46 protein-coding genes, 1 pseudogene and 2 riboswitches are annotated in these 53,551 nt (G+C 68.1%); of the genes and pseudogenes, 29 read left to right on the top strand and 18 right to left on the bottom strand.

Annotated elements, in window-relative coordinates; translation table 11 throughout:
- Positions 1–209 precede the first annotated feature (209 nt).
- Positions 210–1,034 (bottom strand): annotated as a pseudogene (locus tag WG924_RS26455) (fructosamine kinase family protein).
- A gap of 35 nt (positions 1,035–1,069) precedes the next feature.
- The gene (locus tag WG924_RS26460) at positions 1,070–1,543 is read right to left on the bottom strand and encodes a low molecular weight protein-tyrosine-phosphatase (protein ID WP_345936036.1); all 474 of its coding nucleotides are present in this window, start codon (positions 1,541–1,543) and stop codon (positions 1,070–1,072) included.
- A gap of 179 nt (positions 1,544–1,722) precedes the next feature.
- Between WG924_RS26460 and ppc the strand changes: the two genes are divergently transcribed.
- Entirely contained in the window at positions 1,723–4,542 is a 2,820-nt protein-coding gene (ppc, locus tag WG924_RS26465; RefSeq protein ID WP_372044898.1) for a phosphoenolpyruvate carboxylase, read from the top strand.
- A gap of 49 nt (positions 4,543–4,591) precedes the next feature.
- Here ppc and WG924_RS26470 read toward each other — a convergent pair whose 3' ends face one another.
- A complete protein-coding gene (locus tag WG924_RS26470; RefSeq protein WP_345936037.1) occupies positions 4,592–5,590 on the bottom strand; it encodes a LacI family DNA-binding transcriptional regulator in 999 nt (332 codons plus the stop codon).
- A gap of 348 nt (positions 5,591–5,938) precedes the next feature.
- Between WG924_RS26470 and ptsP the strand changes: the two genes are divergently transcribed.
- The 3 genes from ptsP (at position 5,939) to WG924_RS26485 (ending at position 11,342) form a co-directional block, all read left to right on the top strand.
- Positions 5,939–8,503, top strand: a complete 2,565-nt coding sequence (gene ptsP, locus WG924_RS26475; protein ID WP_345936038.1) for a phosphoenolpyruvate--protein phosphotransferase — start codon at positions 5,939–5,941, stop codon at positions 8,501–8,503.
- Positions 8,500–9,510: a 1-phosphofructokinase gene (pfkB, locus tag WG924_RS26480; protein ID WP_345936039.1), complete on the top strand. Its 1,011-nt coding sequence runs from the start codon at positions 8,500–8,502 to the stop codon at positions 9,508–9,510. The genes ptsP and pfkB overlap by 4 nt, the downstream gene beginning before the upstream one ends.
- Positions 9,511–9,596: 86 nt before the next feature.
- The gene (locus WG924_RS26485; protein WP_345936040.1) at positions 9,597–11,342 is read left to right on the top strand and encodes a fructose-specific PTS transporter subunit EIIC; all 1,746 of its coding nucleotides are present in this window, start codon (positions 9,597–9,599) and stop codon (positions 11,340–11,342) included.
- A gap of 39 nt (positions 11,343–11,381) precedes the next feature.
- Here the strand turns inward: WG924_RS26485 and WG924_RS26490 are convergent, their stop codons facing one another.
- Positions 11,382–12,065: a cysteine hydrolase family protein gene (locus tag WG924_RS26490; protein WP_188578590.1), complete on the bottom strand. Its 684-nt coding sequence runs from the start codon at positions 12,063–12,065 to the stop codon at positions 11,382–11,384.
- Positions 12,066–12,236: 171 nt separating this feature from the next.
- On the opposite strand from WG924_RS26490, the gene WG924_RS26495 reads away from it, so the two are divergent.
- From WG924_RS26495 to WG924_RS26520, 6 genes are all read left to right on the top strand, one after another.
- Complete coding sequence (locus tag WG924_RS26495; protein ID WP_345936041.1) at positions 12,237–12,785, top strand: GNAT family N-acetyltransferase; 549 nt, start codon at positions 12,237–12,239, stop codon at positions 12,783–12,785.
- Positions 12,786–12,929: 144 nt separating this feature from the next.
- Positions 12,930–13,193, top strand: a complete 264-nt coding sequence (locus WG924_RS26500) for a hypothetical protein (protein WP_345936042.1) — start codon at positions 12,930–12,932, stop codon at positions 13,191–13,193.
- Entirely contained in the window at positions 13,174–13,878 is a 705-nt protein-coding gene (locus WG924_RS26505) for an SNIPE associated domain-containing protein (RefSeq protein ID WP_345936043.1), read from the top strand. The genes WG924_RS26500 and WG924_RS26505 overlap by 20 nt, the downstream gene beginning before the upstream one ends.
- A 21-nt stretch (positions 13,879–13,899) precedes the next feature.
- A complete protein-coding gene (locus tag WG924_RS26510; RefSeq protein ID WP_345936044.1) occupies positions 13,900–14,652 on the top strand; it encodes a GIY-YIG nuclease family protein in 753 nt (250 codons plus the stop codon).
- A 126-nt stretch (positions 14,653–14,778) separates the two neighbouring features.
- Positions 14,779–17,064, top strand: a complete 2,286-nt coding sequence (locus tag WG924_RS26515; protein WP_345936045.1) for an FdhF/YdeP family oxidoreductase — start codon at positions 14,779–14,781, stop codon at positions 17,062–17,064.
- On the top strand, positions 17,061–17,573 hold the full coding sequence (locus WG924_RS26520; protein ID WP_345936046.1) for a methyltransferase: 513 nt from the start codon (positions 17,061–17,063) through the stop codon (positions 17,571–17,573). The genes WG924_RS26515 and WG924_RS26520 overlap by 4 nt, the downstream gene beginning before the upstream one ends.
- Positions 17,574–17,614: 41 nt before the next feature.
- Here WG924_RS26520 and WG924_RS26525 read toward each other — a convergent pair whose 3' ends face one another.
- From WG924_RS26525 to bioB, 3 genes are all read right to left on the bottom strand, one after another.
- Positions 17,615–18,316 (bottom strand): SDR family NAD(P)-dependent oxidoreductase, encoded by a 702-nt coding sequence (locus WG924_RS26525; RefSeq protein WP_345936047.1) that lies wholly within the window; start codon positions 18,314–18,316, stop codon positions 17,615–17,617.
- A 133-nt stretch (positions 18,317–18,449) separates the two neighbouring features.
- Positions 18,450–19,238 carry a glucose 1-dehydrogenase gene (locus tag WG924_RS26530; RefSeq protein ID WP_345936048.1) on the bottom strand — a complete coding sequence of 263 codons (789 nt, stop codon included), beginning with the start codon at positions 19,236–19,238 and terminating at the stop codon, positions 18,450–18,452.
- A gap of 137 nt (positions 19,239–19,375) precedes the next feature.
- Positions 19,376–20,329 carry a biotin synthase BioB gene (bioB, locus tag WG924_RS26535; protein WP_345936049.1) on the bottom strand — a complete coding sequence of 318 codons (954 nt, stop codon included), beginning with the start codon at positions 20,327–20,329 and terminating at the stop codon, positions 19,376–19,378.
- Between the two features lie 113 nt (positions 20,330–20,442).
- Between bioB and WG924_RS26540 the strand changes: the two genes are divergently transcribed.
- The 10 genes from WG924_RS26540 (at position 20,443) to hisD (ending at position 29,666) form a co-directional block, all read left to right on the top strand.
- On the top strand, positions 20,443–21,090 hold the full coding sequence (locus tag WG924_RS26540) for a GntR family transcriptional regulator (protein WP_345936050.1): 648 nt from the start codon (positions 20,443–20,445) through the stop codon (positions 21,088–21,090).
- Positions 21,091–21,111: 21 nt separating this feature from the next.
- The gene (locus WG924_RS26545) at positions 21,112–21,462 is read left to right on the top strand and encodes an ArsR/SmtB family transcription factor (RefSeq protein ID WP_345936051.1); all 351 of its coding nucleotides are present in this window, start codon (positions 21,112–21,114) and stop codon (positions 21,460–21,462) included.
- Positions 21,459–21,827, top strand: a complete 369-nt coding sequence (locus WG924_RS26550; RefSeq protein WP_345936052.1) for an SRPBCC family protein — start codon at positions 21,459–21,461, stop codon at positions 21,825–21,827. Before WG924_RS26545 ends, WG924_RS26550 begins: the two co-directional genes overlap by 4 nt.
- A gap of 51 nt (positions 21,828–21,878) precedes the next feature.
- Positions 21,879–22,484: an ATP-dependent Clp protease proteolytic subunit gene (locus WG924_RS26555; RefSeq protein WP_345936053.1), complete on the top strand. Its 606-nt coding sequence runs from the start codon at positions 21,879–21,881 to the stop codon at positions 22,482–22,484.
- A gap of 82 nt (positions 22,485–22,566) precedes the next feature.
- The gene (locus WG924_RS26560) at positions 22,567–23,964 is read left to right on the top strand and encodes a hypothetical protein (protein ID WP_345936054.1); all 1,398 of its coding nucleotides are present in this window, start codon (positions 22,567–22,569) and stop codon (positions 23,962–23,964) included.
- Positions 23,965–24,138: 174 nt separating this feature from the next.
- Positions 24,139–25,233: an ABC transporter ATP-binding protein gene (locus WG924_RS26565; RefSeq protein WP_345936077.1), complete on the top strand. Its 1,095-nt coding sequence runs from the start codon at positions 24,139–24,141 to the stop codon at positions 25,231–25,233.
- Positions 25,234–25,350: 117 nt separating this feature from the next.
- On the top strand, positions 25,351–26,472 hold the full coding sequence (locus tag WG924_RS26570; RefSeq protein WP_372045130.1) for an ABC transporter substrate-binding protein: 1,122 nt from the start codon (positions 25,351–25,353) through the stop codon (positions 26,470–26,472).
- A gap of 75 nt (positions 26,473–26,547) precedes the next feature.
- A complete protein-coding gene (locus WG924_RS26575; RefSeq protein ID WP_188578621.1) occupies positions 26,548–27,498 on the top strand; it encodes an ABC transporter permease in 951 nt (316 codons plus the stop codon).
- Positions 27,495–28,307, top strand: a complete 813-nt coding sequence (locus tag WG924_RS26580; RefSeq protein WP_345936056.1) for an ABC transporter permease — start codon at positions 27,495–27,497, stop codon at positions 28,305–28,307. Before WG924_RS26575 ends, WG924_RS26580 begins: the two co-directional genes overlap by 4 nt.
- A gap of 27 nt (positions 28,308–28,334) precedes the next feature.
- Positions 28,335–29,666: a histidinol dehydrogenase gene (gene hisD / locus WG924_RS26585; RefSeq protein ID WP_345936057.1), complete on the top strand. Its 1,332-nt coding sequence runs from the start codon at positions 28,335–28,337 to the stop codon at positions 29,664–29,666.
- Positions 29,667–29,784: 118 nt separating this feature from the next.
- Here hisD and WG924_RS26590 read toward each other — a convergent pair whose 3' ends face one another.
- Positions 29,785–30,450 (bottom strand): OmpW/AlkL family protein, encoded by a 666-nt coding sequence (locus WG924_RS26590; RefSeq protein WP_345936058.1) that lies wholly within the window; start codon positions 30,448–30,450, stop codon positions 29,785–29,787.
- 395 nt (positions 30,451–30,845) lie between these two features.
- On the opposite strand from WG924_RS26590, the gene hemN reads away from it, so the two are divergent.
- Entirely contained in the window at positions 30,846–32,261 is a 1,416-nt protein-coding gene (gene hemN, locus WG924_RS26595) for an oxygen-independent coproporphyrinogen III oxidase (RefSeq protein WP_345936059.1), read from the top strand.
- A gap of 25 nt (positions 32,262–32,286) precedes the next feature.
- Here hemN and WG924_RS26600 read toward each other — a convergent pair whose 3' ends face one another.
- The 5 genes from WG924_RS26600 to WG924_RS26620 all read right to left on the bottom strand — a co-directional run bounded on the left by WG924_RS26600 (position 32,287) and on the right by WG924_RS26620 (position 37,569).
- Positions 32,287–33,153 carry an ABC transporter permease gene (locus WG924_RS26600; protein WP_345936060.1) on the bottom strand — a complete coding sequence of 289 codons (867 nt, stop codon included), beginning with the start codon at positions 33,151–33,153 and terminating at the stop codon, positions 32,287–32,289.
- Positions 33,154–33,162: 9 nt separating this feature from the next.
- Complete coding sequence (locus WG924_RS26605; protein WP_345936061.1) at positions 33,163–34,239, bottom strand: ABC transporter substrate-binding protein; 1,077 nt, start codon at positions 34,237–34,239, stop codon at positions 33,163–33,165.
- A gap of 214 nt (positions 34,240–34,453) precedes the next feature.
- The gene (locus WG924_RS26610) at positions 34,454–35,365 is read right to left on the bottom strand and encodes a haloalkane dehalogenase (RefSeq protein ID WP_345936062.1); all 912 of its coding nucleotides are present in this window, start codon (positions 35,363–35,365) and stop codon (positions 34,454–34,456) included.
- Positions 35,366–35,506: 141 nt separating this feature from the next.
- Positions 35,507–36,877, bottom strand: coding sequence for a DUF6880 family protein (locus WG924_RS26615; RefSeq protein WP_345936063.1), 1,371 nt, complete (start codon positions 36,875–36,877; stop codon positions 35,507–35,509).
- A gap of 44 nt (positions 36,878–36,921) precedes the next feature.
- The gene (locus WG924_RS26620; RefSeq protein ID WP_345936064.1) at positions 36,922–37,569 is read right to left on the bottom strand and encodes a LysE/ArgO family amino acid transporter; all 648 of its coding nucleotides are present in this window, start codon (positions 37,567–37,569) and stop codon (positions 36,922–36,924) included.
- 241 nt (positions 37,570–37,810) lie between these two features.
- Between WG924_RS26620 and glpD the strand changes: the two genes are divergently transcribed.
- From glpD to WG924_RS26645, 5 genes are all read left to right on the top strand, one after another.
- Positions 37,811–39,349: a glycerol-3-phosphate dehydrogenase gene (gene glpD, locus WG924_RS26625; RefSeq protein WP_345936065.1), complete on the top strand. Its 1,539-nt coding sequence runs from the start codon at positions 37,811–37,813 to the stop codon at positions 39,347–39,349.
- Positions 39,350–39,556: 207 nt separating this feature from the next.
- The gene (gene glpK, locus WG924_RS26630; RefSeq protein WP_345936066.1) at positions 39,557–41,116 is read left to right on the top strand and encodes a glycerol kinase GlpK; all 1,560 of its coding nucleotides are present in this window, start codon (positions 39,557–39,559) and stop codon (positions 41,114–41,116) included.
- Positions 41,117–41,268: 152 nt separating this feature from the next.
- The gene (locus WG924_RS26635) at positions 41,269–41,811 is read left to right on the top strand and encodes a tetratricopeptide repeat protein (RefSeq protein WP_345936067.1); all 543 of its coding nucleotides are present in this window, start codon (positions 41,269–41,271) and stop codon (positions 41,809–41,811) included.
- A 194-nt stretch (positions 41,812–42,005) separates the two neighbouring features.
- Positions 42,006–42,641: a DUF6655 family protein gene (locus WG924_RS26640; RefSeq protein ID WP_345936068.1), complete on the top strand. Its 636-nt coding sequence runs from the start codon at positions 42,006–42,008 to the stop codon at positions 42,639–42,641.
- Positions 42,642–42,953: 312 nt separating this feature from the next.
- Positions 42,954–43,655, top strand: coding sequence for a helix-turn-helix domain-containing protein (locus WG924_RS26645; RefSeq protein WP_345936069.1), 702 nt, complete (start codon positions 42,954–42,956; stop codon positions 43,653–43,655).
- Positions 43,656–43,769: 114 nt separating this feature from the next.
- Here the strand turns inward: WG924_RS26645 and WG924_RS26650 are convergent, their stop codons facing one another.
- Entirely contained in the window at positions 43,770–44,381 is a 612-nt protein-coding gene (locus WG924_RS26650) for a YqgE/AlgH family protein (protein WP_229708076.1), read from the bottom strand.
- A gap of 246 nt (positions 44,382–44,627) precedes the next feature.
- Between WG924_RS26650 and WG924_RS26655 the strand changes: the two genes are divergently transcribed.
- The 3 genes from WG924_RS26655 to upp all read left to right on the top strand — a co-directional run bounded on the left by WG924_RS26655 (position 44,628) and on the right by upp (position 48,358).
- A complete protein-coding gene (locus tag WG924_RS26655; protein ID WP_345936070.1) occupies positions 44,628–46,922 on the top strand; it encodes a protein-disulfide reductase DsbD family protein in 2,295 nt (764 codons plus the stop codon).
- A 146-nt stretch (positions 46,923–47,068) separates the two neighbouring features.
- Complete coding sequence (locus WG924_RS26660) at positions 47,069–47,551, top strand: peroxiredoxin (RefSeq protein ID WP_345936071.1); 483 nt, start codon at positions 47,069–47,071, stop codon at positions 47,549–47,551.
- Positions 47,552–47,665: 114 nt separating this feature from the next.
- Positions 47,666–48,358: a uracil phosphoribosyltransferase gene (gene upp / locus WG924_RS26665; protein ID WP_345936072.1), complete on the top strand. Its 693-nt coding sequence runs from the start codon at positions 47,666–47,668 to the stop codon at positions 48,356–48,358.
- Between the two features lie 81 nt (positions 48,359–48,439).
- Here the strand turns inward: upp and gcvPB are convergent, their stop codons facing one another.
- From gcvPB to gcvT, 4 genes are all read right to left on the bottom strand, one after another.
- Positions 48,440–50,008, bottom strand: coding sequence for an aminomethyl-transferring glycine dehydrogenase subunit GcvPB (gene gcvPB, locus WG924_RS26670; protein WP_372044899.1), 1,569 nt, complete (start codon positions 50,006–50,008; stop codon positions 48,440–48,442).
- The gene (gene gcvPA / locus WG924_RS26675) at positions 50,005–51,366 is read right to left on the bottom strand and encodes an aminomethyl-transferring glycine dehydrogenase subunit GcvPA (RefSeq protein WP_345936073.1); all 1,362 of its coding nucleotides are present in this window, start codon (positions 51,364–51,366) and stop codon (positions 50,005–50,007) included. The genes gcvPB and gcvPA overlap by 4 nt, the downstream gene beginning before the upstream one ends.
- Before the next feature lie 4 nt (positions 51,367–51,370).
- Positions 51,371–51,748, bottom strand: coding sequence for a glycine cleavage system protein GcvH (gene gcvH, locus WG924_RS26680; protein WP_345936074.1), 378 nt, complete (start codon positions 51,746–51,748; stop codon positions 51,371–51,373).
- A gap of 90 nt (positions 51,749–51,838) precedes the next feature.
- Positions 51,839–53,008: a glycine cleavage system aminomethyltransferase GcvT gene (gene gcvT, locus WG924_RS26685; RefSeq protein ID WP_345936075.1), complete on the bottom strand. Its 1,170-nt coding sequence runs from the start codon at positions 53,006–53,008 to the stop codon at positions 51,839–51,841.
- A gap of 84 nt (positions 53,009–53,092) precedes the next feature.
- A riboswitch (glycine riboswitch) is annotated at positions 53,093–53,234 on the bottom strand.
- Positions 53,235–53,358, bottom strand: a riboswitch (glycine riboswitch). It lies immediately after the preceding riboswitch.
- Positions 53,359–53,551 lie beyond the last annotated feature (193 nt).

Raw genomic sequence — 53,551 nt, forward strand, 5'->3', positions numbered from 1 at the left:
TGGACAAAGTTTGGCGACTTCATCCTAACCCACTTCCGAGGGCGGCATGGCCACACCCGATCCCGGCATGCCGGGATCGGGTGTGGCGACAACTGTCAGGTAAATACCGTCACATCACAGTCAAACAGACATGAGCCGGCGGCGCAGGTCACCCCGCAATTTTCTCAAAAGCAGGGTGAGCGCCGTTCAACCAAGGGGTGCGGTGTGTGTCAGACGCCGAGCCGGTCGAGCAGGCCGGTGACCATCGGCCGATAGCCGGCGCCGAACAGCCTGAGATGGACCAGGGCCGGCCACAGCCGTTAGATCGCGAGCCGCTGGTCATGGCCGGGTGCTGGCGGGCCATAGGCCTCGAAGAAGGCAGGTGTGGGGGTATTGAACAGCCCAAGCATGGCGATGTCGACCTCGGCCGCGCCGTGATAGCAGGCCGGATCGATCAAGCCGGTGATGCGACCATTGGCCACCAGGATGTTGCCGCCCCACAGATCGCCATGGAGCAGGGCGGCGGGCGGGTGCGCCGGCAGGCGGTCGTGCAGGCTGGCGATCAGGCGCTCGATCCGCCGGGCAAGTGGCGGGTCGAGCGCCGGCAGATGCACCGCCAGCCGGCAGGCGGCCCAGAAACCGGGCCAGTCCGGGTCAGAGGACGCCGGATGACCGGCCCGCGACATCTGGTTGACGATGGCAAGCGGGCCGAAGGCATAGTCGTCGGGCCAGCCATAACCGTCGCCCCGGCAGGCGTGGAGGGTGGCGAGCGCCCGGCCGAGTGCGCCCCAGGCGTCATCCGGCCGGCCGGTATCGGCGAGGCACTCCAGCACCAGAAGTTGGTCGTCTACCGCCAGCACCGCCGGGGCCGGCGCGCCAGCGGCCGCGATCGCGCGCAGCATCGCCGCCTCGACGCGCGGCGCCGGGCCGGTCTTGGCAATGACGGTGCCGCCGCAGGCCAGCCCGATCCAGATCACCCGCGACAGATCACCGCCATGGCAGAGGCTGGCGGAGACCACCTCGGTGCCAAGCAGCATGGCCGCATGGGCCGTCATCGCCGGGACCGGGGCTGTGGCCGGCGACCATGCCATCAGCCGCCCGCCAAGAGATGCCGGACGAACCCTTCGGCGCCGGCCGTGACGTCGCGCCAGGTGACGTCGAAGCCGTCATCGGCACCGTAATAGGGGTCGGCGACCGCCTGACCGGCACGGCCGGGCACATGATCGAGCAACAGGCTGATCCGGGCTGTGGTATCGGTCGGGCTGAGGGCTGCCAGAGCATCGAGATTGTCGTGATCCATCGCGACCAGATGGGTGAAGCGCCGGAAATCGGCCCGGGTCACCTGCCGCGCGCGATAGCCTGAGATGTCGATGCCATGGCGGCGGGCAACGGCGCGGGCGCGGCGGTCGGGCGGCTCGCCGGCATGCCAGCCGCCGATGCCGGCGCTGTCGACCGTGATCTCCAGCCCCTGACGGGCGGCTTCGGCGCGGAGTGCGGCTTCCGCCAGCGGCGACCGACAGATATTGCCAAGGCAGATGAGGAGGATCGCTGAATGTCCGGCCATGAGGCTTGGGTGTCTCCGCAATGCAATGGATGGCCATCGGATGCCTGCTTCATCTGTGCCGCAACTGCCGCGCGCTGGCAAGGCCGGCGCCTTGCCAGGCGCGGCCAGCGCCTTGCCAAGTGGCGCCGGAGCCGTGAAGATCGGGGAGGGCTGGGTGTGCACTGCGGGAGAGCGGCATCGTGAACGACTGGATCGGCACGACACGGAGCGGGGCAAGCGGGGAACTGCCATCGGATGCGGCACTCAAGGACGACATTCGATTCCTTGGCCGGATTCTGGGCGATATCGTGCGCGATCAGGAAGGGGCGGCGGTGTTCGATCTGGTGGAACGGATCCGCCAGACCTCGATCCGCTTCCACCGCGACGAGGATCGCGCCGCTCATGACGAGCTGGATGCGCTGCTGGGCGGCATGGGCACGGCCCAGGGGCTGAAGATCGTTCGTGCCTTCAGCTATTTCTCGCATCTGGCCAATATCGCCGAGGACCAGGACCGGCTGCGCCAGCACCGCGCCGGCATGGCCGATGGCGACGGCCCGGCGGTGGGCACGCTGGGTTATGCGCTCGCGCGGGCCGGCACCGCCGGCATCGATGGGGCGGCGCTGGCCCGGTTCTTCGACAGCGCGCGGGTGAGCCCGGTGCTGACCGCCCATCCGACCGAGGTGCGGCGCAAAAGCACGCTGACCCGCGAGATGGAGATCGCGGGCCTGCTGGACCGCCGCGATCGGGAACGCTCAACCGGCGAGGAGGCCGACGCGATCGAGGAACAGATCGTGCGGGCGGTGCTGGGCTTGTGGCAGACGGCGATGCTGCGGCGCACAAAACTGACCGTGATCGACGAGGTGGTCAACGGTCTGTCCTATTACGACTATACCTTCCTGACCGAACTGCCGGCGCTGTATGGCAACCTGGAAGACATGCTGGCGCGGGGTGCCGGCCGTCGCGTGCAGGGCAAGGGCGGCGGCCGTGGCGGCGCCACGCGCACGCTGCCGGTGGCGTCGTTCCTGCGCATGGGGAGCTGGATCGGCGGCGACCGTGACGGCAATCCCTTCGTGACCGCCGAGGTGCTGCGCACCACCATGCGCATGCACACCCGCCACGCGATGCGATGGTATCTGTCGGAACTGCACGAACTGGGGGCGGAACTGTCGCTGAGCGTGTCGCTGGTGCCGGTGTCGGATGCCCTGCTGGCCCTGGCCAATGCCTCGCCTGAACGGGCCGAGCATCAGGTGCTGGAGCCCTATCGCCGGGCGATCAGCTTCATCTATGCCCGGCTGGCGGCGACGGCGGTGGCGCTGGATGTGGCCGATGCCGTGGGCCGGCGGGCGGTGGCGGCCGAACGCTATGACGATGCGGCAAGCCTGGGCCGGGATCTGGACGTCATCCACGCATCCCTGGTCGCCAACGGATCGGGGCTGCTGGCGCGCGGGCGGCTGCGGCGGCTGCGGCGGGCGGTCGACTGCTTCGGCTTTCATCTGGCGGCGCTGGATCTGCGCCAGAATGCCGATGTTCATGAACGCAGCGTCGCCGAATTGCTGGAGGTGGCCGAGCCCGGCACCGATTACACGGCGCTGGACGAGGCGGCGCGGGTGGCGCTGCTGGCGCGCGAACTGGCCACCGCCCGGCCGCTGGTTTCGCCCTTCGCCGATTATGGTGCTGAAACGGCCAGCGAGCTCGATATCCTGCGCCATGCGGCGGCGATACACGCCCGGCTGGGCGCGGCCGCGATCGAGAACGTGATCATCTCGAAGACCGACGGCACGTCCGATCTGCTGGAACTGGCCCTGCTGCTGAAAGAGGTGGGGCTGGTGCGGCCCGACGGCATCAGTGCGGTCAATATCGTGCCGCTGTTCGAGACCATCGACGATCTGCGCAACGGAGCTGAGATCATGGCGCGCGCCTTCGCCTGCCCGGAATACCGCCGGCTGGTCGCCAGCCGCGGCGATGTGCAGGAGGTGATGCTGGGTTATTCCGACAGCAACAAGGATGGCGGCTTCGTCACCTCGCGCTGGGAGCTGTACAAGGCCGAAACCCGACTGGTCGAGACCTTCAAGGCTGCGGGCATCGCGCTGCGCCTGTTCCACGGCCGGGGCGGATCGGTCGGCCGGGGTGGCGGATCGGCCTATGACGCAATTCTGGCGCAGCCGGCCGGCGCCGTGGGCGGCCGCATCCGGGTGACCGAACAGGGCGAGATCATCTCCAGCAAATACGCCAATCCGGGGCTGGGGCGGCGCAATCTGGAAACCCTGGTCGCGGCGACGCTGGAGGCGAGCCTGCTGCCGGTATCGGCGCCGGCCGATATCGAGGCCGATATGGCGGCGATGGAGGCGCTGTCGGATGCGGCCTTCGCCGCCTATCGCGGGCTGGTCTATGAGACGCCGGGCTTCGAGGATTATTTCTGGGCCGCGACCGTGATTACTGAAATCGCGTCGCTGAACATCGGCAGCCGTCCGGCATCGCGTAGCCGCACGCGGCGGATCGAGGATCTGCGCGCCATCCCCTGGGTGTTCAGTTGGGCGCAGTGCCGGGCGATGCTGCCTGGCTGGTATGGCTTCGGCGCGGCGGTCAATGCCTGGTGTGCGGCGCATCCCGATGACGGAATGGCCCGGCTGACCGCGATGTATCGCGACTGGCCGTTCTTCACCACCCTGGTGTCGAACATGGAAATGGTCCTGGCCAAGACCAGCATGGCGATTGCGTCGCGCTATGCCGAACTGGTGCCGGATGTGGCCCTGCGTCAGCAGATCTTCGGCCGCATCCGGGCGGAATGGCAGGCCTCGACCGATGCTCTGCTGGCGATCACCGGCCAGACGGCGCTGCTGGACCACAACCCGGTGCTGGCCCGCTCGATCCGCGACCGCTTCCCCTATCTGGACCCGCTGAACCATGTTCAGGTCGAGATGCTGCGCCAGCACCGATCGGAAGCCGGCAGCGAGCGGCATCTGTCGGGCATCCACCTGACGATCAACGGTATCTCGGCCGGCCTGCGCAACAGCGGATGACCTGCGGGCGGTGTGCGGGGCGCGGGCAGAGGCTTGCGGCCCGTTCAGATCAGTTCGCGACGGCCCGCAGGCGGGGACCGGTTGATCCGCGCAGGATCGGCCGGCCCGACAGCACCATCTTGCGGGCGGGGCCGCCGGGGCGCGACAGGCGGTCGAACAGCAATTGCATGGCGGTGGTGCCGATTTCATGCACCGGCTGTTCGATCACCGTCAGGCCGGGGCCGACCAGACCGGTCCAGGTTTCGTTGTCGAACCCGGCCACGGCCAGATCGTGGGGCATGCTGAGCCCCAGGCGGCGCACCGCACGGGCGGCACCCAGCAGCAACTGGCCATTGCTGGCGATCACCGCATCCGGCCGGTCGGGTGCCGCCAGCCAGCGCAGCAACTCGGCCTCGCCGGCATCGGCGGTGGGCGCCACGAACTGTGCCGGTGCGGCGAGGCCGCGGGCGCTGAGTATGGCCGCGAAACCGGCATGGCGTTCGACACCGGTGGTGCTGGTGTTGCCGAACAGACCACCGATCCGCCGATAACCCTGTTCCAGAAGGTGCGAGACCAGGGTGCCGGCCGCGGCGGCGTTGTCGAGCACGACCGCGTCATGCAGGCCCGGCGGGCCGGCGCGGTCGATCAGCACGGTGGGAAAATCCAGCGGCGATTGCGACAGCGCTTCGGCTGATTTCCGGGTGGGCGCGAAGATCAGGCCGGTGACCCGTTCCTCCTGCATCAGCCGCAGATACAGGGCTTCCTTTTCCGGATTCTCGTCGGTGTTGCACAGGATGACGCGCATGCCGGCGTCATAGGCCGCATCCTCCACCGCACGGCTGACGGCGGTGAAGAACGGGTTGCGGATGTCCGACACGATCAGCCCGATGGTGCGGCTGTGCTGCGACCGCAGCCGTCGGGCCGAGAGGTTGGGACGATAGCCGGTGGCACGGATCGCGGTCTCCACCTTGGCGCGCAGGCCCGTGCTGACCGGGCCGCCGGTCAGCACGCGGGACACGGTGGCGACCGATACGCCGGCTTCGCGGGCAACATCCTTGATTCTGGTCATGACCCTGGTTCTGATCGTGGATCTGAAATCGTTTTCAGTGCAGTGAAGATCATTTTCGCTGATCGGATGGCTGAATGCAAGCATATGCTGCACTGCAGCATATGTGCGAACCGGTGCTGCCTTGACATCAAAACTGTAATCGATTTCAATTCCCCAACCGACGCGTTTCCCGGCGGCTCGCCATGGGGTTCCCTCTGGGGCCCGAGTGGCTGTAATCGCAGGGAATGCGCGCCGGAGATGCGGTGCCGTGCCCGACAGTGCCGCCGCAGATCCGGACCTTCAGTCATGCTATTGCTTGTGCGCCGCGGGCCACCCAAGAAGCCCGGCGCCCGGAGGATACCCGCGCCGATGACCCCTGCCGCCCCGCCCCCCGTATCGCCTCCCCCCGTATCGCCTTCCCCCATAGCACCGCCGGCAATCGTCCGCCGGGATCTGATCCGGCTGAACGCCAGCCCGGCCGACAAGGCGGCGGCGATCCGCGAAGCGGCGCAGATGCTGGTGGCGGCGGGGTTGATCGCGCCCGCCTATGCCGGCAGCATGGAACGGCGCGAGGCGGTGGCGAATACCTTCCTGGGCGCCGGTGTCGCCATTCCCCACGGCATGGTCGAGGATCGGGGCATGGTGCGCGGCAACGGCGTCGCCATCCTGCAGATCCGCGACGGCGTGACCTGGAATGACGGTCAGACCGCGCGACTTGTGGTGGCGATCGCCGCCACATCCGATGCCCATATCGGCATCCTGCGCCGGTTGACCCGGCTGTTGCAGGATGAAGACCGGCTGGCGCGGCTGATGGTGACCGACCAGCCCGGCGATATTCTGCGTGCGCTGACCGATGACGCCGATACCGCCGGCGGGTCCGGGATGCCCGCCGGCGATCTTCCGCGCAGCTTCACCTGGACCGTCGACTATCCGACCGGCCTGCATGCCCGGCCGGCGGCAAGCTGGGCCGATACCGCAAGGCGGTTCGCCGGGCCGATCCGCGTGCGCCACGGCACCGAGACCGCCGACGCCAAGAACATGATCCCATTGCTGCAACTGGGCCTGCGCGCCGGTGACGAGATCACGGTTTCGGCCGATGGTGCCGATGCCGACCGGGCGCTGGAGCGGATGCGCGCGGTGATGACCCGGATCAGTGCCGAGGAACAGACGGCGGCCCGGCGTGCGGCCGAACGCGCCGCCGCCCCCACCACCGGCTGGACACCACCGGCGGACGACCGCTCGCCGGTGGTCGCGGGCCTTGCCGCCAGCCCCGGTCTGGCGATCGGCCGGGTGCATCTTCTGGCCACCGGGCCGCTGACGGTGCCCGACCGGCCGGTGCCGCTGATCGAGGGCGGCGATATTCTGCATGATGCGCTGCAACTGACCCGTGAACAGTTGAAGGTGCTGGCCGACGATACCGCCCGCCGGCTGGGTGCCGCCGAGGCCGGTATTTTCCAGGCCCAGGCCGGTCTGCTGGATGATGCCGATCTGGTCACCCTGACCTGCCAGTTGATGGTTGAAGGCCATGGCGTCGCCTGGTCGTGGCACGAGGCGGTGGAGCGTCAGGCATCGGCGCTGGCCCGCCTCGACAATCCGGTGCTGGCGGCGCGTGCGGCCGATCTGCGCGATGTCGGCCGGCGGGTGCTGCTGCGGATCGATCCATCGCTGAAGGCCGGCGGGGCCGACGACCTGCCGGATGAACCATGCATCCTGATCGCGCCCGATCTGTCGCCCTCGGATACCGCCGGGCTGGATACCGGCCGGGTGATCGGGCTGGCGACCGCCCAGGGCGGCCCGACATCGCATACCGCCATCCTGGCCCGCACGCTGGGGCTGCCGGCCATGGTCGCGGGTGGCGGCAGCCTGCTGGATCTTGAGCCGGGCACCCGGGTGATCCTGGATGGTCAGGCCGGCCGGCTCTACCCCGACCCGTCGGATGCGGCGATCGCCTCGGCCACGGCCTGGGCCGCCGAACAGCAGGCGCAGCGCTTGCGCGATGCCGAGCAACGCGGCCTGCCGGCCCGCACCCGCGATGGCCATACGGTGGAAATCGGCGCCAATGTGAACCGCCCCGATCAGGTGGCGATGGCGCTGGACCAGGGCGCCGAGGCGGTGGGGCTGATGCGCACCGAATTCCTGTTCCTGGAACGCAGCCGCACCCCGGACGAGGACGAGCAATACGCCTATTACCGTGATATGGCGGCGGCGCTGGACGGCCGGCCGCTGATCGTGCGGGCGCTGGATATCGGCGGCGACAAACAGGTGGCGCATCTGGGCCTGCCGCATGAGGACAATCCGTTCCTGGGCGTGCGTGGCGCCCGGCTGCTGCTGCGCCGGCCCGATCTGCTGGAGCCGCAATTGCGCGCCTTGTACCGGGCCGCGGCCGATGGTGCGCGGCTGTCGATCATGTTTCCGATGATCACCTCGCTGGGCGAGGTGCTGGAGCTGCGCCGGATCGCCGAGGGGATTCGCACAGAACTGGGTGCCCCGGAGGTGCCGCTGGGGATCATGGTCGAGGTGCCGTCCACCGCGATCCAGGCCGATATCTTCGCGCCTCATGTCGATTTCTTCTCGATCGGCACCAATGATCTCACCCAATACGGGCTGGCGATCGACCGCCAGCACCCCGACCTTGCGGCCGAGGCCGACAGCCTGCATCCGGCGGTGCTGCGGCTGATCGCGATGACGGTGGACGGTGCACGCAAATCCGGCCGCTGGGTGGGCGTCTGTGGCGGCATCGCCGGCGATCCGTTCGGCGCCGCCCTGCTGGTCGGGCTGGGGGTCGAGGAATTGTCGATGACCCCGCGCGACATTCCGGCGGTGAAGGCGCGGCTGCGCCAACTGGATCACGTGGCCTTGCAACGCCTGGCCGCCGAGGCATTGGCTGCCGGCACCGCGGCGGATGTCCGCGCGCTGGAAGGGCGGCTGTCATGACGGCCGGCATGCAGAGGCGGGCATCTGAACAGGCACCCGCACCGGTCGTGACCGTGACCCTGAACCCGGCGATCGACCAGACCGTGATCATCGACCGCCTGACCCCCGGTGCCGTGCACCGCGCCCGGCGGGTGGAGCGCAATGCCGGCGGCAAGGGTGTGAATGTCGCAAGCTGTCTGGCCGATTGGGGCCTCGCCGCCACCGTCACCGGTGTGCTGGGGCAGGACAATACCGCCAGCTTCGATGCCCTGTTCGCGGCCGGCGGCATCGCCGACCGCTTCATCCGGGTGCCGGGTGCGACCCGGGTCAATATCAAGCTCGCCGATCTGGACAGCGCCGACACCACCGACATCAATCTGCCGGGACTGGATGTCGACACCGCCGCCATCGGCCGATTGATGGCGGTGCTGGACGACGTGGCCGGGGCCGGGGCGATCGTGGTGCTGGCCGGCAGCCTGCCGGCCGGGGTCGATACCGACCTCTACCGGGTGCTGACCGGTTATCTGCGCGGCCGCGGGGTGCGGGTGGTGCTGGATACCAGCGGCCCGCCGCTTGCGGCGGCACTCGATGCCCCCCCGGAGGCCATGCCCGATTGCGTGAAGCCCAATCGCGCGGAACTCGCCGACTGGGCCGGCCGGCCACTGGATGATGGCGCGGCGGTGGTGGAGGCCGCCCGCGCCCTGGTCCGGCGCGGCATCGGGCTGGTGGTGGTGTCGCTGGGCGCCGATGGCGCGCTGTTCGTCACCGTCGATGATGTCATCCATGCCGCCCTGCCGCCGGAGCGGGTGTTGAGCACGGTGGGCGCGGGCGACGCCATGGTTGCCGGCATCGTGGCGGCGATGGCCGAGGGGGTGGCGATCGAGGATCTGGCCCGGCGCGGGGTTGCCTTCGCCACGGCCAAGCTGGCGCTGGTGGGGCCGCATCTGCCGCCGGCGCCCCGCGTCGCGGCCCTGGCGGCGCAGGTGATGCTGGATCATCCGCTTTCCCCCGCAGGCCTGCGGGCCTGAGCGCCGACCATCGCCATCCGGCGGCCCCGCTGCTTCCGCTCCCGCACATGATACGGCGCCCAGAGATGCCGTGACGGAGGAACCCCATGTTGATACTGCTGGCCGTGATCACGGCCGATGACCGCAGCACCCGCGGGGTGCTGGCCGCCGAGGCGTTGCGCAAGCGGGCGGCTGAGCAGGGCCATCACCTGTCGATCGAACTGCGCCACGGCGATGATGTCCGCGATCCGATCGCGCCTGAGGCGATCGCCGGCGCCGATGCGGTGCTGCTGATCGGCGGCGCGGGTGATGCCACGCGCTTCGCCGGCCGCCATCAGGTGACCGCCACCATCGACGACGTGCTGCGCGATCCGGCGGCCGTGCTGGCGCGGGCCACGGCGCCCGCCGCCGCACCCGCCGCACCGGCTTCCGATGCACCGGCTTCCGACGCACCGAAACGGATCGTGGCCATCACCTCATGCCCGACCGGCATTGCCCATACCTTCATGGCGGCGGAAGGCATTCTTCAGTCGGCAAAGGCGCTGGGCCATGAGGCGCGGGTGGAGACGCAAGGCTCGGTCGGTGCCCGGGATGCGCTGACCGCCGACGAGATCCGCGCCGCCGATATCGTGATCATTGCCGCCGACACCCAGGTCGATCTGTCGCGTTTCGCGGGCAAGCGGGTCTATCTGTCGGGCACCAAGCCTGCGATCAATGACGGCCGCGCGTTGATCGGGCGCGCCTTCGCCGAAGCGACCATGCAGGGCGGTGGCACGGAGCCGGCCGCCGCTGTCGCCGCCGATACCAGGACGGGCGGCGGCAGCGGCCGCACCGGGCCCTACCGGCATCTGATGACCGGCGTGTCGTTCATGCTGCCCTTCGTCACCACCGGCGGCCTGCTGATCGCGATCGCCTTCGCGCTGGGCGGCATCTATGCCTATGAGGATGCCAATCAGGGCACGCTGGCCTATGCCCTGTTCCAGATCGGCGCCAAGGGCGCCTTCGCGCTGATGGTGCCGGCGCTGGCCGGCTATATCGCCTATTCGATCGCCGACCGGCCGGGCATCGCGCCGGGCATGATCGGCGGCATGCTGGCGGCGGAACTGGGCGCGGGGTTTCTGGGTGGCATCGTCGCCGGCTTCATCGCCGGCTATGGCACGGCCTGGCTGAACCGCAACATCCGGCTGCACAAGAATCTGGAAGGCCTGAAGCCGGTTCTGATCCTGCCGATCCTGGGCTCGCTGCTCACCGGTCTGCTGATGATCTATGTGGTGGGCGAACCGGTGGCGCAGTTGCTGGCGGTGCTCAGCGCCTGGCTGAAGGGCATGCAGGGTGGCAGCGCAATCGCGCTCGGCCTGATCCTGGGGCTGATGATGGCCTTCGATATGGGCGGGCCGGTCAACAAGGCCGCCTATGCCTTCTCCACCGGTCTGATCGCATCGGAAATCTATGGGCCGATGGCGGCGGCGATGGCCGCCGGCATGACCCCGCCGCTGGGCATCGCGCTCGCCACCAAGCTGTTTCCCGGCCGGTTCACCCGCGACGAGCGCGAGGCCGGCAATGCCGCCGCCGTGCTGGGGCTGGCCTTCATCAGTGAAGGCGCCATTCCCTTCGCCGCCCGCGACCCGCTGCGGGTGATCCCGTCGCTGATGATCGGATCGGCACTCGCCGGCGCGATTTCCATGGCGGTGGGGGCACAGTTGAAGGTGCCCCATGGCGGCGTGTTCGTGCTGCCCATCCCGAATGCCGTGGTGTCGCTTGGCGGCTATCTGGTGGCGCTGATCGCTGGCACCGTGGTCACGGCGCTGATGCTGCGGGTGCTGAAGAAGCCGGCGCCGGTTGTGCCGGCCTGACAACGGCCCAGGCTGTTCACGGCCCACGCTGTCGATGGCTCAGGCCGCACGCCGTCTTTCCCAGGTCTCGATCAGATCGGCGGCGTCGGCGACCAGCCCCAGATGCATGGCGATGATCCGCCGGCTCGATGCCTCAAGATCGGCATTGGTGCCGGCGATCAGATCGTTCAGCACCGTCACCCGATAGCCCAGATTGGAGGCGTCGAAAGCGGTGTTCAGCACGCAGCAATCGGCCAGACAGCCGTTCAGCACCACCGATTGCACGCCCATATTGCGCAGCAGGAAATCCAGATCGGTGGGATAGAAGGCCGACAGCCGCTTCTTCGACGACACGATCAGGTCGCGGTCGTCGACATCGGTCACGAATTCGGTCCAGTGCGAGCCCTCGATGGCATGGGCGTCGGCATTCGGGATCGGCCCCACATGCAGCGGAAACACCCGCCGCCAGGCCGAGCTGATGCCGTGGATGTCGTCGATGCCGCTACGCCGCAGGGTGCTGCGGACATGGATGACCGGCACGCCCAGCCGGCGGGCGGCGGCGTGGAAGCGGTCGACACCATCGACGATCGCCCGCGCCCGCGGCGCGGGGCAGGGGCAGTCGGGGCTGTCTTCCAGATGGCCGCGGTGCAGGTCGATGGAGATGACCGCCGTGCGCGCCGGGTTCAGGAAATCGTCGAACCCGCTGTCGAGCGGCCGCCGCTCGGCGTCGATATAGACATGCATGGCCTGTACAGCCCTCGATACGGAAGCGTGTGGCCGGGGGTGGCGGTGATGGTAGTGCAGATCCGGTCGGGGGGGAATGGACGACACCGCCGCAATCATCCGTCTTGCGACAGGCGGGCTGCCGAATGATGCTGTCCGTCAGGTGGCATTCAGGCGCGGACGAGGCGGATCATGACGATGGAAATGGCGCGTCAACTGGCGGTGCGGGCGATCCGCCCGGCGGAGACTGGTGATCTCGCCGCGATCGCCACGATTTACGGCCATCACGTGCTGACCGGCCGCGCCTCGTTCGAAGAGCAGCCGCCAACGGCGGGCGAGATGCGCGCCCGCCATGCGGCGATCACGGGCGCCGGCTATCCTTATCTGGTCTGCACCATCGACGGCGCCGTCGCCGGCTATGCCTATGCCAGCCTCTACCGCGCCCGTCCGGCCTATCGCTATGTGGTCGAGGATTCGGTCTATATCGCCCCCGGGCTGGAGGGGCAGGGCATCGGCCGCGCGCTTCTGGCCGCCCTGATCGACCACTGCGCCGCCGGCCCCTGGCGCCAGATGATCGCGGTGATCGGCGACAGCGGCAATGCCGGCTCGATCGGCCTGCATGCGGCGCTGGGCTTCGAGATGATCGGCACCTTCCGCTCGATCGGCTTCAAATTCGGCGGCTGGGTCGACTCGGTGCTGATGCAGCGCCCGATCGGACCGGGGGATATGACATTGCCGTGAGGTGATCTGTCGCCGCGTTCAGACGAAAAACACAGTGCATTTTGCAGTAACTGACACGCTTTTGATTGGGATCTTGATCTACCTGTCGGAGATTGGGCCCAGTGCGCCCCGTATCCTACATCCTGAGAGCAGAACGAGGACAGAGTGGAGCTGTACGCCCTATTTTTCGTAATCGGTCTGTTGGTCGTTCTATATCTCATCAACCTTTCGAGGGCACGGCGCGCGAAAGAAGCACTGGGCCACGTGATCGCAGATCTGAGCCGTGATCTGGACGCATTGCGCGTGCGCAACCACGAACTGACAGCTGAGAATGAGAGCCTCGTCCCCTTCCGGGATGTGCAGGATGCTGCGGCTGAGGCCGCTCGACTGAGGGCTGGCGCTGTGGGCGATGTCGCGGCCGCAATCTGAAGCGCAGACCATCAGGACAGCCGCACAGGCGGCCCTGGATGCGGCTTTGAACGAGTCGCGATCGATTCTGGCCGCGGCGGCCGCCGAAGCATCGGATGTCGTCAGGCAGGCTCGGGCCGATGCCGATATTTGGCGTCGGGATGCCCGGACGGGCAGTGTCGAGACGAAGCGGAAAGCCGATGAACAGGCGGCTGCCGTGATTGCCGATGCAAATCTACGCGCGGCCAAGCTGGTGAGCGATGCCGAGGCGCGAGCACAGGAGATCGCCGGTGATGCCTATCGCGCCCTCACGCGTGCCGAACACCTCGAAGAGACCGTGACGGCGATGCGCAATGTCATACAAGGATATGGTGATCGATATCTAAAACCGACCTATGGCCTGTTGGATCAGTTGGCCGATGACTACAGCTTTGACGAGGCTGGTCGGGCATTGAAGCGGGCGCGGACCAACAGTCAGAGCATGGTCAATTCCGACCGGGCGGCGACGTGCGACTACGTAGAGCCGCGCCGACGTGAAACGGCAATCCGTTTTGTGCTCGATGCTTTCAACGGCAAAGTCGACACTGTCCTGGCGCGTGTGAAATCCGACAACGTCGGTACTCTGGAGCAGCAGATCCAGGATGCGTATTCTCTGGTGAACCATAGTGGCAGCGCATTCAGGGATGCCCGGATCACGCCGGAATAACTTGCAAGCCGTCTGGAGGAGTTGAAGTGGGCGGCATCTGCGATCGCGCTCAAGGATCGGGATCGCGAAGAGCAGCGGCGCATCCGTGAACAGATCCGGGAAGAAGAGCGGGCGCGTCGCGAGATCGAGCGGGCGCTGCGCGATGCCGCGAAGGAAGAGGACGGCTTGCGAAAGGCCATGACCAAGGCTCTGGCTCAGGCCGCGCGGGCAAATGACGAGCAACGGACCGCCTTTGAGATGCAGGTCGCGGAACTGGAACGCCGGCTGGCGGAGGCCGAGGTCAAGAACCAGCGCGCGCTTTCAATGGCGCAGCAGACGAAGGCCGGCCATGTCTATGTCATCTCGAATGTGGGCTCGTTCGGCGAGCACGTTTTCAAGGTGGGCATGACACGCCGGCTCGACCCGTTGGACCGGGTCCGGGAGTTGGGAGACGCGAGCGTTCCCTTTCCATTCGACATCCATGCCATGACCTGGGCGGAGGATGCACCGGCGCTGGAGAACGTCCTCCACAAGCGCTTCGTCGCTGACCAGGTCAACAAGGTGAACCCGCGCAAGGAATTCTTCAAAATTTCGCTGGAAAGCCTGCGCGGTGTCGTCGAGGAACGTGGCCTTCAGACGACCTGGACCCTCGCGGCCGCAGCCAGCCAATACCGCGAGACACTGGCGATCGAGAATGAACTGGCCGGACAGACGCCGGCGGCGCGGGCATGGCTCGACAGTCAACTCGACCTTGCCGACGACGCCTTTGTCCCCATGGCAGAGACGGAAGACTGACGCTGCCGTGGCCAGCGGGCAGTCTGGCGTCGCCCCGGGCCACCCGGAACCAACCTCGCGGTCGGGGCGTTGGAAGGGGATCGTACCCTTCCCTGACAACGCTCCACCAGAGGACACCGATCTGCCATGGCACGCGATCTTCGCTTCGAGCCCCATGACCAGCCGGCGGGCGGCTGGGGTTCGGTACGGTCCCTGTTCCGGCACGCGACCAATGCCCATAGCTGGAGCCGCGCGGTGCCGGTGCTGCCGAAGCAGAACAAGCCCGGTGGCTTCATGTGCGTGAGCTGCGCCTGGGCGAAGCCGGCGGAACCGCACAGCTTCGAGTTCTGCGAGAACGGCGCCAAGGCAACCTTCTGGGAACTGACCACAGACCGGGTCGAAACCGGCTTCTTTGCCGATCACACGGTCAGCGACCTGCTGGGCTGGTCGGATCACGCGCTGGAGGCCGAGGGCCGGCTGACCCGGCCGATGCGCTATCACGCCCCGACCGACACCTATGTGGTGGTGTCGTGGAAGGAGGCGTTCGACGATATCGGCGCGCGACTGAAGGCGTTCGAACCCGACCGGGTGGTGTTCTATGCCTCGGGCCGTGCCTCGCTTGAGACTTCGTATATGTATCAGCTATTCGCGCGGCTCTATGGCACCAACAATCTGCCCGACAGTTCGAACATGTGCCACGAGACCACCTCGAAGGCACTGCCCGAGAGCATCGGCGTGCCGGTCGGCACGGTACGGCTCGACGAATTCGATGCGACCGACTGCATCCTGTCTTTCGGGCAGAATGTCGGCAGCAACGCGCCGCGCATGCTGCATCCGCTGCAGCGCGCGGCCGAACGCGGCGTGCCGATCGTGGTGTTCAATCCTTTGCGTGAACGCGGCTGGGAAACCTTCATCAATCCACAGGCGCCGGGTGAGATGATCACCCGCGAGCCCACCGACCTCGCCTCGCAATATCATCAGGTACGGGCCGGCGGCGACATCGCGGTGCTGATGGGGATGTGCAAGGTGCTGGTCGATCGCGATGACGAGGCCAGGGAAGCCGGGGCCCCGCGGGTGCTGGACGTGGACTTCATCCAGGAACACACCCACGGCTTCGAGGATTTCATCAGCCGGGTTCGCGCCAGCCGATGGGACGAGATCGAGCGGGCCTCGGGCCTCAGCCGTCAGGCGATCGAGGCGGCGGCGACCACCTATCTCAACGCCCGGCGGGTGATCGCGATCTATGGCATGGGGCTGACCCAGCACCGGCGCGGCGTCGACAGCATCCAGATGCTGATCAACCTGTTGCTGCTGCGCGGCAATATCGGCCGGCACGGCGCCGGTATCCTGCCGGTGCGCGGCCATTCGAATGTCCAGGGCCAACGCACGGTGGGCATCGCCGACGAGCCGCATCTGGTGCCGCTGGACCGGCTGGCGGCGCAGTATCATTTCGAGCCGCCCCGCAACAAGGGTCTGAACACGGTGGAGGCCTGCGAGGGGATCATCGCCGGCACGGTCGACGCCTTCATCGGTCTGGGCGGCAATTTCGTGCGCGCCATCCCCGATCGCGCGCGGATGGAACCGGCCTGGCGCCGGCTGAAGCTGGCGGTGCATGTGGCGACCAAGCTGAACCGCAGCCATCTGATCACCGCCGAGACCACCTATGTTCTGCCCTGCCTGGGGCGGCTGGAGGTCGACGAACAGGCGACCGGCCCACAGATCGTGACCATGGAGGACAGCACCGCCTGTATCCACGCCTCACGCGGGGTGGCGCCGCCGGCGGGCCCGCATCTGCTGTCGGAACCGAAGATCGTGGCGGAACTGGCCAAGGCGACGCTGCCATCCAATTCTCGTGTGCCGTGGGACGACTGGGTGGCCGATTACGGCCGCATCCGCGACGCCATCGAGGAAACCTTCCCTGAGGATTTCAAGGACATGAACCGGCGGATGGGCACGCCCGGCGGTTTTCCCCGGCCGCTGGCGGCGCGCGAGCGGCGCTGGAACACCGATACCGGCCGGGCCAATTTCAAATGCCCGTCCAGCCTGAACGCCAGCTTTGATGCCGATGACGATCCGGCGGTGATGCGGCTGCTGACCCTGCGCTCCAACGACCAGTTCAACACCACCGTCTATGGTTATGACGATCGGTTTCGCGGCATCCATGGCAGCCGGATGGTGCTGATGATGAATGCCGACGACATCATCCGACTGGGCTTGACCAGGGGTGGCATGGCCACGCTGACCACAGTTGCCGATGACGGCGTCAGCCGCCGGATGGATGGCTTCACCATCGTGGAATACAACATTCCCCATGGCTGCTGCGGCGCCTATTACCCTGAATGCAACGCCCTGATCCCGCTGTCGCACTATGCCGAGGGCAGCAAGACGCCGGCGGCCAAATCGGTGCCGGTGCGGGTGAGCGCACAACCATGACGCCGCCGGCCGCAGGGGCCCAGGCGGGCCCGGGGCCGCCGGGGCGGGATGGGGAGCGACGCGTCAGGCGGTCGGGCCGGCTGGCCCTGGCGGTTCTGGTCGTCGCGTTGCTGGCGGCGATGGGGGTGCTGTCGCGGTTATGGCCCGAGGGTCGGCTGTTGCCGCCGCCCTGGCAGTTCATCGGGCTGGTGCCGCTGATGGCAGGGTTGATGATACCACTGGCGGTGAACCGCCGCTTGCGGCGGATCGACGAGACCCGCGACCGCGAGCCGGACGTTCTGATCGCCGACGGTATCTTCGGCCACAGTCGCAACCCGGTGTGTCTGGGCTTCGCGTTACTGCTGCTGGGGGCGGCGCTGATCTTCAACGTCGCCGCCGCCCTGTTGCCGGTGGTGGTCTATGTGGTGGTGGCCGACATCTGGGCCATCAGGCCCGAAGAGCAGCGGATGGCGCGGCGGTTCGGGGCCGAATACGCGGCCTATCGCCGCCGGGTCCGCCGGTGGATCTGAGCCGGGCCCATGGCGCCGGTCGGCTGCCGCCCGGCGCTTGATCACCAGGTTTCGCGGAACGGCCGCACTTCGGTCAGAAACGACCAGGCGCTTTTCGGCTGATGCGCGAGATGCCAGAGCTCGGCGGCGATGTCGGCAGGCTGGATGAAAAAATCGTCGGGTGCATCGGGATCGCGGGCGCGGGCGCGGGCCGAGTCGATCACCGCGTCGATCACCAGATAGGCGACATGCACGCCTTGGGGGCCCAGGTCGCGGGCGATCGCCTCGGCCAGTATCCTCTGGGCTGCCTTGGTCGGGGCGAATCCCGCGAAATTCGCCCGCCCGCGCAGGGCCGAGGTATTGCCGGTGACCAGGATCGCGCCGCGCCCGGCGGTGACCATGGCCGGCGAGACCCGGCGGGCCAGATGCATCAGAGCCATGACGTTGACGTCGAAGTTTCGCGCCAGCACCGCCGGATCAATGGTCATGAAGCTGCCGAAGGCGCCGCCGACGGCATTGTGCACCACCACCTCCGGCGCGCCGGCCCAGGCTTCGGCCCGGTCGGTCGCCGCCATGAAGGCGGCGGTATCGGTGACGTCGGCCGGGCAGGCGAGGGTGCCGGGAACCTCGGTCGCGATGGCGTTCAGCCGCTCGGCATCACGGGCGATCATCGCCACCCTGAAGCCGCCTTCGACAAAGCGGCGGACGGTGGCGAGCCCGGTGCCGGGGCCGACGCCGGTGACGAGTGCGGCTTTGGCGGTCATGATGCTCCTGCCCTCCTGATCCGGTATCGGCCGTGACGGACGATGGCGTTTAAATTATAATCATCCTGTAAAATAGATTGATCGCGCCGTTGTCGTCAATGGTGACCGGGTGGGCCAGGCGCCGACCGGCCCCTCAGACAGAGGCCATATAACCGCCATCGACATAGAGCAGGGTGCCGGTGATATAGGCGGCGGCGGGCGACGCCAGAAAGATGGCGGCACCGAGCAGGTCGTCGACCGCGCCGAACCGGCCGGCGGGAATGCGGGCGAGCATCGCCTGTCGCCAGCCGGGGTCGTTGAAGAACACGTCTGTCATGTCGGTGCGGAAATAGCCGGGGCCGATGCCGTTGACCCGGATGCCATGCGGGGCCCATTCGGTGGCAAGCGTGCGGGTCAGCCCCAGCAGGCCGCTTTTCGAGGCACCATAGGCCGCCGCCGTCGGCACGCCGACCTCGGATGTCAGCGAGCAGATGTTGACGATGGCGCCGCCACCCGCGGGCGCCATGATCCGGCCGGCCGCCTGGGCGCAGAAGAAGGCGCCCTTCAGATTGGTGTCGTGGATGCGGTTCCACAAGGCCTCGTCGACATCCAGCGACGGGCAGACCTGCTCGATGCCGGCATTGTTGACCAGGATATCCAGCCCGCCCAGACGTTCGGCGGCATGGGCGATGCCGGCCTGCGCCACAGATGTGTCGGCGACGTCGAAGGGGGCTGCCACCGCGGCACCGCCGGCGCCGATGATCCGGGCCACTACCCGTTCGATGGCGGTGAGGTCGCGGCCCGACACGGCAACCGCCGCCCCGGCCTGAGCCAGCCCCAGGGCCAGGGCTCGGCCGATGCCGCGACTGGCGCCGGTGACCAGCGCCTTGCGGCCGGCAAGGGAGAACCGGGCGAGGACATCGGTGGGCAGGGTATGGGGCATCGGTCTGGGATCCTGACGGTGGCGATGGCAGACGATGATCGGCCTTGCGCGGTCTTGTATCAATGCTCCGGCGTGGCTCATGCCAATCAGTGGGGCCAATCAGTGGGGGCCAACCAGCGGGGGCCGACCGGGCGCTGTCAGGCCGAAGCCTCGGCTGTCAGGCCCAGGCGGCGCAGCAACTGCCCGTCGCGATCCTCGCCGGGATTGGCGGCGGTCAGCAGCCGGTCGCCGATGAAGATCGAATTGGCGCCGGCGAGAAAGCACAATGCCTGCATCTCGTCGGTCATCGCCGTGCGCCCCGCCGTCAACCGGACATGGGATGCGGGCATCAGGATACGGGCGGTCGCCACCACCCGCACGAAGGCGATCGGATCGACCGGCGGCGCATCGGCGAGCGGCGTGCCGGGCATCGGGATCAGCAGATTGATCGGCACGCTTTCCGGCGGCTCGGGCAGGTTGGCCAGGGTCACCAGCATGTCGATACGGTCGTCGATGCTCTCCCCCAGGCCCAGAATGCCGCCGGCGCAGACCTTGATGCCGGCGGCCCGGGCCCGGTCGAGCGTTTCCAGCCGGTCGCCATAGCCGCGGGTGCTCACGACCTGCGGGTAGAAGCGCTCGGAGGTGTCGAGATTGTGGTTGTAGAAATCGAGCCCGGCGGCGGCCAGCCGGCCGGCCTGATCGCCGCTCAGCATGCCCAGCGTCATGCAGGTCTCAAGCCCCAGCGCTTTGACGCCATCGACCATCGCCACCAGCATGTCCATGTCGCGATCCTTGGGCTCGCGCCAGGCGGCGCCCATGCAATAACGCGTGGCGCCGCCGGCCCTGGCCCGGCGCGCCTCGTCGATCACTCGTTCCACCGCCATCAGCCGGCCGGCCTTCAGCCCGGTGGCGTGATGGGCGGACTGGCTGCAATAGCCGCAATCCTCGGCACAGCCGCCGGTCTTGATGTTGAGCAGCGTCGACAACTGCACCCGGTTCGGATCGAACTGCGCCCGATGCACGGTCTGGGCGCGGAACAGCAGATCGTTGAACGGCGCGTCGTGAACATCGCGCGCGGCGTCACGGCTCCAGCGGGGGGTCGGATCCGGCATTGCGTCCTCCATATTATTATAGATAATCTATAAATGATCTGGCCCTGGTGTCAGTATTGCGAAGGATTTCCGGCGAGGCATCCGGATTCTTCATAGATTATCTATAAGTGATCATGGCTGAAACGATTGCAGAGCGGATCGCGCGGGTGTTGAGCGCCCGTATTGTCAGTGGCGAGCTGGCGCCGGGCACGGCCTTGCGGCAGGACCGGATCGCGGAAGATTTCGAGGCGAGCCATGTGCCGGTGCGCGAGGCATTCCAGCGCCTGAAGGCCCAGGGGCTGGCGGTGGCGGAGCCCCGCCGGGGCATGCGGGTGGCGCCGCTGGACCCGACATCGATGATGGAAATCGTCGAGATCCGCGCCCGGCTGGAACCGCTGGCCCTGAAGGTGGCCACGCCGTTGATGAACGCCCCCGCGTTCGAGCGGATCGAACGGGCGCTGGTCGCCGGCGAAGCGGCCCGCACCATGGCCGACTGGGAACGCGCCAATCAGTCGTTCCACCGCGAACTCGCCGCTCCCTGCCGGATGCCGCGTCTGCTGGCGATGATTGACGATCTGCAACTGGCCAGTGCCCGGATCATCTTCGCGGTCCATCGCTCGGCCGGCTGGCAGCCCGGATCGAACCATGCCCATCGCCAGATCTTCAACGCGGTGAAGCGCCGCGATGCGGTGCGCGCCGTGGCCCTGCTGGAAAGCCATATCCGCATGCTGGAACGGCCGGCCGGGGCCGAGGCTGCGATCACGGTCTTGCCTGACACATAAGCCTGTGCTTATGTATAAATCATGATCGAGACCAACCCCTCCGGGGCGGATGGCGTGGCCACACCGCCCGATATCTTCAAGGCCCTGGCCGACCCGACCCGCTGCGCGATCTTCGAGAAGCTGGCGGGCGGTGCCATGAATGCCAGCCGCCTGCGCGACGGCATGACGATCAGCCAGCCCGCGATGTCGCAGCATCTGGCGGTGCTGCGCAAGGCAGGCCTGGTGCGTGAGCATCGTCAGGGGCGCTTCGTGAATTACGAGGTCGACCCGGCGGGGTTGGCGCAGATGGCCGGCTGGCTGGCGAAATACCGGGCGTATTGGCCGGCGCGGGTCGAGGCGTTGACCGCGCTGCTGAAGGACATGGATCAATGAGCGACACCGAAGCCGATGGCGCCCCCGGAGATCTGGGGCCGCCGCATCTGACACTGGAATACGACCTCGACGCACCGCCCGACCGGGTCTGGCGGGCGATCAGCCAGCCCGCATTCCGCGAGGCATGGTTGCCGGCGCGGGATCTGGCCGATGAAAGGCCGGTATCGTCCGAGCCCGGCCGGCAGGTGGGCTATCGGCTGCGCGAGGCCGCGCCGCCGTTTCTTGAAAGCGTGGTGACGTTCCAACTGCGGCCCAATGCCGATGGCGGCACCCGGCTGAGGATCGTTCACGGGCTGACCGGTGCCGGCGAAGCACGGCCGTGCCCGGCGAACCACAACCGCCGCGAGCAGATGCGCGCGGCCTGATGATGCCCCCACACCAGCCGCATCCCGGCGCCGGATAGCAGGACATCGGCCATGCCCGACACGATGCAACTCGTCCCGATGGTGATCGAACGATCCGATCGGGGGGAACGCTCCTATGACATCTTCTCGCGGCTGCTGCGCGAGCGGATCATCTTCCTGAACGGCGAGGTCAACGACACGGTCTCGGCGCTGGTCTGCGCGCAATTGCTGTTCCTTGAGGCGGAGAACCCCGACAAGCCGATCTTTCTGTACATCAACTCGCCCGGCGGTGTGGTCACCAGCGGCTTCGCCATGTACGACACGATGCAATATATCCGCTCGCCGGTGCACACGGTGTGCATGGGCACCGCGCGGTCGATGGGCTCGTTCCTGCTGATGGCGGGGGAACCGGGCCAGCGCGCGGCCTTGCCCAATGCCAATCTGCATGTCCACCAGCCGCTGGGCGGCTATCAGGGCCAGGCATCCGACATCCTGATCCATGCCCGGGAAATGGAGCGGACCAAGCAGCATATCAGCCGGCTCTATGCCCGCCATTGCGGGCGCAGCCTCGACGAGGTCGAGCGCGCGCTCGACCGCGACCGCTTCATGACCGCGCAGGAGGCCCTGGACTGGGGGTTGATCGACCGCATTCTGGATGTGCGCGGCAGCAGCAGTTGATGGCTTTGGCGTGATCGGCACGCCAGGATGCGCTATCACTCGGGCCTTCGCATGTTGTCTGTCGACAGAAGGCGCCCCCCTGATGACCACCGCCACCACGACACCGATGGCCAGCACACCGACGGCGCTGGCCCGTGATCTGGCCCGCGCCGGGCGGATCGCCGAGGCCGAGGCGGTGATTGCCGGCCTGGTGGCCGAGGTGGCGGGATTCGTGCCGGCGCGCGTGGCGATCAACCGCGATGGCTATAGCCTGAATTCGGTCAATGGCTTCATCGATGCCGAGGATGGCCGGGCCTTCTTCTTTAAATTCCATCAGGAAGAGGATGAGGCCGAGACGGTCGGCGAATATTACCGCGCCGAACTGCTGGCCGAGGCCGGCTTCCCGGTCGACCGGCCGGTTGTCGCCTGTGGCGAGGTCGGCCGGCAGATCCTGATCTATGCCCGCCGCGACCAGCCCCGGCTGGCCGATCTGGCGCGCGCTGTCGAAGCGGCGGAGCGCGGGCTTGAGGGGCCGGCGCCGGTGACGGCCGGGCGGCTGATCGCCGCACAGGCGGCAACCGACCGGATCGTCGCCGCGCGCTATCTCGCCAGCCTGCATGACATCACCGCCGAAGAGGCCGCCGCCGAGCCGCTGCACCGGCTGTTTCACGACCGGCTGGTCGACCGCGATGCGCCCGACCGGGCGGGTGGTCGGATGGCGCGGTTCTACGAGGGCCGGATCTTCCATCTGGGCGGGCGTGCCGCCGCCCCCGACCTGACCCTGTCGTGGTATCAGATGCGGGATCTGCGCTGGACGGTCGGCGGCGTCACCTATGACCGGCCGCTCGGCGCGCTGTTCGACGAGGCCCGCGCCCGCCTGGTGCCCTCGCGCTTCGCGGGCGCCGGGGTCACGGCCCATGGCGATGCCCATAACGCCAATGTCTGGTTCGAGGCGGGAACGGGGGCCGGGGAGGATGGCGAGGGCGGCGTGGCGGACCGGCTGAGCTTCTTCGATCCGGCCTTTGCCGGGCGGCACATGCCGGCGCTGCTGGCCGAGGTGAAGGCGACGTTTCACAACATCTTCGCCCATCCGTTCTGGCTGTACGACGCGGCGCTGGCCGAGACCTTGTATGGTGTGCGGGCCGAACTCGATGCCGACGGACGCGGCATCACCGTCAGCCATGACCACCGCCTGTCGGATCTTCGGCAGGGCTTTCTTGAGGCCAAGCGCGATCATCTGTGGCGGCCGCTGCTGCGGGCGCTGGCGGATCGCGGCGCGCTGGTGGAAGACTGGCGGCGGGTGGTGAAGCTTGCCCTGTTCTGCTGTCCGACCCTGGTGATGAACCTGCGGGCCGGACCGGATGCGGGGGCTGCGGACGGCGGGCATCACGGTCCGGCGGCCTCGGCGATCGGGCTTGGCATCGCCATCGCGATGGGCGCCGAGCCGGTGGCGGGACAGAGCGACGCGCTCTCCACTATGCTGGATGCGGTGACACCCTGACGGAAACCATGCGGATGTCTGCTGTCACCATGGCCGCCCGGCTGTGGTTCCGGGTCATCTTGACAGTTTTCCTGCAATCCGTTGGACTGGCCGCAACCGCGCGAGGCGGCGCCTTTTCACAAGAATCCCCGGAGGTCTTGAACGATGCCCGCAGATGCAGCGGCCGCGCCGGCCATGGTGCGCGTCGACGGGGTCAGCCGCAGCTTCGACGGCACCTTGGCCGTGGATGCGGTGTCGTTCGATCTGGCACGCGGCCGGTTCCTGACCATCCTTGGCCCCAGCGGTTCGGGCAAGACCACGCTGTTGCGGATGATCGCCGGCTTCCTGACACCCACCGGTGGCGAAATCGTGCTGAACGGCCGGCCGGTGTCGTCGGAACCGCCGCATCGCCGATCGATTGGGATGGTGTTTCAGAAACTGGCGCTGTTCCCGCACATGACCGCGGCCGAGAATGTGGCCTATCCCCTGCGCATGCGCCGCGCCGATGCCCGCACCATCCCCGATCGGGTGGAGCGCTATCTGGATCTGGTGCGGCTGGGCGGCTTCGGCCGGCGGCGCATCCATGAATTGTCGGGCGGTCAGCAGCAGCGGGTGGCGATCGCCCGCGCGCTGGTGTTCGAGCCCGACCTGCTGCTTCTGGATGAACCGCTGGCGGCGCTGGACAAGAAACTGCGCGAGGAGATGCAACTGGAGTTCCGCCGCATTCAGCGCGAGCTTGGCGTCACCACCATCAACGTCACCCATGACCAGCGCGAGGCGCTGGTGATGTCGGACGAGATCATGGTGATGGATGGCGGCCGCGCCCAGCAGATCGCCGGGCCGGTGGAAACCTATCGCCGCCCGGCCAACCCCTTCGTCGCCGGCTTCATCGGTGTCGCCAATCTGCTCGACGGTCGCGCGGCGGTCGATGGTGGCACAGTCGCGGCCTTCGGCACCCTGGAATGTCCGGCGACGCCGGCGGGCGGCGATCCCATTGCCGCCGGCCAGCCGATCACCGCGGCGATCCGCGCCGAACAGCTTCGGATCACCGATGATGCCGATGTGCTGGAGGTCGACGGGCCGGGAGCGCTGGACATCATCGTTTCGGCGACGGTGGTTGAGGCGATCTTCGAAGGCGAGCGATCGGTCTATGCGGCCAAGGTGCCGGCACTGGGCAATGCCGTGCTCAGGGTGTTCGACCACGATCCGGCGGCACACCGGGCCTGGGGCGTGGGCCAGCCGGTCTATCTGGGCTGGACCGCGCGTGACCTGCTGGTCTGGCCGCGGTGAGCGCGCGGCGCGCGCGGCCGGATCAGATCGACCCCATCATCTGCGGCAACGCATCAGCAGAACCGGCGGCAGACCGCCGGCCATCCAGACGGGACAAGGAGACAGGGGGCCATGTCGATGCATGACGACGAGATCCGGGGCGCCAGCCGCCGGCAGGTTCTGAAGGGTGGCATGATCGCCGCGGCCGGTGCCGCGCTGGCGGGGACGCCGACGATGCTGATCGGCCGCCGCGCCTTTGCGGCCGAGCCGGCCAGGCCGGCCGAGATCATCGTCCGCGCCTGGGGCGGGGTCTGGGTCGATGCGCTGGATCAGGGCGTGTCGCAGAGCTTCACCGAAGCGACCGGCATCCGTGTCCGCCACGATCTGACGGAAGACAACGAGATCCAGCCCAAGATCTGGGCGGCGGTGGCGCAGAACCGGGTGCCGCCGATCCATGTCAACTGGGACACCTCGACCAACGCCACCAAATCGGCGCTGCGCGGCGTGACCCTGGATCTGTCGGATCTGTCGAACCTGTCGCAGCTTCTGCCGGTGGCACGCCCGAAGGGGCTGGAGGGCTGGCCGATCGTCAACACCTATTCCTATGTCTATGTCCTGGCCTATCGCACCGAAGCCTTCCCCGATGGCGCGCCCAAGAGCTGGAACGTGATGCTGGAGCCGCGGTTCAAGGGCCGGGTGGCGCTGTATAACGACGGCATCGGCTTCCATCCCTCGGCGCAGGTGGCGGGCGGCGGCAAGGTCTCGGACATTCCGGGCAACATGGCCCCGGCCTGGGACTTCATCCGCAAGCTGAAGGCGCAGCAGCCGCTGCTGGGCGAGGATCCGGACTTCACCAACTGGTTCCAGCAGGGCGAGATCGACGTGGCCTGCACGATCATCTCCAACGCCCGCGAGGCGAAGCAGAACGGGATTCCGGTCGCCTGGACGGTGCCGCAGGAAGGCGCCAAGGTCGATACCGACGCGCTGTGGATTCCGAAGGGCCTGCCCGAGAACGAGGCCTACTGGGCGAAGCAGTATGTGAACCATGCGATTTCCAAGGGCGCCCAGCAGGCCTGGACCGAAAAGCTGGGCCTGCCCGGCGTTCAGCCCGGCCTGACCCCGCCGGCCGATCTGGCGGGCGATCCGGCCTATCCGACCACGGACGAGGATTTCGCCCGGCTGATCAGCGTGCCGACCCCGGTGCTGGTCGAACATGAGCGGGAATGGTTCCAGACCTTCAAGGAAATCATGCAGGGCTGATCCTGCCGGCCGGCGGACCAGTTCCGCCGGCCCGTCCGCTATCGTGAACCGTGAGCAAGGACACCGCAGCGCGTCATGCCCCGACCATCCAGAACCGCCTATCCGCTGTCATGGCGGCTGCTCGACGCGGCCGAGGCGGTGGTGGGCGCCATGCGTCCCAAGCGGCCGGAGATCGTGGTGCCGGCGCTGTTCCTGGCGCCCGCCATCCTGCTGGTCGCGGTGCTGGTCTGGGGGCTGGCCGGCATGGTCGGCGACAGCCTGCATGTGCTGGATACCGCCACATTCCTGCCGGCGGCCGAGGCCAGCCTTGGCAATTATGCCCAGCTTGCCGACCGGCCGATCTATGCCACCGTCATCCGGCGCAGCCTTGTCGCCGGGGTGATCGTGACGGCGGCGACCCTGCTGCTGGCCTTTCCCTATGCCTATGTGATGGTGCGGACATCCTCGTCGGGGCTGCGCCGGCTGCTGCTGATCGGCCTGTTTCTGCCGTTCTTCATCGGTCAGGTGGTGCGGGCCTATGGCTGGCTGATCATCCTGGGCAACAAGGGGATCGTGAATGCGGCGATCACCGCCCTGGGGTTCGAACCGCTGAAGCTGATCTATACCTATGAGACGATCCTGTTCGGGCTGGTGCAGTACATGCTGCCCTTCGCCGTGCTGCTGATCGCGCCGGCGATCACCGCGATTTCCGAGGAGATGGAGATGGCGGCGGCATCGCTTGGCGCCAACTGGTGGCGCGGTTTCACCACCGTGGTTCTGCCGCTGGCGCGGCCGGGGCTGATCGCGGCCGGCGTGGTGGTCTTCACCCTGACCCTGACCGATTTCGCCATCCCGAACATTCTGGGCGGCGGCACCAATGATTTCGCGGCCAATGCGATCTATGACGCCTTCTTCCGGATATCCGATGCCGGGCTGGGGGCGGCGCTGGCCCTGGTGCTGACCTTCATCGGCAGCACCATCGTGGGCGTGATCCTGGCGATTGCCGGCGCCGGCACGCTGGGCCTGGGCGGGCGGGCCGGCAAATGAGCGCCGCCAGCACCAGCCCACGCGGCAAGCGCCTGATCCTGTGGGCGGTGGTCGGCTTCGATCTGCTGATCCTGGCCCTGCCGACCCTGATCGTGCTGGGCGCATCCTTCACCGCCGGCAACATCGTGACCTTCCCGCCCGACGGGCTGTCGCTGCACTGGTATGAAAAGGTGGTCGGCGCCTATGAGCTGCGGCAGGCGTTCTGGCGCTCGCTATGGGTGGCGGTGGTGTGCACGCTGATCAGCCTGCCGGCGGGGACGCTGGCGGCGATCGCGCTGGCGCGCTGGCGGATCGCCTTCGGCCGCAGCCTGCAGGTCTATCTGCTGCTGCCGTTCACGGTGCCGCTGATCGCATCGGGCATCGGCATGATGCTGCTGTTCGGCCGCGTCGGCATTCTGGGCCAGTTGTGGCCGGTGGGGCTGGCCTGCGCGGTGATCAACCTGCCGTTCATGATCTGGGCGGTGGGCGCATCGGTGAACGGGCTGGACCCGGATCTTGAGAACGCCGCCGCCAATTGCGGCGCGCCGCCGGTTCAGACCTTCCTGACCGTCACCCTGCCGGCGGTGATGCCGGGGGTGATCACCGGCGCGCTGCTGATGTTCGTGCTGGCCTTCAACGAATTCCTGGTCAGCCTGCTGCTGGTGGATGCCCGGATCGTGACCCTGCCGGTGCTGATCTACAACTCGATCCGCAGCGTCATCACGCCCGACCTGGCAGCGGTGTCGGTGGTTTATATCGTGGTGGCGGCACTCGCCATCCGCGCGCTCGACAGGCTGGTCGGGCTCGACCTGTTCCTGCGGTCCAAATAGCCCTCTCTCGTCCAAGGAGCCAGCCCGATGCCGGCCGCCGTCAGTTTCCACGATCTGTCCACCCTCGACGCCGCGGCGCGCGCCGGGCTTCTGAAGCGTGCCGAAAGTGATCTGGGGCCGTTTCTCGACAAGGTCCGGCCGATCATCGAGGCGGTGCGCGCCGAAGGCGATGCGGCACTTGCCCGCTTCGCCCGCGAGTTCGACAAGGCACCGGTCGATCCGGCCCGCATCCAGGTGGAGCCGGCCGCCTTCGACCGCGCCTTCGATGCGGTCGAGCCCGAGGTGATCGAGGCGATCCGCTATGCGGTCGACAACATCCGCCGCTTCCATCAGGACCAGAAGCCCGAAGAGATGTGGCTGCACGAAATCCGGCCCGGCGCCTTCGCCGGCGACCGCTTTCTGCCGATCCCGTCGGTGGCCTGCTATGTGCCGCGCGGCAAGGGGTCGTTCCCAAGCGTGGTGATGATGACCACGGTGCCGGCTGTGGTGGCGGGCGTGCCCGAGATTTCGATCATCACGCCCCCCGGTCCCGATGGCGAGGTCGATGCGGCGACGCTGGTTGCGGCGCGGCTGGCGGGGGTTGAGACGGTTTATAAATGTGGCGGCGCGCAAGGCGTGGCGGCGGTGGCCTATGGCACCGAAACCGTGCGCCGGGCGGTGAAGATCGTCGGTCCAGGCAGCCCCTGGGTGGTGGCGGCCAAGCGGCTGCTGTCGGATGTGATCGATCCCGGCATTCCGGCGGGGCCGAGCGAGGCGATCATCTTTGCCGACGACACCGCCGACGGCCGGCTGGCGGCGCTGGATCTGCTGGTCGAGGCCGAGCACGGCCCCGACAGTTCGGCCTGGCTGGTGACCACCAGCCGCCAGGTGGCCGAGGATGCGATCGCGGCGCTGGATGGCTATTGGGCGAAGATGGGCGCGCAGCGCACCGCGTTTTCGACCGCGGTGCTGACCGGTCCGCGCGGCGGCGTGGTGCTGGCGCCGGATCTGGAGGCCGCCTATGCCTTCATCAACGACTATGCGCCCGAGCATCTTGAGGTGCTGGGTGACGAGCCGTTCGCGCATCTGGGCCGGCTGGTCAATGCCGGTGAAATCCTGCTGGGCAACCGCACGCCGGTGACGCTGGGCAATTTCGTGCTGGGCCCCAACGCGGTGCTGCCGACCAATGCCGCCGCGCGCACCTTCTCGCCGCTGTCGGTGTTCGACTATATGAAGCGGTCATCGGTTGGATATGTGACCGCGAAGGCCTATCCGGAACTGGCCCGACATGCCGGCATCCTTGCCCGTTACGAGGGCTTCGAGGCCCATGCCGCGGCGGTGTCGCCGGTCCGCGACGCGATCCTGAACCGGCGGCGCTGACACGTCTGGACGCCTGCGAACGGAAAACGGCGCGTGTCCCGGCAGAGAACTGCCAGGGCACGCGCCGTTTCTGTCTGTATGCGGGGTCTGTCTGTATGCGGGCCGCGCGCGTTCCGGATCAGAAGCGGTAGCCGACACCCACGCCGATCAGCCAGGGGTCGATGTCGACATCGGCCTTGATCGAGTTGTTGATGGTGGCGTCGGTGTTCAGGAACAGCTTCTTCACGTCGAGGTTCAGCGCCCAGTTGTCGTCCAGCGCCACATCGACACCGGCCTGAAGGGCGAATCCGAAGGCATTGTCATACTTGATGTTGATGCCGGTGGGCTCGTCCTTGTTGTAGAAGATCGTATAGTTGATGCCGGCACCGACATAGGGCCGGATATTGCCTTCGGGCAGGAAGTGATACTGCGCGGTCAGGGTGGGCGGCAGCAGCCATACCTTGCCCAGATCCACATCGCCCGCGGCCGTGCCCTTGGCGCTGACCTTGTGCGGGGTGGTGCCCAGGATCAGCTCGAAGGCGATGTTCTGGGTGGCGAAATAGGTGATGTCGAGTTCCGGCACCAGCGAATTGTCGATGCTGACATCGCCGCCGATCGGATCGATCGAGGCGCTCTCATCCGGCACCACGGCCAGACCGCGCACGCGCAGCATCCACGGGCTCTTGTCCTCTGCGGCGGCGGGCGCCGCCATGCTGAGTGCGCCGAACACGGTGCCGGCGGCAAGAACGGTGGCGAGACCGGCGGCTTTCAGCGCCCGGGTGCCGAGGATGGCGGACTTGGTCATGGCAGTGGCCTTTTCTGGGGCACGTTCACGGTCGGTGTGACGCTTGCGCGAGGCAATGCCCGCCCGACGGAATGCGGGCGGAGGAGATGGGCGGGACCGGGCCGCAGTGGCCAGCGGATGTGTCTTCTGCGTCACCGGTCGATGCGCCTATTCATGCGCCAGCCGGCGTGCGGAGCGTTGATCTGGATCAACCCGCCCCGGCCTGCGACCGGATGCCGCAACCGGGTCCGCTGAGCGGATTGTGTTCCGCCCTGTCTGCTGTCGCGTTTCGCACCGCGACGCGCCGGTTTTTGATCTTGCGCAAGGGTTTTTGATCTTGCGCAAGGTATGGGCGGCGGCGATCGGGCAGCATGGCCGCAATGGTCACGCCCCGTCCGCTGGAGGTCCGCATTCCGATGGCTGTCATCACATCCGCCCTGCCCCCGGCGACGGCCGTTCCGGCAAGCCCTGCGGAAGATCGCGAGGCCGCGCGCCGGGTGCCGGTCCAGTCGGCACGGCTGCCGCGCTATACCAGCTATCCGACCGCGCTTCAGTTCAGCGGGGCGGTGGGGCCCGATCAGGCGGCGGCCTGGATGCGGTCGGTGGCGGGCCACGACCCGGTGTCGATCTATATCCATGTGCCGTTCTGCGACACGCTGTGCTGGTTCTGCGGCTGCCATACCCGGGTGATCAACACCCGCGGCCCGATCGTGGCCTTCGTTCACAGCCTGATCGCCGAGATCGAGATGGTGGGCGCGCTGCTGGGCAGGCGGCATCCCGTCCGCCATCTGCATTTCGGCGGCGGCAGCCCGACCATTCTTGAGCCCGAGGACATCGACCGGATCTTCCAGACGCTGGCGCGCAGCTTCGACATCGGCGCCGATGCCGAGATCGCGCTGGAAATCGACCCGCGCGATGTCGATCCGGCGCGGCTGGATGCCTGGGCCACCGCCGGTGTCAATCGCGCGAGCCTGGGCGTTCAGGATCTGGACCCGGTGGTGCAGAAGGCGATCAACCGTATCCAGCCGGCCGAGGCCACGGCCCGTGCTGTGGCGATGCTGCGCGAGCGGGGGATCAACGCCATCAACATCGATCTGGTCCACGGCCTGCCGCACCAGACCACGGACGGCGTGCTGGCGACGCTGGATCAGGTGCTGACCCTGACACCAGACAGGGTGGCGCTGTTCGGCTATGCCCATGTGCCGTCGATGAAGCAGCATCAGCGGCTGATCCCCGATGCCGCCCTGCCGGGGCCGGCGGCGCGGCTGGAACAGGCGGATGCGGCCGCGCGCCGGCTGAAGGCGGCGGGTTATGTCGGCATCGGGCTCGATCATTTCGCGCGGGCCCATGACCCGCTGGCGGTGGCGCAGCGCCAGGGGCTGCTGCGGCGCAATTTCCAGGGCTATACCACCGACACTGCCGCGGCGATCATCGGCTTCGGCCCGTCCGCGATCGGCGATCTGCCGGGCGGCTATGTCCAGAACACCATCGATGTCCGGGCATGGCGCGAGGCCGTGGCCGAAGGCCGGCTCGCCACCATCCGCGGCGTTGCGGTGGACGACGACGACCGGCTGCGCCGGGCGGTGATCGAGCGGCTGATGTGCGACCATGGCGTCGACGTGGCGGCGGTGGCCGCATCCATGGGCCGCGATCCTGAGGTTCTGGCTGGCGCCATGGCGCTGATCGATCCGCTGGAGGAACGCGGTATCGTGTTGCGCGATGGCTGGCGGTTGCTGGTGCCGGTCGAGATGACCCCCGACATCCAGCGCGTCGCCGCCTGTTTCGATGCCTATCTGAACCCGGCGGTGCGCCAGTTGATCGCCGCCGAGTGAGGCGGGTGGACCACCATCGGCCGGATCAGGTGCTGTCGGCCTTGCGGCCGCGCCGGGCCAGAACCCGGCGGCCATAGCCCTGGGTCATGCGGTCGAGCAGCATGGCCAGGGCCACGATGCCCAATCCGCCGATCAGCCCCATGCCGCTGTCATTGCGCTGCAGGCCGACCAGCACGGTTTCGCCCAGGCCGCGCGCACCGATCATCGATGCCACCACCACCATGCCCAGCGCCAGCATGGTGGTCTGATTAAGGCCCTGCAGGATGGTCGGCAGGGCCAGCGGCAGTTCCACCTTGAACAGCAACTGCCGGCGCGAGGCGCCGAAGGCATTGGCCGCCTCGCGCACCTCGTGATCCACGCCGCGCAGGCCCAGATCGGTCAGCCGCACCAGCGGCGGCATGGCATAGATCACGGTGGCGAACACCGCCGGCACCTTGCCCAGCCCGAACAGCATCGCCGCCGGCAGCAGATAGACGAAGATCGGAATGGTCTGCATGAAATCGAGCACGGGCAGCGCCACGGCACGCATGCGGTTGGATTTGGCCATCAGGATGCCGATCGGCAGGCCGAACAGCGCGGCGATCGACACCGCCACCAGCATCAAGGCCACAGTCTGCATCGCCTGATCCCACAGGCCCAGAGCGCCCACGCCCCACAGGCCCGCCGCCAGCAGCACCGACGTGACGGGGCGGCGGGTGACGGCGAATGCCGCCGCCACCACTGCGCCCAGGATCACGGCAGGGTGGGCACCGCGCAGCACGCCTTCGATGGCGCCAAGGATGCCGAGCAGAAACCCGGCGGCGGCTTCGAAGCTGTTGCCATGGGTGACGATCAGCCAGTCGAGTGCGTCATTCACCGCATGGCGCAGCGGCGTGCCCAGATCCGGAAACATGCCCGATGATCAGCCCTTCTGTGCGGCGGCGGTGACACGCTCGGCGACGTCGGGCGAGACCCAGGCCTTCCAGACATCCGGATATTCGGCGAGGAACCATTTGGCGCCATCCTCGGGCGAGCCCTCGGTGTCGCGGATATGGGCCAGCGCGCGGCTGACCTGCTCGGAGGTGGTTTCATAGCGCTCAAGGAAGCCGATCACCGTGGGCGCGGCCTTGGCGAAGTCGGCATTGGCGCCGATGATCACGGTGCTTTCCGGATAGGCGGTGGCCTGTTCTGGCGCGTCTGCCGCCATCATCGCAGCCCAGGTGTCGGCATCGAAGGCCGGCTCTTCCAGCGCCACGAAATCGTATTTGCCCAGCAGCCAGGTCGGCCCCCAGTAATAGAACAGGATCGGCTTCTTCCGCTTGACGGCGCTGTCCACCGCCGCCGACAGCGCCTCACCGGTGCCGGGGCGGAAATTGGTGTAGCTGTCTTCCAGCCCATAGGCGTGCAGTTTCTTGGAATTGACGATCTCGCACTGCCAGCCGGCCGGGCAGTTATAGAACCGGCCCTTGTCGGTCTCTTCCTGATCCTCGAACAGCTTGGTGTATTTCGGCAGATCGCCGACCGATTTCAGATCCTTGGCCGGGGCGTCGGCGCCTTCCACCACATAGCGGGGCACGAACCAGGCTTCACGGGCGTCGGGGAAATTGGTGCCGACCTCGACCACCTGCCCCTTTTCCCTGGCGTCCAGCCAGACCTGCACCGGATTGGCCGACCAGATCTCCATCACCACATCGACATCGCCGCGTGACATGCCGCCGACCAGCGGGATGACCGAGCCCGGCAGTTCGTCGGTGGCGCAGCCATAGCCTTCATCCAGGATCATGCGGGCCAGCGCATTGTGGAACCGGGCGCTGTCGTAATCGAGGCCCGCGAAGATGATCGGGCGCTCGATGTCGCAGGCCCCGGCATCGCCATCGGCGGCCGCGGCCGGGTTGGCCAGCATCATGCCGGCAAGGGTCAGGGCTGCGGCGGCGCTGCCGCCACGCAACAGGTGGCCGGCACGGTTATGTGGCCGGTCGATGCGGGTATGCCGGGTCATGGGTCTCTGTTCCCTGTTCGGGGTTGGGCCCGCCGAGGCGCGCCGTCGTCGGCCGTGCCGCCTGATCATGGGTCAGGGCTGATGGCGCGGCCGCTCCGGAAACATCAACTATGGCGTCCCCGGCCGCGCCTGCCAACCGCTCGAACGAGATGGTGGCGCCGGAACAGGATGATGGTTCCGCCCGGTCACAATCCGTGCCCGGGCGGTGATGGCGTCAGGCGAACAGCGGGTCCAGGGCGCGGGGCATGAACGCGTCGGCCCATTCCTGGACGAAGTGGCCGCCATCCGCCACCTTGATCGGCTCCGGGCAGCCCCGGATGACCTTGGCCAGCGCCATCATCGGTGCCTCGCCCAGCACCGGATCGGCCATGCCGATCACCATGGAACTGCGGCCGGTCCATGCGGTGCTCCACCAGTCGCGGGCATCGCGCGACAGGGCGGCACCCTCGGCATCGGGATGGGCCGGAACCAGTGCCGGGAACACGCGGGCGGCGGCGCGATAGCTGTCATCGGGGAAGGGCGCGTCATAGGCGGCTGCTTCCTCGGGCGTCAGATGCGGGCAGCCGCGCGCGAACAGCTTCGGGATCGAGAAGTCCGGGCTGTTGGCGACAAAATCGCGCCAGGCCTCGAACCCCTTGCCCAGCGGCCGGTCGCCGGTGCCGAGGGCGGTGTTCATCACCAGCAGGCCGCGGAAGCGATCCGGCATTTCCGGCGGCAGGGTCAGGCCCAGCAGCCCGCCCCAGTCCTGCACCACAAGAATGACGTGCTTCAGATCCAGACGCTTGACCAGTTCCACCAGCATGCCGCGATGGAACAGGAAGCCATAGGCCTTGTCGTCGGCCAGCTTGTCGGAGCGGCCGAAGCCGATCAGATCCGGCGCCACCACCCGGCCGCGCGCCGCAAGATAGGGGATCATCCGGCGATAGAGATAGCTCCAACTGGGCTGGCCGTGCAGGCACAGGAAGGTCGGCGCCTCGGCCCCGGCATCGGCGACGGCGGCCGGCTCGTCGACATAGGCGACGCGGATGCCCTCATAGCCGGGCAGGTCGTCGACATAATGCGGCGGATAGTGCCAGCCGGGCAGGTCGAGGAAACGGGTGTCGGGCGTGCGCAGAATGTCGGACATCGGGCGTTTTCTCCGGAAGGCTTCTTGGCGGGTGACCGGCTCGCTCCGGACCGGAACGAACGTTCGTCTAAATCGAAGCATATGCCTTTGCGCGGACCGGGTCAGCCCCCCGGGCCGCATCTGGCCGGGAAAGATGCCGAATCAGGAAAGATGGCGCCAGAAGGCGGCTTTGCGCGGGTGGTCGCGGCGCAATTGCTCCAGGTAATCGTCGTGGGACACAGCCGCGCCGGCGTCGCCGATCGTGCCGGCGACACCTCGGCATTCATCCAGCCAGCGTGCGGCCATGCGATAGCGGCCGGCGCGGCGCCGGGTCAGCGTGTCATCGATCATCGCCCGCCAGATCAGGGTGGCGGCCAGCGGATAGCGCCCGGCCAGGGCCTGGGCGGCGGGGCCCAGCAGATCGTGGCGGTCGGGATCGAGTGCTGCCCTGCGCTGCATCGCCAGCGCCGCCGCCCGCTCCAGATCCGGCCACGACACCAGCACATGCAGGGCAAGGGTGGCGGCCGGGTGCCGCATCGCCAGATCGAGTGCCAGATCCCGGGCCTCGATGTCGTCGAAATCGGGCAGCCGCCTGAGATAGGCCTTCAGATGCGTCGCCGACAGCGCCTGTTCGAAACAGGCCAGACGCAGCGCCTGCGCCGCGTCGTGTTTGCCCCGCGCATCCAGAACCGCGATCCAGGCATCCTCCCAGTCCAGGTCGGGCCGGCCATGGCTGAGCCGGGGGCGATGGGCGGGGCGCACGGCATCGAGGCTGGCGGCGGCCTCGGCAACGCGCCCGGCGGCGAGCAGGCGATGCGCGATACGGGTGGCGATGGTGGGCAGAACCCGCGCCGCCGGGTCGAACTGGTTGATGAAGCCGTCGACATCCCCCAGGCAGTCGGCGATCGCCTGAAGGGCCTGGCGCGGCGCCGGTCCGGACAGCCTGGACAGGCGCTGCTTCAGGCGGTCGAGGCCCGGCGAACCGTTTCCTGTCGAGGCAGCCAGCAGCGGCACCAGCGCCGCCGCCAGCCCGTCATACTGGCCCTGATCATTGACGGCAAGTGCGGTGGCGGCGCGGTCGGCCAGGGCGAGCGGATCGGCCCGTGCCGCCCGGGCGATGGCCGGCAGATCGGCAGAGGCGGCCTGAAACACGGCCGTCACCGTACCGGCGGTGTCGGTGCTGCGCGCCAGAACCGGCCCCGCCAGGGCCAGGAACCGCCAGATCAGGTCCAGTGCCTCGGCCGGATCGGTGGCGGCGAGCGGCCCGGCGATGGCCCGGCGCTGGGTTTCCAGATCGTCGACCAGCGCCTTGCGGCGGCGCCAACTGACCCGGCCCTTCGACGCGCCGATGGCGATCAGCCGTTTGCGCACCTCATGTGCCACCGCCAGCGGGCTGTCGGCGCCGGCCAGGGCCAGTCGGATCTGGCGCTTGGCGGCGGCATTGCCGGCGCTGACCTCGATCAGCAGCGCGGCCAGGCGTGCCGCACCCAGCGCTTCCAGATTGCGGGCATTCAAGGTGGTCTTCGATGCCAAGCCCTAACGCCTTCCGATCGGATGGATGATCATGGCGGCGACGCTCACCTCAGCAGGCGGATGCCGTCGGCGATCAGCTTGGCGCCGATCAGCCACATGACCAGGGCGATGATGCCGTCGAGCACCCGCCACGCGGCCGGGCGGCGGAACACCGGCACCAGCAGCCGCGCGCCATAGCCCAGCGCCGAGAACCAGGTGATCGAGGCAAGCGCCGCACCACCCACGAACCACAGCCGGTCGGGCATCGGGTGGCGCCCGGAGATGCTGCCCAGCAGAACCACCGTATCAAGATAGACATGCGGGTTCAGCAGGGTGACCGCGGCCACCGTCGCCAGGGTGCGCAGCAGCGGTGCAGCCGGCGCCTCGGAGGGCAGCAACTGGCCGGGCTTCCAGGCACGCCGCGCCGCCATCATCCCATAGGTGATCAGGAAGCCGGCGCCCGCCAGCGACACCACGCCCAGCACCCGTTCATGACCGCTGATCAGCGAGCCGAGCCCCAGCGCGCCGGCCACGATCAGCACGGCATCGGCAAGCGCGCAGAACGCCACGATCGGCAGCACATGGGCGCGGATCAGCCCCTGGCGCAGCACGAAGGCATTCTGCGCGCCAATCGCGATGATCAGGGCCGCCCCCAGGGCAAAGCCTTCGATCGCGGGTCCCAGGGCCAGGCCCGTGGCGGTGTCAGGCGTCATCGTCCGAACCCCTGTGGCGGCTGAAGTCATTGGCGCGGCACTATGCCCCGCCTGGCTGGGGGCTGCAACACGAGGCCCGGCGGGCCGTGCGCCCGCCGCAGACCTGCCGTTCGCTTGCGGTGCGTTACTTTCATTTGAAGTTTCGTATAGGCGCGTCAATATAGAGATACGAACCTGATGGAACCTGAATGGTGGTCTCGGCGTCATGACCCCGATGCGATGGCGCCAAGGGAGCTTCGATATGGCAGAGCATGTGCATGATCTGGCGGTGATCGGCGGCGGCGTGAACGGGTGCGGTGTCGCGCGCGACGCGGCCGGCCGCGGCTATGACGTCGTGCTGGTTGAAAAAGGCGATCTGGCCGGCGCCACCTCGCAGGCCAGCACCAAGCTGATCCATGGCGGGCTGCGCTATCTGGAACATTATGAATTCCGGCTGGTGCGCGAGGCCCTGCGTGAGCGGGCGGTGCTGCTGGATCTGGCGCCGCACATCATCTGGCCGCTGCGTTTCGTGCTGCCGCACAATCAGGGCCAGCGGCCGCGCTGGATGATCCGCGCCGGCCTGTTCATCTATGACCATCTGGCCGGCGGCAATGGCGGCCGCCGCCGTCTGCCCGGCACTCGCACGCTGGATCTGGGCCGCGACCCGGCGGGCGGGCCGCTGAAGGACGACTTCCGCCGGGCCTTCGAATATTCCGATGCCTGGGTCGACGATGCCCGGCTGGTGGTACTGAACGCCATCGACGCCCATGATCGCGGCGCAGAGATCCGCACCCGCACCGAGCTGATCGCGGCCGAGCGGGGCCGCGATCTGTGGACGCTGCGCCTGCGCGACACCGAAACCGGCGTCACCTCCACCCTGAAGGCGCGGGCGGTGGTGAACGCCGCCGGCCCCTGGGTGGCCGATACGCTGGTCGAGCGGCTGCATGTGAAGACCCCGGAGAGGGTGCGGCTGGTGCGCGGCAGCCATATCGTGGTCAAGCGGCTGTTCGATCACGATCGCGCCTATATCTTCCAGAATCCCGACGGTCGTATCGCCTTCGCCATCCCTTATGAGGATGATTTCACCCTGATCGGCACCACCGATGCCGATCATCAGGGCGATCCGGGGCAGGTTGCGATCACGCCCGCGGAAATCGACTATCTGTGCGCGGCGGTCTCGGCCTATTTCAAGCGGCCGGTCACCCCCGACATGGTGGTCTGGTCCTATTCCGGTGTGCGACCGCTCTATGATGACGGGGCCAGCAAGGCGCAGGAGGCGACCCGCGACTATGTGTTGAGCGTCGACACGGCGGCTGCGCCGGTGATCAGTGTCTTCGGCGGCAAGATCACGACCTTTCGCCGGCTGGCCGAAGGCGTGATGGAAAAGCTGCTGCGGCTGCTGCCGCCATCGGCTGGCACGGGCATGGCGGCCTGGACCGCCTATGCGCCGCTGCCGGGGGCCGTGCTGCCCGCCGGCGGCACGGCCGCGCTGGCGGCGGCCCTGGCCGAGACCCATCCGGTGCTGGATGCACGCACCCGCCTGCGGCTGGCGCGCAGCTATGGCGGCCGGGTGTGGCAGGCGGTGGGCGATGCCGCGACCGATCCGGCCGCACTGGGGGTAGGCTTCGGTGCCGGGCTCCATGCCCGTGAAGTCGCCTTTCTGATGGATCAGGAATGGGCGCGCACGGCGGAAGACGTGTTGTGGCGGCGCACCAAGCTGGGCCTGCGGATCGATGCCGCCGGTGCCGACCGGCTGGCGGCCTGGATGCGCGCCCGCGGCGCCGGGCGGCTGGCCGCGTGACGCCGCCGTCACCGCGCAGGTGGCCTGCCCGTCTATTGCCCGCCCGTCTATTGCCCGCCCGTCAGGGCAGGCTTGCCGGCGGCGCGCCCCCCGGCCCAAACTGACGCCTGAATGATCGGGGCATCCAAGCCCCGGCCGTGGCCGGCGTGCGGTTGTCTTTATCCTGCATGGCCCGGCCCCAGACCTTGAAGGAGGATCGCCGCCGCCATGTCCGCTCATATCGCCACCCCTGACGCCGCAGACGACCAGCCCGGCCGCCACGGCTTCACCGGCCAGGGATTGATCCTGGCGCTGGATCAGGGCACCACATCGACCCGGGCGATGCTGTTCGATGGCGCGATGCAGGTCATCGCCACCGATCAGCAGGAATTTCCCCAGCATTTCCCGGCATCGGGGCTGGTTGAACATGATGCCGAAGATCTGTGGCGGACCAGTGTCGCCACGATGAAGGGCGCGCTTGCCACAGCCGGCGTCGATGCCGGCGCGCTGGCCGCGATCGGCATCACCAACCAGCGCGAGACCACCGTGGTCTGGGACCGCGAGACCGGCCGCGCCATTCATCCGGCCATCGTCTGGCAGGACCGGCGCACCGCCCGGATCTGCGGCGAGTTGAAGCGCGACGGCCATGAGCAACTGGTCCGCGACCGCTCGGGCCTGCTGCTCGATCCCTATTTCTCGGCCACCAAGATCGGCTGGATTCTGGACAAGGTGGAGGGCGCGCGTGCCGCCGCCGCCGCGGGACGCCTCGCCTTCGGCACGGTCGACAGCTTCCTGATCTGGCGGATGACCGGCGGCCGCGTGCATGCGACCGATGCCACCAACGCCTCGCGCACCATGCTCTATGACATCCACAAGGGCACCTGGTGCCCGGAGCTGTGCGCGGTGTTCGGCGTGCCGATGTCGATGCTGCCCGATGTCCGCGACAGCGCCGGCGATTTCGGCGAAACCCTGCCCGATCTGCTGGGCCGGCCGGTGCCGATCCGTGGGGTTGCCGGCGATCAGCAGGCGGCCACCACCGGTCAGGCCTGTTTCCGCCCGGGCATGGTCAAGGCCACCTATGGCACCGGTTGTTTCGCGCTGCTGGTGACCGGCCGCCAGTCGGTGCGGTCGCGCAACCGGCTGCTGACCACCGTCGCCCTGCAACTGAACGGCCGGCGCAGCTACGCGCTGGAAGGCTCGATCTTCGTCGCCGGGGCGGCGGTGCAATGGTTGCGCGACGGGCTGGGCCTGATTTCGACATCGGCCGAAAGCGAGCAACTGGCGGCGGCGGCCGACCCGGCCCAGAGCGTGTATCTGGTGCCGGCCTTCACCGGGCTTGGCGCGCCGCATTGGGATGCCGATGCGCGCGGCGCCATGTTCGGTCTGACCAGGGCGACCGGCCCGCGAGAGATCGCGCGCGCCGTGCTGGACAGCGTCGCCTATCAGACCCGCGATCTGGTCGAGGCGATGCGCGGGGACTGGGAGGGCACCGATTTCGGCGAAACCGTGCTGCGCGTCGATGGCGGGATGGTCGCCAGCGACTGGCTGATGCAGCGTCTGGCTGACATGCTGGCAACGCCGGTCGACCGGCCGAAGCTGCGCGAGACCACCGCGATGGGGGCGGCCTATCTGGCGGGACTGGCCGCCGGGGTCTATCCGGACCCGGAGGTGTTCGCCGATGGCTGGGCGCTGGATCGCCGATTCGAGCCGGCGATGGCCGAGGCCGAGCGCGAGCGGCTGTATGGCGGCTGGCAGGACGCCGTGCGCCGGACCCTGACCCGCACCTGACCCGATGGCGCGGATGAACTGACCCCGGCGGATCGCGGCGCGCCATTCTGCACCGCGATCCTCAGCCGGGGTGGCGGCGGCGGCGCATCCGCCTTATTCTGAAGGCTGTGTTCAGCCCCTGTTCACGCCGCCGGCCGGGACGATGCCTGACGATGGTCAACGAGATTCTGAAGCTGATCCTCAAGGGATATGAGCGTCGCCCGGCGCCTGCGATGTCGTGGCGGCTCGATGCCCTGTTCCGCGCGCTGCTCGACCCCGCCGCCACGGAAGACCCCGACGACATTCAGGCGATGATCTGGGCCTTGTGGTGCGAACATCCCGACCCGGAGGCGGCGCGCAGCCTGTCGCGGGCTGCCGATGCCATGGTCGCGGGCCGGCTGGTGGTGGCCGAGAGCATGCTGGACCGCACCGTGCTGCGCTGGCCCGATTTTGCCGAGGCCTGGAACAAGCGGGCGACGCTGTATTACATGCAGGACCGCGACCAGGAGAGCATGTCCGATATCCGCACGGCGCTGGAGCTGGAACCGCGCCATTTCGGCGCGATCTGCGGCTTCGGCCAGATCTGCATGCGTCGCGGCGACCGCATGGCGGCACTCGCCGCCTTCGAAACCGCGCTGCGCCTGAACCCGCATCTGGCCAATGTCCGCCAGATGGTCGAGGCGCTGGCCGAAGACCTGCCCCGCACAGTGAACTGACCGCGCTTCTCGCGCGCCCCCGTGAGCTTTCTGTAAGCGTTGCCGGGGGGCTGAAACCTTTGCGGGCCACCGGTTGCATCGCGACGCCATTGCCCTGACCTTAGCGATGATCTGGAGCCGTGGTGCATGCCGGCGTAAGCCGGCAGACGCGCCCGGAGGCAGGTTTCCGGGACGTGTCTGCTGAAAGGAAGGGTATGCGTCGATCGCTCGTGGCCGCCATCGTGTCGGCGGCGCTGCTCGCCGCCTGCACCTCGGCGCGGGAAAGCGCGCCTGCCCGTACCGCCACCGAACAACTGCTGCTGTCATCGGCGGTCGACCGGGCAGCCCAGGCCCTGATGCTGGATCTGCCGCCCGATGCCGCGGTTTATGTCGACGCCAGCCTGTTCGAGGGCCTGGATGGCAAATACGCGGTGGGATCGGTGCGGGAACAGCTTCTGCGACGGGGCGCCCGGCTGATGCCCAATCGCGACCGCGCGGACATCGTGGTGGAAATCCGCTCCGGCGCTCTGTCGATCGATGACGAGAAGGCGCTGCTCGGCATTCCGGCATTCGATGTGCCGGTGCCCTTGTCGGATACCGTCAGCACACCGGAACTGGCATTGGTGAAGCGTGATGAACGTCGTGGCACGGTGAAGCTGGCCGCCATCGCCTATGATGCCCATGACGGCCGCATGGTCGACGCCACCGGCCCCCGCTATGGCTTTTCACACATCACCGACTGGACCGTTTTGGTGTTCTCGTGGAGCAACAGCGATGTGCTGCCGGAAGACAAGGCGATTCCGCCGATCACCAGCACGCTCCGCGATTTCGGCCTGGGCGGCCAGCCATAGCGGCGCCCGGTCGTGACGGGAGCGGCGGGCGTCGTGCTCCACGAAAAAAACGGCCGGAGGCAGAACCTCCGGCCGATAAAGTCGCGTGTGTGAGGACGAGTCGTGCGAAACGGGAATGAAACGTTTGGCACGGCGTTCATCATATGAGATTGAGAATTATTCGCAACATTAATCTGCCGAGCCTGATGATTCTCCCGGGCTGGGCCGGAATCGGCGGAGCCCCGCGCCATGGCGGGGGCCGTGGACAAATTGATGCCGATCCGGCAGGAAGAGGTGCCGCGGGGCGCGTGCGGCAGGATCGGAGGGCGCGACATGACAGACAGCGTGAAAGACAGCGCCGCCGCCATCGCGGTCGCGGTGCCGGCGGATGCAGGCATCATCTCCCGGTCCATCCGGGCCACACGGCAGCGCAAGGGGCTGACATTGGCGGCGCTGGCCGAGCGGATGGCGATGGACAAGGGCTATCTGTCGCGGGTGGAGCGGGGGCAGAAATCTCCCTCGGTGGGCACGTTGCTGAAGATTGCCGCGGCGCTGGATGTGCCGATCGGCCAGTTGTTCGGCGAGACCACCGATGACGAGGCGATCACCGTCATCCGGCGCGCCGACCATGTGGATGTCGCCGGCGGGGCGACCCCGGGGCCGGGCGCGCTGGTGCGGGCGCTGCTGCCGGCGGGCGACGGGCGGCGTTTAAGCGTCTTCACCATCGAGCCGGGCGGCGGCCGCCTGTCGCAGACCGCGGATCATCCGGGCGACGAGTTTCTCTATGTTCTGACGGGCGCCCTGGAAATCATCTTTCCCGACCGGGTGGTCCAGTTGGAGACAGGCGATGCGATCCATTTCGACGGCCATCTGCGCCACCAGTTGCGGCGGCTGGGCGAGGCGCCGACCCAGGCGCTGATCGTGGTCGCCCAGGATCTGACACCAGGCGGCGGCGAAGAGGGGCGGGGCGCCGAAGAGGCGCCGAAAAAAAACCGGCCGGAGGAGAACCACCGGCCGGCAAAGTCGCGTGTGTGAGGACGAGTCGTGCGAAACGGGAATGAAACGTTTGCACACCGATGATCATATGCAATTGAGAATTACTCGCAAGAATAAACTGCGTCACGGTCGCAGATTTTTCAAGCGACGCGATCAGGCATGGCCACCTTCGCCCGACAGGTGCAGAAGATTGACCCCCAGCCGGCCGATGGCGTCGCGCCACCGGCCATCGATATCGGGGCCGAACAGCAGGTCGCTGTCGGCATCGACCACCAGCCAGCTGTTGCTCTGGATCTCGATTTCAAGCTGACCGGGCCCCCAGCCGGCATAGCCCAGCGCGACCAGAACCTGATCGGGGCCGTGGCCTTCGATCATCGCCTTCAGCACGTCGAGCGTGGCGGTCAGGGCCACCGCATCATCGACCCGCAGACTGGTCGCCAGAATGTAGTCGGCGGAATGCAGCACGAAGCCGCGGCCGGTTTCCACCGGTCCGCCGAAATGGACCTTGACGCCCGCGGTATCCGGGCCGGATTCCAGCCCCAGTTGGGTCAGAAGCTCGGGGAAGTCGACCGTGTCGAGCACCCGGTTGACCACGATGCCCATGGCGCCATCATCGGAATGGGCACACAGATAGATCACCGTCTTGGAAAACCACGGGTCATCCAGCCGGGGCATGGCGATCAGCACCTTGCCGGAAAGGCCGTCGGGATCCGTCGTCTCGAACGACGCATTCGCCGCTGCCGCCATCGGGCGGTCTGCCCGCATCCCTGCCATCGCCCGTGTACCTTCTCGACCGTGTTTGCGGCGGGGCGCCGCATCTGACATGGTTCGCCGGCTGTGGCCCGGTCCCCGCGCCGGGGCACCCTGTCGCATGGGCATCCGGTGCCATGCTGCTTATGATATCGTTCCAGTTAGGTAGGCCGGGGCCGGAGCATGCGCAAGGGCGCATGATCGGCCCGTGCCGTTACGCGCATGTCTTTGGCCCGCCCCCGCCCGGAAAACCGCCAGCCGATGTCCAGCACCAGACCCGTTCCGCCAACCCGCCCCGCCCTGCGCCGCCACGGCCAGCGTATCCGGCCATGGCATGCGCTGATGGCGCTGGTGCTGCTGGTGGTGCTGATGCTGGTATCGGCGGTTCTGGCCAATGCCGCAGAGAGCGGCGACGCGCAGACCGATATTGCATCCGGCACCGGGCCCTCGGCAGGCGAGGTGTCGCGCGGCTGGCTCGGTCCCTGGGTGGAAGGGCCGCAGTCGGCGGTGCGTCTGGTGGTGGCCCCCCCTGTCCCGGGCGGCGGCGCGGCGGCGGGTGCGGTCATGGCCGGGCTCGATTTCAGGATGGCGCCGGGATGGAAGCTGTATTGGCGCTCGCCCGGCGATGCCGGTCTGCCGCCGGCCATCGATACCACGGCGTCGCCGCAGATCGGTGATGCCCGGATTCTGTGGCCGCTGCCGGAACGCTTCACCGCCTTCGACACCATCCACACCTATGCCTATGCCGACCGGGTGCTGCTGCCGGTGCGGCTGCGCCAGAGCGCGGAAGCGCCGCTGCGGCTGACCGTGGATTATCAGGTCTGCGAGGCCTTGTGTATTCCGGTGCGTGCCGACCTGGCGCTGGATGCGCCATCCGGCGCCGCCGACCCGCTGGATCGCACGGCGCAGGAGGCGCGGGCGCTGGTCGATGCCGGGCTGGCACGGGTGCCGCCGGTGGTGGTGGATGCGGTCGCCAGCCCGTTCGCGGCGGTGTCGGCGGGGCTGGTCGATGCGCGCGCGGACCGGCCGGCACGGCTGGTGGTCGAGGCGAAAAGCGTCGAGGGGTTCGGCCTCGACGCCGACGTGTTCATCGAAGGGCCGGATGGCTTCGCCTTCACACCGCCCGAACGGCGCCTTCTGGGCGACGGGCACACGGCGCGTTTCGTGTCGGAGGTGCTGCCGCCCACGGCCGATGCCCGGCTGCTGGGCGAGACGCTGCGCCTGACCCTGGTCGACCCGCGGTCGGATGTGGCTGCCCTGCGCGCCGTCGAGACCACGGCACAGGTGGTACCGGCGCCGGCAACCCTGCTCGGCCCCGAAGGCGGGTTGATCGCGGCGGTGCTGATCGGTCTGGCCGGGGGGCTGATCCTGAACATCATGCCCTGCGTGCTGCCGGTGCTGTCGATCAAGCTGATGGGGCTGGTGGCGGCGCGGGGGTTGAGCCGCGGTCATGTCCGCGTCAGCCTGCTGGCCACGGCCGCCGGCATCATCCTGTCATTCCTGGCGCTGGCGGCGCTGGCGCTGGGCCTGAAGACCGCCGGCATCGCCGTGGGCTGGGGCGTCCAGTTCCAGCAGCCGGTGTTCATCGGCCTGATGATCCTGGCCATGGCCCTGTTCGCGGCATCGCAGCTTGGTGCCTTCACCATCCGCGCGCCGACCCTGGCGGGCGGGCTGGCGCGCGAGGCGGTGGGCCAGGGCGGCCCCCGGCCCGGGCAGGCGCTGATCAGCGGCGTGGTCGCCACCCTGCTGGCGACCCCCTGTTCGGCACCGTTCGTGGGCACGGCGCTGGGCTTCGCGCTGGCCGGCGGCACCGGCGACATCCTGGCGGTGTTCCTGGCGCTGGGCATCGGCATGGCGCTGCCCTATCTGCTGATCGCGGCGGTGCCGGCGGCGATCCGCCTGTTGCCGCGCCCGGGGCGCTGGATGCTGTGGGTGAAGACCGCCATGGGGCTGGGGCTGGCCGGCACCGCCATCTGGCTGGGCTTCGTGCTGGCCGATCTGGTGGGACCAGGGCCGGCCGCCGCCGTCGTGGCGCTGGCGGCCCTGGCCGCCGCCCTGCCGGCGGTGATCGCCAAGGCGCGGCTGCTGCGCTGGGCGGGGGTGGCCGGGCTTGCGACCGCGGCGATTGCGATTGCGGCTCTGGCGCCACCGCCGGCGGCGCGCGGCTTTCAGGCGCTGGCGGCCGATGGCCCCTGGGTGCCGTTCCAGCCCGATACCATCGCCGGCGAGGTGGCCGCCGGTCGGGTGGTGTTCGTCGACGTCACCGCCAGTTGGTGCGTGACCTGTATCGTCAACGAGGAACGGGTGCTGACGGTCGACCCGGTCGCCAGCCGCATCGCCGACCCGGCGGTGGTGGCGATGAAGGCCGACTGGACCCGGCCCGATCCGGCGATTTCAGCCTATCTGGCAGGCTTCGGCCGCTATGGCATTCCGTTCAACGTGGTCTATGGCCCCGCCGCGCCGCAGGGGTTGGTGCTGCCCGAACTGCTGACCGCAGACGCCGTGACCGGCGCCATCGCGCGCGCGGCGGCGAGCCCCGGCGCCTCTGGCGGCTGACAAGACAAGCGCGCGCTTGCACCTGTCACCCGATCGCGCCTTAAATGTGGTCGGACCCGGCCGGCCGCCGGCATATCAGCGCCAGACAGTCTGCACGTGTCAGGACGTGGCCGGCGGGTGACAGACAGCAACCAGGAGAGCGACAGATGTCGATCACGACCGGCGACAAGATTCCCGCAGCGACGCTGGTGGAAATGACCGCGGACGGCCCGGCCAAGATCACCACCGACGCGTTGTTCGGCGGCCGCACGGTTGCCGTGTTCGCGGTGCCGGGTGCCTTCACCCCCACCTGCTCGGCCCGTCACCTGCCGGGCTTCGTTGAAAAGGCCGATGCCTTCAAGGCCAAGGGTGTCGACGAGATCGTCTGCATCTCGGTCAATGACGCCTTCGTCATGGGTGCCTGGGGCAAGGCGCAGTCGGTGGATGGCAGCGTGCGGCTGCTGGCCGATGGCAATGGCGACTTCACCAAGGCGGTCGGCCTCACCCTCGATGGCTCGGGCTTCGGCATGGGCCTGCGGTCGCAGCGTTATTCCATGCTGGTCAAGGACGGCGTGGTCCAGCAACTGAATGTCGAGAAGGGCGGGGCATTCGAGGTCAGCGATGCCGACACCCTGCTCGGTCAGCTCTGATCCGAGCTCTGACTGGTCGACCATTTCTGCTAGTCTGACCGATGGCCGGCGGCGCTCTGCGTTGCCGGCCATCGTCTATCGCCACCTTCATCGCCACCACGTCGCGGAGCCCAGATGACCGAGACCGCCGCCACCGACGCCCATGCCGGCTCTGACCGGGATTTCGCCACGCGGTTTCCAAACCTGCACGTGCTGGATCATCCGCTGATCCTGCACAAGCTCAGCCATATGCGCGATCGTTCCACCTCAACCAAGACCTTCCGCCAGTTGCTGCGCGAGATCGCCCTGCTGATGGGATACGAGATCACCCGCGCCCTGCCGATCACTCATGAAGAGATCGACACACCGCTTGAACGGGTGGCGGCGCCGGTGATCGAGGGCAAGAAGGTCGCGGTGGTGCCGATCCTGCGCGCCGGGCTCGGCATGGCCGACGGTCTGACCGAGCTGATGCCGGCGTCGCGCATCGGCCATGTCGGGCTGTATCGCGACGAGGAGACCAAGGAACCGGTGGAATATCTGGTGAAGCTGCCCAAGGCCGAGGGCCGCACCTTCATTCTGGTCGATCCGATGCTGGCCACCGGCAATTCGGCGGTGCATGCGGTCGACGTGCTGAACCGCCACGGCGTGGCTGACGAGCAGATCCGCTTCATGGCGCTGATCGCGGCACCCGAGGGGCTGGCGGTGTTCACCCGTGCCCATCCGCAGGTGCCGGTCTATGTGGCGGCGGTCGACCGCTGCCTGGACGAGAACGCCTATATCCGCCCCGGCCTTGGCGATGCCGGCGACCGGTTGTTCGGCACTCGCTGACATGTCGAAGGCCCCGTCACACTGTGCTGTGACGGGGCCCGACCTGGTCGTTGAGCCCTGAACAGGTGCCCGGCCGTGGGACTATTCCGCGGCGGCGCGGGTATCCACCGGCGGGGTCCAGCGCAGGATCGGCTTGCGGGCGGCCAGCGTTTCATCCAGGCGGCGGCGCGGCGCATAGCGCGGGGCGGCGTGGAACATGGCGGCCTCGCCGGCCTTGGCGCGCCGGGCCAGCGACAGCAGCGCATCGACCAACTGGTCCAGCGCCTGCTTCGATTCGGTCTCGGTCGGTTCGATCAGCATCGCGCCATGCACCACCAGCGGGAAGTACATGGTCATCGGGTGGAAACCCTCGTCGATCATCGCCTTGGCGAAATCGAGCGTGCTGACGCCGGTGCCATCCAGGAAGCTGTCGTCGAACAGGCATTCATGCATGGCCGGGCCGGCGAAGGCCGGGGTCATTTCTTCCGACAGCCGCACCATCAGATAGTTGGCGGCCAGCACCGCATCGCCCGATGCGGTGTGCAGCCCGTCGCGGCCCAGGCTTTTCATATAGGCGAGGGCGCGCGTGAACATGCCCATCTGGCCGAAGAACGCCTTCAGCCGGCCGACGGCACCGCCACCCGGCACGGCATCGACCGTATAGCTGCCATCATCCGCCGTCTGGATGCGCGGCCCCGGCGCCACATGGGCCAGGCTTTCCGCGAACACCACCGGGCCGGAGCCCGGGCCACCACCGCCATGCGGGGTGGAGAAGGTCTTGTGCAGGTTGATGTGCATACAGTCGAAGCCAAGCTCGGCCGGCTTCACCCGCCCGACGATTGCGTTGAAATTGGCGCCATCGCCATAGAAATAGGCGCCGACCTCGTGGACCGCGTCGGCGATGGCGCGGACATCACGTTCAAACAACCCGCAGGTGTTGGGATTGGTCAGCATCACGGCCGCGACATCGGGACCGAGCGCCGCCTTCAGCGTCGCCACATCCACCCGGCCGTCCGCCGTGCCGGGAATGCTCTCGACGGTATAGCCGCACAGCACCGCCGAGGCCGGGTTGGTGCCATGGGCGCTGTCGGGCACGATCACCCGCCGGCGGGCGTCACCGCGCGCGACATGGGCCGCCCGGATCGCCATCAGCCCGGCCAGTTCGCCATGGGCGCCGGCGGCGGGGGCCAATGTGATCTCGGCCATGCCGGTCAGCCGCTTCAGCCAGTCGGACAACTCGGCCATCACGCCCAGCGCGCCCTGAATGGTCGATACCGGTTGCAGGGGGTGCAGATCGGCGAAGCCCGGCATCCGCGCCACCTTTTCATTCAGGCGCGGATTGTACTTCATGGTGCACGAGCCCAGCGGGAACAGGCCGCTGTCGATGGAATAATTCTTCTGCGACAGGCGCACGAAATGGCGCACCACCTGCGGCTCGGCCAGATCGGGCAGGCCGATGGCGCCCTTGCGGGCGGTGCCGCCCAGCCGGTTGGTGGCGGCCGGCACCGGCGGCAGATCCACGCCGATCCGCCCGGGGGTGCCCTGTTCGAAGATCAGCGGCTCTTCGAGTTGAAGCGCCCGGTTGCCGGTCGCGGTCTCAGGGACCATCGAGGCATCGGCGTCGGCGGTGTCACGCGCGACGCGGCCCTGCGAGCGATCGATCGCGGTCATGCCGCCAACTCCTCTGCAAGTGCTGCGGCCAGGGCCTCGACGTCGTCCTCGGTGACCAGTTCGGTGACGGCAACCACCAGCAGCGGGGCCAGGCGGTCGGTATCGCCCTCCACGCCGTCCAGTGTTGCCGGCGCGATGCCGGCCAGGATGCCGCGATCGGCCAGACGCTGCACCACCGGGGCCGAGGGGCGGCCCAGATCGAGGGTGAATTCGTTGAAGAAGCTGTCATTCACCAGGGTGACGCCTGGCACGGCCGCCAGCCGGTCGGCGGCCAGCGACGCCTGGGCATGGTTCAGCGCCGCCAGATGGCTGACGCCCTGTTCGCCCAGCATCGCCACATGAATGGTGAAGGCGGTGGCGCAGAGCCCCGCCGAGGTGCAGATATTGCTGGTCGCCTTGTCGCGGCGGATGTGCTGCTCGCGGGTCGACAGCGTCAGCACGAAGCCGCGGCGGCCATCGGCATCGACGGTTTCGCCGCACAGCCGGCCCGGCATCTGGCGCAGGAATTTCGACCGGGTGGCGAATAATCCGACGGTGGGGCCGCCGAAGGTGAGCATGTTGCCGAAGCTCTGGCCCTCGCCGACCACGATGTCGGCGCCCATGGCGCCGGGGCTTTCGATCGCGCCCAGCGACACCGCCTCGGTCACCGCCACCACCAGCAGCGCGCCCTTGGCGTGGACCGCGTCGGCCAGCGCCGTCAGGTCGCTGACATGGCCGAAGAAGCCGGGGTTCTGAACGATGACGGCGGCGGTGCCGGCATCGACCCGGGCCATGATGTCGTCTTCGGCCCGCGGATCGGCCGGGGCCAGATCGACCTCGATACCGGCGAAGCCCAGTTGGTTGCGGACCACGGCGCGGTAATGCGGGTGCACCGATCCCGCCACCACCACCTTGTTGCGACGGGTGATGCGCACCGCCATCATCCCGGCCTCGGCCGCGGCGGTCGAGCCGTCATAGAGCGAGGCATTGGCCACGTCCATGCCGGTCAGCAGCGCCACCTGGGTCTGGAACTCGAACAGGGTCTGCAACGTGCCCTGGGCGATTTCAGGCTGATAGGGGGTATAGGCGGTCAGGAATTCCGACCGCTGGATCAGATGGTCGACAGCGGCCGGCACGTGGTGGCGATACAGGCCGCCGCCCACGAAGAACGGGCCGTCGCCGGCCGAGCGGCTGGCGCGGGCATAGGCCTGCATCTCGCGCTCGACCTGAAACTCGCCCTTGCCATCGGCAAGGGCGAAGGCACTGGCATCGTGCAGCATGCCGGCCGGCACGTCACGATACAGCGCGTCGATCGTCGGGGCTCCGACCACGCGGAGCATCTCCGCGCGGTCGGCGCCGGTCAGTGGCAGATAACGCATGATGTCACTCCAGCCCCGCGACATAGGCCGCGTAGGCGTCTTCGTCCATCAACTCGTCCAACTGGCCCGCATCGGTCACGCGCATGCGGAAGAACCAGCCCTCGCCGGCGGGATCGCTGTTCACCAGGCTGGGGTCATCGACCACCGCCTCGTTGCCGGCGACCACCTCGCCATCGATCGGCGCATAGACGTCGGAGGCGGCCTTGACCGACTCGACCACCGCGGCGTCATCGCCGGTGGCAAGCGTGCGGCCGATCTCGGGCAGTTCAACGAACACCACATCGCCAAGCTGGCCCTGGGCGTAGTCGGTGATGCCGATGGTCGCGACCTCGCCATCGAGGTCGATCCATTCATGGTCTTTGGTGAAGTGCCGAGTGCTCATGAGAAAGCTCGCTGTTCCCTGGTGGGGCGGGGTGGTTTTCTGTGGGCGCGGGGGGCGCGCGCATAACGGCGGCCGGACGCGGCCGATTGGTCAGCGCTTGTAGCGGTGCGGCACGAAGGGCATGGCGGCAACGGTCGCCGGCCGGGCCTTGCCGCGGATATCCAGCGACACAGCCGTGCCGGCCGCCGCCAGATCCGCGCGGATATAGGCCATGGCGATCGGGCCATCGGCACTGGGGCCGAAACCGCCGCTGGTGACATGACCGACCGTGGCGCCGTCGCCATCCAGCACGGCCGTGCCTTCCCGCGCGATCACCCGGCCGTCTGGCAGCAGGCCGACCCGGCGGCGGGTGGGGCCGTCGGTAAAGGCGCTGGCGATCACCGCGGCGCCGGGATAGCCAGCATCGGCCACCCGCCGGCGTTTGGCGATCGACCAGCCCAGCCCGGCTTCGACCGGGTTGGTGGCAAGATCGATGTCATGACCATAGAGGCAGAGCCCGGCTTCCAGACGCAGGCTGTCGCGGGCGCCAAGCCCGATCGGCTTTACCCGGTCATCGGCCAGCAGCAGCCGGGCCAGCGCATCGGCCTGATCGGCGGGAACCGAAATCTCATAGCCATCCTCGCCGGTATAGCCCGACCGGCTGACCAGGCAGGCGATGCCGGCGATGTCGAGCGCCATCATCGACATGAAGGTCATGGCTGCCGCATCCGGCGCGTGGGTGGACAGCACCGCTTCGGCCGCCGGCCCCTGCACCGCGATCAAGGCCCGGTCGTCCAGCACCTCAAGCGCATGGCCGGCGGGCAGATGGGCGGCAATATGGGCGAAATCATCGGCCTTGCAGGCAGCGTTCACGACCAGAAACACATGGTCGTCGAACCGCGTCGCCATCAGGTCGTCGCGGATGCCGCCCTCAGGGGTGGTAAGCTGGGTATAGCGCATCCGCCCGGTGCCGAGCCCGGTGATGTCGCCCGGCACCAGGGTTTCCAGGGCGGCGGCGGCATCGGGGCCGGTGATCCGCGCCTGACCCATATGGCTGACATCGAACAGCCCGGCCGCGGCGCGGCAATGCAGGTGTTCGGCCTTGATGCCATCGGGATACTGGACCGGCATCAGATAGCCCGCGAAGGGCACCATTCTGCCGCCGAGGGCGACATGCAGGTCGTAGAGCGGCGTGCGCGCGACATCGGCATCGGCGGCCGACGTCTCGGGATCGGGTGCATGGGTGGCAGGCGATACGGCGGTCTTGTCCGTGCCGGACATCAGGTCGCTCCGTCAAACAGGAAAGCGGCCGCGCATCTCCCAGGTCCGGTGCCGGCATCCCTGCCGTTCCGTCCCCGGAGATGACCCCGCTCTGTCTTCGGACCTGAAAGATTGTGCGATCGGCAGATCCCCGCCCGCGCGGATGATCCGCGCGGTGAGGTCGCCGGTGCACTTACCCCTTCGGTGAGGTGCCGCGATCGATTGCGGCACCTGCTTTCCAGAGTGACATTCCCCTGCGGTCCCTGGTGCCTGAGAGTTTACCGGGGCCGGTTGCTCCTTCGGCGGCGATGCCACATCACCCCCGGCCGTTCAGGGCCGGGTGCGGTATCGCGCTCTCCCACAGGGTTCGACTGTCACGTAGCCTCCGAGCGACCCCAAGATACACGAGGCGTCGGCACCGCACAATCTGTCCCGCATGTCCCGCAGGGCCCCGAACTCGGGTTAACGCGGTTTACGGCTTGCTCGTGCCGTGATTCTCTGAATCACCCTGATTTGGAGGACTGCTATGCCGCTGACTGGCCCGGCCCGTGGAGAGACGTCGCG

Origin of the sequence: Tistrella arctica, from assembly GCF_039630945.1 — a bacterium.
Classification (GTDB): domain Bacteria; phylum Pseudomonadota; class Alphaproteobacteria; order Tistrellales; family Tistrellaceae; genus Tistrella; species Tistrella bauzanensis.

Bases quoted from the DNA above. Each gene is read 5' to 3' on its own strand.
- WG924_RS26460 (WP_345936036.1), bottom strand. From the start codon at position 1,543: ATGGCCGGACATTCAGCGATCCTCCTCATCTGCCTTGGCAATATCTGT.
- WG924_RS26470 (WP_345936037.1), bottom strand. From the start codon at position 5,590: ATGACCAGAATCAAGGATGTTGCCCGCGAAGCCGGCGTATCGGTCGCC.
- ptsP (WP_345936038.1), top strand. From the start codon at position 5,939: ATGACCCCTGCCGCCCCGCCCCCCGTATCGCCTCCCCCCGTATCGCCT.
- pfkB (WP_345936039.1), top strand. From the start codon at position 8,500: ATGACGGCCGGCATGCAGAGGCGGGCATCTGAACAGGCACCCGCACCG.
- WG924_RS26485 (WP_345936040.1), top strand. From the start codon at position 9,597: ATGTTGATACTGCTGGCCGTGATCACGGCCGATGACCGCAGCACCCGC.
- WG924_RS26490 (WP_188578590.1), bottom strand. From the start codon at position 12,065: ATGCATGTCTATATCGACGCCGAGCGGCGGCCGCTCGACAGCGGGTTC.
- WG924_RS26495 (WP_345936041.1), top strand. From the start codon at position 12,237: ATGACGATGGAAATGGCGCGTCAACTGGCGGTGCGGGCGATCCGCCCG.
- WG924_RS26505 (WP_345936043.1), top strand. From the start codon at position 13,174: ATGTCGCGGCCGCAATCTGAAGCGCAGACCATCAGGACAGCCGCACAG.
- WG924_RS26515 (WP_345936045.1), top strand. From the start codon at position 14,779: ATGGCACGCGATCTTCGCTTCGAGCCCCATGACCAGCCGGCGGGCGGC.
- WG924_RS26520 (WP_345936046.1), top strand. From the start codon at position 17,061: ATGACGCCGCCGGCCGCAGGGGCCCAGGCGGGCCCGGGGCCGCCGGGG.
- WG924_RS26525 (WP_345936047.1), bottom strand. From the start codon at position 18,316: ATGACCGCCAAAGCCGCACTCGTCACCGGCGTCGGCCCCGGCACCGGG.
- WG924_RS26530 (WP_345936048.1), bottom strand. From the start codon at position 19,238: ATGCCCCATACCCTGCCCACCGATGTCCTCGCCCGGTTCTCCCTTGCC.
- bioB (WP_345936049.1), bottom strand. From the start codon at position 20,329: ATGCCGGATCCGACCCCCCGCTGGAGCCGTGACGCCGCGCGCGATGTT.
- WG924_RS26540 (WP_345936050.1), top strand. From the start codon at position 20,443: ATGGCTGAAACGATTGCAGAGCGGATCGCGCGGGTGTTGAGCGCCCGT.
- WG924_RS26545 (WP_345936051.1), top strand. From the start codon at position 21,112: ATGATCGAGACCAACCCCTCCGGGGCGGATGGCGTGGCCACACCGCCC.
- WG924_RS26550 (WP_345936052.1), top strand. From the start codon at position 21,459: ATGAGCGACACCGAAGCCGATGGCGCCCCCGGAGATCTGGGGCCGCCG.
- WG924_RS26555 (WP_345936053.1), top strand. From the start codon at position 21,879: ATGCCCGACACGATGCAACTCGTCCCGATGGTGATCGAACGATCCGAT.
- WG924_RS26560 (WP_345936054.1), top strand. From the start codon at position 22,567: ATGACCACCGCCACCACGACACCGATGGCCAGCACACCGACGGCGCTG.
- WG924_RS26565 (WP_345936077.1), top strand. From the start codon at position 24,139: ATGGTGCGCGTCGACGGGGTCAGCCGCAGCTTCGACGGCACCTTGGCC.
- WG924_RS26570 (WP_372045130.1), top strand. From the start codon at position 25,351: ATGCATGACGACGAGATCCGGGGCGCCAGCCGCCGGCAGGTTCTGAAG.
- WG924_RS26575 (WP_188578621.1), top strand. From the start codon at position 26,548: ATGCCCCGACCATCCAGAACCGCCTATCCGCTGTCATGGCGGCTGCTC.
- WG924_RS26580 (WP_345936056.1), top strand. From the start codon at position 27,495: ATGAGCGCCGCCAGCACCAGCCCACGCGGCAAGCGCCTGATCCTGTGG.
- hisD (WP_345936057.1), top strand. From the start codon at position 28,335: ATGCCGGCCGCCGTCAGTTTCCACGATCTGTCCACCCTCGACGCCGCG.
- WG924_RS26590 (WP_345936058.1), bottom strand. From the start codon at position 30,450: ATGACCAAGTCCGCCATCCTCGGCACCCGGGCGCTGAAAGCCGCCGGT.
- hemN (WP_345936059.1), top strand. From the start codon at position 30,846: ATGGCTGTCATCACATCCGCCCTGCCCCCGGCGACGGCCGTTCCGGCA.
- WG924_RS26600 (WP_345936060.1), bottom strand. From the start codon at position 33,153: ATGTTTCCGGATCTGGGCACGCCGCTGCGCCATGCGGTGAATGACGCA.
- WG924_RS26605 (WP_345936061.1), bottom strand. From the start codon at position 34,239: ATGACCCGGCATACCCGCATCGACCGGCCACATAACCGTGCCGGCCAC.
- WG924_RS26610 (WP_345936062.1), bottom strand. From the start codon at position 35,365: ATGTCCGACATTCTGCGCACGCCCGACACCCGTTTCCTCGACCTGCCC.
- WG924_RS26620 (WP_345936064.1), bottom strand. From the start codon at position 37,569: ATGACGCCTGACACCGCCACGGGCCTGGCCCTGGGACCCGCGATCGAA.
- glpD (WP_345936065.1), top strand. From the start codon at position 37,811: ATGGCAGAGCATGTGCATGATCTGGCGGTGATCGGCGGCGGCGTGAAC.
- glpK (WP_345936066.1), top strand. From the start codon at position 39,557: ATGTCCGCTCATATCGCCACCCCTGACGCCGCAGACGACCAGCCCGGC.
- WG924_RS26635 (WP_345936067.1), top strand. From the start codon at position 41,269: ATGGTCAACGAGATTCTGAAGCTGATCCTCAAGGGATATGAGCGTCGC.
- WG924_RS26640 (WP_345936068.1), top strand. From the start codon at position 42,006: ATGCGTCGATCGCTCGTGGCCGCCATCGTGTCGGCGGCGCTGCTCGCC.
- WG924_RS26645 (WP_345936069.1), top strand. From the start codon at position 42,954: ATGACAGACAGCGTGAAAGACAGCGCCGCCGCCATCGCGGTCGCGGTG.
- WG924_RS26650 (WP_229708076.1), bottom strand. From the start codon at position 44,381: ATGCGGGCAGACCGCCCGATGGCGGCAGCGGCGAATGCGTCGTTCGAG.
- WG924_RS26655 (WP_345936070.1), top strand. From the start codon at position 44,628: ATGTCCAGCACCAGACCCGTTCCGCCAACCCGCCCCGCCCTGCGCCGC.
- WG924_RS26660 (WP_345936071.1), top strand. From the start codon at position 47,069: ATGTCGATCACGACCGGCGACAAGATTCCCGCAGCGACGCTGGTGGAA.
- upp (WP_345936072.1), top strand. From the start codon at position 47,666: ATGACCGAGACCGCCGCCACCGACGCCCATGCCGGCTCTGACCGGGAT.
- gcvPB (WP_372044899.1), bottom strand. From the start codon at position 50,008: ATGACCGCGATCGATCGCTCGCAGGGCCGCGTCGCGCGTGACACCGCC.
- gcvPA (WP_345936073.1), bottom strand. From the start codon at position 51,366: ATGCGTTATCTGCCACTGACCGGCGCCGACCGCGCGGAGATGCTCCGC.
- gcvH (WP_345936074.1), bottom strand. From the start codon at position 51,748: ATGAGCACTCGGCACTTCACCAAAGACCATGAATGGATCGACCTCGAT.
- gcvT (WP_345936075.1), bottom strand. From the start codon at position 53,008: ATGTCCGGCACGGACAAGACCGCCGTATCGCCTGCCACCCATGCACCC.